Source organism: Ignatzschineria ureiclastica (assembly GCF_003121845.1).
Classification (GTDB): Bacteria; Pseudomonadota; Gammaproteobacteria; order Cardiobacteriales; family Wohlfahrtiimonadaceae; genus Ignatzschineria; species Ignatzschineria ureiclastica.
The window spans coordinates 115,343-173,013 of sequence record NZ_QEWQ01000004.1 but is presented as its reverse complement, the minus strand read 5'-3'; the positions used below and the strand labels follow the sequence as shown (position 1 = coordinate 173,013).

The 57,671-nt window shown below is 40.2% G+C and carries 46 protein-coding genes and 2 tRNA genes (1 of these 48 cut by a window edge); 11 read left to right on the top strand and 37 right to left on the bottom strand.

The window, feature by feature from the left end; all coding sequences use genetic code 11:
* Positions 1 to 31 precede the first annotated feature (31 nt).
* From hisF to panB, 8 genes are all read right to left on the bottom strand, one after another.
* Positions 32 to 808 carry an imidazole glycerol phosphate synthase subunit HisF gene (hisF, locus tag DC083_RS06435; protein WP_109189401.1) on the bottom strand — a complete coding sequence of 259 codons (777 nt, stop codon included), beginning with the start codon at positions 806 to 808 and terminating at the stop codon, positions 32 to 34.
* Positions 790 to 1,524 carry a 1-(5-phosphoribosyl)-5-[(5-phosphoribosylamino)methylideneamino]imidazole-4-carboxamide isomerase gene (gene hisA / locus DC083_RS06430; RefSeq protein WP_109189400.1) on the bottom strand — a complete coding sequence of 245 codons (735 nt, stop codon included), beginning with the start codon at positions 1,522 to 1,524 and terminating at the stop codon, positions 790 to 792. Before hisA ends, hisF begins: the two co-directional genes overlap by 19 nt.
* On the bottom strand, positions 1,525 to 2,613 hold the full coding sequence (hisB, locus tag DC083_RS06425) for a bifunctional histidinol-phosphatase/imidazoleglycerol-phosphate dehydratase HisB (protein ID WP_109189399.1): 1,089 nt from the start codon (positions 2,611 to 2,613) through the stop codon (positions 1,525 to 1,527). It abuts the gene before it with no gap.
* 159 nt (positions 2,614 to 2,772) lie between these two features.
* Positions 2,773 to 3,927 carry a histidinol-phosphate transaminase gene (gene hisC, locus DC083_RS06420; RefSeq protein WP_229822357.1) on the bottom strand — a complete coding sequence of 385 codons (1,155 nt, stop codon included), beginning with the start codon at positions 3,925 to 3,927 and terminating at the stop codon, positions 2,773 to 2,775.
* Positions 3,928 to 4,028: 101 nt separating this feature from the next.
* The gene (gene hisD, locus DC083_RS06415) at positions 4,029 to 5,333 is read right to left on the bottom strand and encodes a histidinol dehydrogenase (RefSeq protein ID WP_109189688.1); all 1,305 of its coding nucleotides are present in this window, start codon (positions 5,331 to 5,333) and stop codon (positions 4,029 to 4,031) included.
* A gap of 101 nt (positions 5,334 to 5,434) precedes the next feature.
* Positions 5,435 to 6,328, bottom strand: a complete 894-nt coding sequence (gene hisG / locus DC083_RS06410; protein WP_109189398.1) for an ATP phosphoribosyltransferase — start codon at positions 6,326 to 6,328, stop codon at positions 5,435 to 5,437.
* 463 nt (positions 6,329 to 6,791) lie between these two features.
* Positions 6,792 to 7,646 carry a pantoate--beta-alanine ligase gene (gene panC / locus DC083_RS06405; protein ID WP_109189397.1) on the bottom strand — a complete coding sequence of 285 codons (855 nt, stop codon included), beginning with the start codon at positions 7,644 to 7,646 and terminating at the stop codon, positions 6,792 to 6,794.
* Positions 7,647 to 7,795: 149 nt separating this feature from the next.
* Positions 7,796 to 8,608, bottom strand: a complete 813-nt coding sequence (gene panB, locus DC083_RS06400; protein ID WP_109189396.1) for a 3-methyl-2-oxobutanoate hydroxymethyltransferase — start codon at positions 8,606 to 8,608, stop codon at positions 7,796 to 7,798.
* 173 nt (positions 8,609 to 8,781) lie between these two features.
* On the opposite strand from panB, the gene mnmM reads away from it, so the two are divergent.
* On the top strand, positions 8,782 to 9,378 hold the full coding sequence (gene mnmM / locus DC083_RS06395; protein ID WP_109189395.1) for a tRNA 5-(aminomethyl)-2-thiouridylate-methyltransferase MnmM: 597 nt from the start codon (positions 8,782 to 8,784) through the stop codon (positions 9,376 to 9,378).
* Positions 9,379 to 9,471: 93 nt separating this feature from the next.
* Positions 9,472 to 10,617: a hypothetical protein gene (locus tag DC083_RS06390; protein ID WP_109189394.1), complete on the top strand. Its 1,146-nt coding sequence runs from the start codon at positions 9,472 to 9,474 to the stop codon at positions 10,615 to 10,617.
* A 581-nt stretch (positions 10,618 to 11,198) separates the two neighbouring features.
* Here DC083_RS06390 and lysS read toward each other — a convergent pair.
* Both lysS and guaB read right to left on the bottom strand, forming a co-directional pair.
* Entirely contained in the window at positions 11,199 to 12,722 is a 1,524-nt protein-coding gene (lysS, locus tag DC083_RS06385; RefSeq protein ID WP_109189393.1) for a lysine--tRNA ligase, read from the bottom strand.
* Positions 12,723 to 13,845: 1,123 nt separating this feature from the next.
* Complete coding sequence (guaB, locus tag DC083_RS06380) at positions 13,846 to 15,306, bottom strand: IMP dehydrogenase (protein ID WP_026878701.1); 1,461 nt, start codon at positions 15,304 to 15,306, stop codon at positions 13,846 to 13,848.
* A 151-nt stretch (positions 15,307 to 15,457) separates the two neighbouring features.
* Between guaB and pgsA the strand changes: the two genes are divergently transcribed.
* Positions 15,458 to 16,021, top strand: coding sequence for a CDP-diacylglycerol--glycerol-3-phosphate 3-phosphatidyltransferase (gene pgsA / locus DC083_RS06375; protein ID WP_109189392.1), 564 nt, complete (start codon positions 15,458 to 15,460; stop codon positions 16,019 to 16,021).
* 285 nt (positions 16,022 to 16,306) lie between these two features.
* Here the strand turns inward: pgsA and dctM are convergent, their stop codons facing one another.
* From dctM to DC083_RS06355, 4 genes are all read right to left on the bottom strand, one after another.
* A complete protein-coding gene (gene dctM / locus DC083_RS06370; protein ID WP_026878699.1) occupies positions 16,307 to 17,590 on the bottom strand; it encodes a C4-dicarboxylate TRAP transporter large permease protein DctM in 1,284 nt (427 codons plus the stop codon).
* Between the two features lie 149 nt (positions 17,591 to 17,739).
* Entirely contained in the window at positions 17,740 to 18,414 is a 675-nt protein-coding gene (locus DC083_RS06365; RefSeq protein WP_109189391.1) for a TRAP transporter small permease, read from the bottom strand.
* Between the two features lie 147 nt (positions 18,415 to 18,561).
* A complete protein-coding gene (locus DC083_RS06360; RefSeq protein ID WP_109189390.1) occupies positions 18,562 to 19,566 on the bottom strand; it encodes a TRAP transporter substrate-binding protein in 1,005 nt (334 codons plus the stop codon).
* 438 nt (positions 19,567 to 20,004) lie between these two features.
* Positions 20,005 to 21,399, bottom strand: a complete 1,395-nt coding sequence (locus DC083_RS06355; protein WP_109189389.1) for an amino acid permease — start codon at positions 21,397 to 21,399, stop codon at positions 20,005 to 20,007.
* Between the two features lie 249 nt (positions 21,400 to 21,648).
* Between DC083_RS06355 and DC083_RS06350 the strand changes: the two genes are divergently transcribed.
* Entirely contained in the window at positions 21,649 to 22,353 is a 705-nt protein-coding gene (locus DC083_RS06350; RefSeq protein WP_109189388.1) for a 5'-methylthioadenosine/adenosylhomocysteine nucleosidase, read from the top strand.
* A gap of 278 nt (positions 22,354 to 22,631) precedes the next feature.
* Positions 22,632 to 24,023 carry an NAD-dependent succinate-semialdehyde dehydrogenase gene (locus tag DC083_RS06345; RefSeq protein WP_109189387.1) on the top strand — a complete coding sequence of 464 codons (1,392 nt, stop codon included), beginning with the start codon at positions 22,632 to 22,634 and terminating at the stop codon, positions 24,021 to 24,023.
* A 117-nt stretch (positions 24,024 to 24,140) separates the two neighbouring features.
* Here DC083_RS06345 and DC083_RS06340 read toward each other — a convergent pair whose 3' ends face one another.
* Positions 24,141 to 26,048 carry a DUF805 domain-containing protein gene (locus DC083_RS06340; protein WP_109189386.1) on the bottom strand — a complete coding sequence of 636 codons (1,908 nt, stop codon included), beginning with the start codon at positions 26,046 to 26,048 and terminating at the stop codon, positions 24,141 to 24,143.
* 356 nt (positions 26,049 to 26,404) lie between these two features.
* On the opposite strand from DC083_RS06340, the gene DC083_RS06335 reads away from it, so the two are divergent.
* Positions 26,405 to 26,956 carry a hypothetical protein gene (locus tag DC083_RS06335; RefSeq protein ID WP_109189385.1) on the top strand — a complete coding sequence of 184 codons (552 nt, stop codon included), beginning with the start codon at positions 26,405 to 26,407 and terminating at the stop codon, positions 26,954 to 26,956.
* Positions 26,957 to 27,051: 95 nt separating this feature from the next.
* Here DC083_RS06335 and DC083_RS06330 read toward each other — a convergent pair whose 3' ends face one another.
* From DC083_RS06330 to DC083_RS06320, 3 genes are all read right to left on the bottom strand, one after another.
* The gene (locus DC083_RS06330; RefSeq protein WP_189364563.1) at positions 27,052 to 27,885 is read right to left on the bottom strand and encodes an undecaprenyl-diphosphate phosphatase; all 834 of its coding nucleotides are present in this window, start codon (positions 27,883 to 27,885) and stop codon (positions 27,052 to 27,054) included.
* Positions 27,886 to 28,163: 278 nt separating this feature from the next.
* Positions 28,164 to 29,099, bottom strand: coding sequence for a hypothetical protein (locus DC083_RS06325; protein WP_109189384.1), 936 nt, complete (start codon positions 29,097 to 29,099; stop codon positions 28,164 to 28,166).
* Between the two features lie 306 nt (positions 29,100 to 29,405).
* A complete protein-coding gene (locus DC083_RS06320) occupies positions 29,406 to 29,891 on the bottom strand; it encodes an aminoacyl-tRNA deacylase (RefSeq protein WP_109189383.1) in 486 nt (161 codons plus the stop codon).
* A gap of 202 nt (positions 29,892 to 30,093) precedes the next feature.
* Here DC083_RS06320 and DC083_RS06315 point away from each other — a divergent pair, with 202 nt between their 5' ends.
* Positions 30,094 to 30,279: a hypothetical protein gene (locus DC083_RS06315; RefSeq protein WP_034855519.1), complete on the top strand. Its 186-nt coding sequence runs from the start codon at positions 30,094 to 30,096 to the stop codon at positions 30,277 to 30,279.
* Positions 30,280 to 30,395: 116 nt separating this feature from the next.
* Here the strand turns inward: DC083_RS06315 and pdxS are convergent, their stop codons facing one another.
* The gene (gene pdxS / locus DC083_RS06310) at positions 30,396 to 31,247 is read right to left on the bottom strand and encodes a pyridoxal 5'-phosphate synthase lyase subunit PdxS (protein WP_034855518.1); all 852 of its coding nucleotides are present in this window, start codon (positions 31,245 to 31,247) and stop codon (positions 30,396 to 30,398) included.
* A gap of 301 nt (positions 31,248 to 31,548) precedes the next feature.
* Here pdxS and DC083_RS06305 point away from each other — a divergent pair, with 301 nt between their 5' ends.
* Positions 31,549 to 32,916 carry an aminotransferase-like domain-containing protein gene (locus DC083_RS06305; protein WP_109189382.1) on the top strand — a complete coding sequence of 456 codons (1,368 nt, stop codon included), beginning with the start codon at positions 31,549 to 31,551 and terminating at the stop codon, positions 32,914 to 32,916.
* On the opposite strand, the gene DC083_RS06300 is transcribed toward DC083_RS06305, so the two are convergent.
* The 3 genes from DC083_RS06300 to DC083_RS06290 all read right to left on the bottom strand — a co-directional run bounded on the left by DC083_RS06300 (position 32,857) and on the right by DC083_RS06290 (position 35,176).
* Complete coding sequence (locus DC083_RS06300) at positions 32,857 to 34,278, bottom strand: solute symporter family protein (protein ID WP_157954899.1); 1,422 nt, start codon at positions 34,276 to 34,278, stop codon at positions 32,857 to 32,859. The genes DC083_RS06305 and DC083_RS06300 overlap by 60 nt on opposite strands.
* A 90-nt stretch (positions 34,279 to 34,368) precedes the next feature.
* The gene (locus DC083_RS06295) at positions 34,369 to 34,599 is read right to left on the bottom strand and encodes a hypothetical protein (protein WP_109189380.1); all 231 of its coding nucleotides are present in this window, start codon (positions 34,597 to 34,599) and stop codon (positions 34,369 to 34,371) included.
* A 100-nt stretch (positions 34,600 to 34,699) separates the two neighbouring features.
* Entirely contained in the window at positions 34,700 to 35,176 is a 477-nt protein-coding gene (locus DC083_RS06290; protein ID WP_109189686.1) for a nucleoside deaminase, read from the bottom strand.
* Between the two features lie 475 nt (positions 35,177 to 35,651).
* Here DC083_RS06290 and DC083_RS06285 point away from each other — a divergent pair, with 475 nt between their 5' ends.
* Together DC083_RS06285 and DC083_RS06280 are read left to right on the top strand one after the other, a co-directional pair.
* Entirely contained in the window at positions 35,652 to 36,296 is a 645-nt protein-coding gene (locus tag DC083_RS06285; RefSeq protein WP_109189379.1) for a LexA family protein, read from the top strand.
* Positions 36,297 to 36,631: 335 nt separating this feature from the next.
* Positions 36,632 to 36,895: a hypothetical protein gene (locus DC083_RS06280; RefSeq protein ID WP_109189378.1), complete on the top strand. Its 264-nt coding sequence runs from the start codon at positions 36,632 to 36,634 to the stop codon at positions 36,893 to 36,895.
* 413 nt (positions 36,896 to 37,308) lie between these two features.
* On the opposite strand, the gene DC083_RS06275 is transcribed toward DC083_RS06280, so the two are convergent.
* The 7 genes from DC083_RS06275 to DC083_RS06245 all read right to left on the bottom strand — a co-directional run bounded on the left by DC083_RS06275 (position 37,309) and on the right by DC083_RS06245 (position 44,332).
* The gene (locus DC083_RS06275) at positions 37,309 to 38,682 is read right to left on the bottom strand and encodes a hypothetical protein (protein WP_109189377.1); all 1,374 of its coding nucleotides are present in this window, start codon (positions 38,680 to 38,682) and stop codon (positions 37,309 to 37,311) included.
* Positions 38,683 to 38,901: 219 nt separating this feature from the next.
* Positions 38,902 to 39,696 (bottom strand): NAD(+) synthase, encoded by a 795-nt coding sequence (nadE, locus tag DC083_RS06270; RefSeq protein WP_109189376.1) that lies wholly within the window; start codon positions 39,694 to 39,696, stop codon positions 38,902 to 38,904.
* A gap of 36 nt (positions 39,697 to 39,732) precedes the next feature.
* Entirely contained in the window at positions 39,733 to 40,842 is a 1,110-nt protein-coding gene (locus tag DC083_RS06265) for a nicotinate phosphoribosyltransferase (protein WP_109189685.1), read from the bottom strand.
* 310 nt (positions 40,843 to 41,152) lie between these two features.
* Positions 41,153 to 41,229 (bottom strand) — tRNA-Asn (locus tag DC083_RS06260).
* A 304-nt stretch (positions 41,230 to 41,533) separates the two neighbouring features.
* A tRNA-Asn gene (locus DC083_RS06255) sits at positions 41,534 to 41,610 on the bottom strand.
* Between the two features lie 174 nt (positions 41,611 to 41,784).
* Entirely contained in the window at positions 41,785 to 43,638 is a 1,854-nt protein-coding gene (ilvD, locus tag DC083_RS06250) for a dihydroxy-acid dehydratase (RefSeq protein ID WP_109189375.1), read from the bottom strand.
* 247 nt (positions 43,639 to 43,885) lie between these two features.
* On the bottom strand, positions 43,886 to 44,332 hold the full coding sequence (locus tag DC083_RS06245; RefSeq protein WP_109189374.1) for a YchJ family protein: 447 nt from the start codon (positions 44,330 to 44,332) through the stop codon (positions 43,886 to 43,888).
* A gap of 194 nt (positions 44,333 to 44,526) precedes the next feature.
* Between DC083_RS06245 and DC083_RS06240 the strand changes: the two genes are divergently transcribed.
* Positions 44,527 to 47,199, top strand: coding sequence for a ComEC/Rec2 family competence protein (locus DC083_RS06240; RefSeq protein ID WP_109189373.1), 2,673 nt, complete (start codon positions 44,527 to 44,529; stop codon positions 47,197 to 47,199).
* 29 nt (positions 47,200 to 47,228) lie between these two features.
* Here DC083_RS06240 and DC083_RS06235 read toward each other — a convergent pair whose 3' ends face one another.
* From DC083_RS06235 to ccoG, 8 genes are all read right to left on the bottom strand, one after another.
* Positions 47,229 to 47,990, bottom strand: a complete 762-nt coding sequence (locus tag DC083_RS06235) for a DeoR/GlpR family DNA-binding transcription regulator (protein WP_109189372.1) — start codon at positions 47,988 to 47,990, stop codon at positions 47,229 to 47,231.
* A gap of 656 nt (positions 47,991 to 48,646) precedes the next feature.
* A complete protein-coding gene (gatB, locus tag DC083_RS06230; protein WP_109189371.1) occupies positions 48,647 to 50,071 on the bottom strand; it encodes an Asp-tRNA(Asn)/Glu-tRNA(Gln) amidotransferase subunit GatB in 1,425 nt (474 codons plus the stop codon).
* A 138-nt stretch (positions 50,072 to 50,209) separates the two neighbouring features.
* Entirely contained in the window at positions 50,210 to 51,661 is a 1,452-nt protein-coding gene (gene gatA, locus DC083_RS06225; protein ID WP_109189370.1) for an Asp-tRNA(Asn)/Glu-tRNA(Gln) amidotransferase subunit GatA, read from the bottom strand.
* Between the two features lie 213 nt (positions 51,662 to 51,874).
* On the bottom strand, positions 51,875 to 52,162 hold the full coding sequence (gene gatC / locus DC083_RS06220; protein WP_026879150.1) for an Asp-tRNA(Asn)/Glu-tRNA(Gln) amidotransferase subunit GatC: 288 nt from the start codon (positions 52,160 to 52,162) through the stop codon (positions 51,875 to 51,877).
* A 24-nt stretch (positions 52,163 to 52,186) separates the two neighbouring features.
* Entirely contained in the window at positions 52,187 to 52,468 is a 282-nt protein-coding gene (gene ccoS / locus DC083_RS06215) for a cbb3-type cytochrome oxidase assembly protein CcoS (RefSeq protein ID WP_229822365.1), read from the bottom strand.
* The gene (locus tag DC083_RS06210) at positions 52,465 to 54,942 is read right to left on the bottom strand and encodes a heavy metal translocating P-type ATPase (protein ID WP_109189369.1); all 2,478 of its coding nucleotides are present in this window, start codon (positions 54,940 to 54,942) and stop codon (positions 52,465 to 52,467) included. Before DC083_RS06210 ends, ccoS begins: the two co-directional genes overlap by 4 nt.
* Before the next feature lie 225 nt (positions 54,943 to 55,167).
* A complete protein-coding gene (locus DC083_RS06205; RefSeq protein ID WP_109189368.1) occupies positions 55,168 to 56,001 on the bottom strand; it encodes a FixH family protein in 834 nt (277 codons plus the stop codon).
* A gap of 383 nt (positions 56,002 to 56,384) precedes the next feature.
* Positions 56,385 to 57,671: the 3' portion of a cytochrome c oxidase accessory protein CcoG gene (ccoG, locus tag DC083_RS06200; RefSeq protein ID WP_109189367.1), read on the bottom strand. The gene runs 144 nt beyond the window's last position; 1,287 of the gene's 1,431 nt are visible here — the last part of the coding sequence; its start codon lies off the right edge, out of view; the stop codon is at positions 56,385 to 56,387.

Sequence of the window (57,671 nt, the reverse complement as noted above, 5' to 3'; positions counted from 1 at the left end):
TAATTGCTGTGAATGAAACTTCATTGATCGATTAATAACCGGCTACTTCTAATCCTGCTTTGGCAAGATATTCTTTCAGCTCGGCAATATCGACAATGCCTTTGTGGAAAGCTGAGGCGCTCAAAGTACCATCTACTTGGGCTTCTTGATAGGCTTCTAAAAAGTGTGGTAGTTTTCCAGCGCCCCCGGAAGCGACTAAAGCGCCATCGTAGATCGCTCGGATTTTCTGTAATTGGGGAATATCATAACCATCGCGCACCCCATCTTGGTTCATCATATTCACAACAATCTCTTTAACTCCTTTCTCCTTGAGGGCTTTGACCCAATCTAAAGTGCGCCATTTTGTCTCTTGAGTTGTCGCTTCATCGCCGGTTAAGGTATATACAAAATAATCATTTCTCGCATCATCAAAGTAAGAATCAATACCTACCACAATTTTATCAGCGCCAAAACGGGCGATTAATTGATCCACTAAATCAGGATTTGCAAGCGCCGGCGAATTGAGGGAAATTTTATCTGCACCACTTGCAAAAAGCTTCTCCGCCGATTCAATCGAAGCGATACCACCGGCTACACAAAGCGGTACATCAATCACCGCTTTAATAGATTGAATCCATTCAGGATCAACAGTCTCTCCTTTAGAAGAAGCGGTAATATCATAGATCACTAACTCATCTGTTCCTGCTTCTGAATAACGTTTTGCTAAAGCAAGCGCATCTCCCATAATTTCGTGCTCCCGAAATTTCGTGCCTTTAACAACGATTTTATCTTTTACATCTAAACAAGCGATTATTTTCGCGCGCATAATATTGCCTCCTTGGCGGTAAATTTTTCTTCTAATAGTGCCCTACCCACAATAATGCCGGCAACGCCTGTTGTTTTGAGCGCTTTAATATCCATCAAAGTACCAATCCCGCCAGAAGCTTGAAATGCAATATTGGGATATTGCTGACAAATCTCCTGATAAAGCGCTACATTTGAACCGGTTAACATCCCATCTCGAGTAATATCTGTTGATAAGACGTGGCACAATCCATACGGTTGGTACTGTTCAATCACAGCTTCTAAAGTTAAATCACTTAACGATTGCCAGCCGTGAATTGCAATTCGTTTTGCACCATTTTCCACTACAAGATCAAGCGCCAATACAATCTTATCTGCGCCAAATCGCTCAAACCAAGTCGTAACAATATCGGGATCTGTAATCGCTTTTGACCCCACCACAACACGCTGAACACCGATATTGAGTAGATTTTTGATATCCGCTTCTGTTCGGATACCACCACCCACTTGAATGGGTGCACTCACCGATTGGACAATCTCGGCAATGACCGATAATTGCCGGCGAGCCGGATCTTTCGCACCATCTAAATCCACAAGATGAAGATAAGACGCGCCCTCATTCTCATAATGTTGTAACTGCGCAATGGGCGAGTAATCAAAGGTAGTTTGTCTTGCATAATCTCCTTGAGCAAGGCGCACAACTTGGCCATCAATCAGATCAATTGCCGGTATAATCTCCATTTATAATACTCCCTTTGAACTCGGTAATTGATCGCCCTCAATCCGAACGGCTTGACGCAATGTTCGACCGAAGACTTTAAAGAGTGACTCCACCTTGTGGTGAGTATTTTCACCCTCTGCACTTAGGTGAAGCGTACAACCGAGCGCATAACTGAGCGAGCGGAAGAAGTGGCCGGTCATCTCTGTGCTAAAAGTGCCGATCATCTCCCGATTAAAAGTAGCCGAAAAATCTAAATACGGTCTGCCCGAAAGATCAAGCGTGCAAAAAGCTCGACACTCATCCATCGGCAAGACAAAGCCAAATCGGGCAATCCCGCGTTTATCTCCTAATGCCATTTTAAGCGCTTCTCCCAATGCAAGCCCCGTATCCTCCACAGTATGATGATCATCAATCTCTAGATCTCCTTGGACATCAACCATCATTCTAAAACCCCCGTGGGTAGCGATTTGATCTAACATATGATCAAAAAAAGGAATGCCGGTATTGATCGTACTTGCCCCTGTTTCATCGAGGAAGAGCTCAATAGTAATCGCTGTCTCTTTCGTATTACGAGTCACTAATGCGCTACGTGCTACACGATTGTCCGGAATGACCACTTGATTGCTTAACTGTTCAACGATTAGAGGCCAATTGAGCTTCTCCGGATCATAACGAATGCCGGTAATCCCCATATTATCGGCTAACTGTAGATCTGTTTCCCGATCGCCAATCACAAAGCTTTGTGCCCGATCGATTCGCCCCGGTGTTAAATATTCATTCACGAGCCCCGTTTGAGGTTTACGGCATTCACATTGATCAGTTGGTAAATGAGGACAGATCAATACATCATCAAATATAATCCCTTGCGAGGCAAATAGCGCTAGCATTTGCTGATGTGGTTTCTCAAAATCGGCCTTGGGGAAACTATCCGTTCCAAGCCCATCCTGATTCGAGACCATAACCAAGCGATAACCCGCTTTCTGTAGCTGTAATAGTGCCGGAATCACATTGGGTTCGAACATCAATTTCTCCAAACTATCCACTTGGAAATCTTCCGGCGGTTCGGTAATCAATGTGCCATCTCGGTCAATAAAGAGTATTTTTTGCATTGTCTATTCCATTTCTATCATTCTATTTTTTAATCTGATTCTGATTAATCGATTTTGAGCAATCCGATTCTGATTGAATCAATTCTAGGTCAATCGATTCTAGTAGCCATTCTAATAACCATCCCCGTTAAACTGATTCTAGCAATTGCCAATCAGGCACTATGACAAGCCGGCTAATACCGCTACTAACGCCTCATTCTCTTCCGGTAAACCTACCGAAATTCGAACACACTGATTCAATCGCGATGAAGATTGTTGTCGTACAAAGATTCTCTGATCAATTAAAGCATTGATCGCTTTCGTTACATCTCGTAATTGCACTAAGAGAAAGTTCGTGTCACTTGAGTAGATTCTGATCACTTCATTACAGGCGGATAATGCTTCGATGAGCACTTTTTTATTCGCTAAAATAGTAGCTCGATCTTGTTGCATTTGCGCAATACCCTCATCGCTGAGAGCCATCTCCGCCATCGCAATCACCGGCACCGGAATCGGATAAGGGCTCATTACTCGGCGAAGTAATGCAATTAAAGGCTGATTCGCCACCACAAAACCACAACGAATCCCCGCTAAACCAAAGGCTTTAGAGAGCGTTCTAATGATCGCTAAGTGCGGATAATCTTTCAATTGTTGGGTAAACGATTCTGCTTCACTCAATTCAATATAAGCTTCATCCACCACTACAATCGCGCGATCTCGTGTCGCTTCTAAAATTTGTATCATCTCCGGCGCATTCATCTTATTAGCCGTAGGATTATTAGGGCTACAGAGGAAGAGCATTTTGATTTTCTGATCTGAAAGCGCCGTTAAAATTGCCGGTAAGTCTAGAGAAAAATCATCTTGCAAAGGAACAGCTACCGTCTCAACGCCGTAGAGATCACAGGTCACCTGATACATTCCAAAAGTGGGGGGGCAGTAGAGCAATCGATCTTGCCCCGGCTCACAAAAAGCTTTAATCAAAAGATCAATCCCGGTATCTCCCCCTAATGTGACCAATATCTCACTCGGATCAACTTGTAAGAATTTTGCATAACGATTAATGAGTGTTGTAGGTTGTGGTTCCGGATAGCGATTAGCCTCTAAGGTTAGAGAGTAACGCCGACCATAAGGATTCTCATTGGCATCTAGATAGATTGCGCCCGGCACTCTCGGTGCTGTGATATAAGGCTCACTGTTCAAGACACTGCGCCGAGCAAGTGTGTCAATGTTCGCCTGATTTTGAGCATCTTTGTTATTACCCTTACTATTACCCTTATTATTACCGCTGTTATTTTCCCTTTGATCGACTTCTTGCATTCCCTTGACCTGCTCCATTATTCCCCCTTTTAAGACTTTTCAGTCCCCTATTTTTTGCTTGTTATTCTAGTATGTTATGCTATTGATTCATTTAACTGATTTGATTCACTTGGCAGGTTTCACTGATTATTACCGGCATCTGCTAACGCTTGTAGTCGAACTTCCACTGCTAATTTATGGGCATCCAATTGTTCTCTCTCTGCTAAGAGAGCCACTGTAGGTCCAAGCGCTTCAAAACCTTTTTGGGTTAAGGTCTGCACAGTCATACGCTTGCTGAAATCAGCTAACCCTAAACTTGAGTAGGTCTTAGCATAGCCATAAGTGGGTAATACGTGATTCGTGCCTGAGGCATAATCGCCCATCGATTCAGGGGAATATGCGCCTAAAAATACGGAACCTGCGTGGCGAATAGCCGGTAATAAGGCTCGTGGATTTACTGTCTGAATAATCAGATGTTCGGGCGCATAAGCATTACTCACCGTAACCGCTTCGCTCAAATCGGACACAATAATCGCGCGACTTTGCGACAGGGATTTCTGCGCCGTTTCAGCTCTCGAAAGCTGTTGTAATTGGACTTTGATCGCTTCCATTACCCGCGGAATCAAGGCCTCATCCGGCGTAACTAAAATCACTTGTGAATCCGCGCCGTGTTCTGCTTGGGATAGAAGATCTGAGGCGACAAAATCAGGATTGGCTTCTTGATCGGCAATCACTAACACCTCTGACGGACCTGCTGGCATATCAATAGACGCGCCACCGGCCATCATACTCACCTGCTTCTTCGCTTCTGTAACAAAGCTATTTCCCGGCCCAAATATCTTATCGACTTTAGGGATAGACTCCGTACCTAATCCCAAGGCAAAAATTGCCTGTGCACCGCCCATCTGATAAATTTTCGTCACGCCACAGCGCTTTGCAGTATAGAGAATCTCATCGGCAATCGGCGGGGGCGATGCAAGTACAATCTCCCGGCAACCGGCAATCTGCGCCGGAATCGCTAACATCATCACAGTTGAGAAGAGCGGTGCTGAACCACCCGGAATATAGAGCCCCACAGAATCGATCGCTCTTGTGGTGACTTCACAGGTAATTCCCGGCATTGTCTCCACCACAATATCATTCACTTGTTGTGCTAGATGAAAGCGCTCAATATTTTGATACGCTTGCTCAATAGCTTCTTTAAAATCGTGACCGAGCCTTGCTTCAGCCTCTGAAATTTGGGCTTCACTAACTAAAAGTTGGGATAATCGTACGCCATCGAATCGCTCAGTAAGCGCCAAAATCGCTTGATCCCCTTTTCCGGCAATCTCTCTGCCAATGTCGGCCACAATTTGCTGAATATTGTCACCGGCTTTCTGTGTCGGACGCTCTAACGCTTCCCGCCGTTCCTCTTCACTTAAATCTTGCCAAATCAGACAATCCATCTCACCTTTCACGAATCTTACCTCATTGTTTAGCCAACTATTTTGCACTGCAATCCTATGACTACAATCCTATTGTTCCAATCCTATTCCGGCGCTGAATCTCAAGCCATCATCTTCTCAATGGGTAATACGAGAATAGAGCTTGCCCCTTTCCCTTTGAGTGCTTCCATCGTCTCCCAAAAGAGCGTTTCACTACTCACAACGTGAATCGCCACACGAGAGGCATCGGTCGCAAGCGGTAAAATAGTAGGATTTTCAGCGCCCGGCAGTAGTGCGGTAATCTCATCTAACCGATCTTTCGGCGCGTGAAGCATAATATATTTCGACTCTTCAGCTTGAATAACGCTCTGAATACGAGGCATTAACTTATTGATTAAAGCCTGTTTTTCAGAATCTAAAGGTGCAGAGGTTTGAATAAGGCACGCTTTTGATTGAAAGATCACTTCCACCTCTTTAAGACCATTCGCTTCTAACGTTGCCCCTGAAGAGACTAAGTCACAGATCGCATCGGCTAATCCTGCCCGAGGTGCCACTTCCACAGAGCCGGTCAAAAGTGAGCTTTTAAAACGAATTCCCTGTTCTTGCAAATAGCGGGCTAAAAGATTCGGAAATGAAGTGGCAATTCGCATATCGGTAAAATCGGCAACACCTTGATATTGCCAATTTTGAGGAACTGCTAATGAAAGCCGGCAACCACCAAAGGGTAGAATCTGCAAGACTTTATAGAGCGAATCAATAGAACTCTTTCGCCCGAGCGCTGTCTCTTCTAAAACATTTTGCCCAACAACCCCTAAATCCACCACACCATCAAAGACTAATCCCGGAATATCGTCATCCCGCACTCGTAGAATATCAATCGGCATATTTTCAACGTGAGCGATTAATTTATCTTTAGTCACATTGATTTTTAACCCACTCTGCGCGAGTAGTGCTAACGATGCATCACTTAAACGCCCTGATTTCTGAATGGCTATTTTCAAGCGCTGATTTTTCATATTCCTCGATCCTTTCCTTGGTCATTATTCTTTTTTGTACTACTGAGATAGTACAGTATTACAAATTAACGATGAACGCAAACAAAAAATCAACTATTTACCAAAAAAATGAAAATTCATAGCAAGAATCAGGGACTAATAATCTATTATTAATTCATTAAGTTACCTTGCTGTAGAAAACTCTATAGCGAATATTTCAGAGATATAGTAATGTCGGTTCAAAATAAGCTTATTGAAATGCCGGCGCATCAATTGTAACAAGTAAGGAAGCTGTTCTATCCGGCATCTTGCAAGTGTTGTTTAGTATAGTTTTATGTTTTCTTAAACCAAATTTACTATACATAACGCACAGATCAAATCAAAAAGCTACAAAAAACGCCTTATCAATTTTGCATAAAATCAATAAGGCGCGGATATTATAATCTCCTTGCAGAGTGATATTTCAATTACTGAGAACCATCCATCAAGGCAATGAAACCTCTAGGTTATCCAATAATCTTGGTTTACCCAATTTAGCAGCGGCTAAGATCACTAATTCTCGGTCATTCTCTTGTGCTTCTTCAAGTCGATCTTGAGTGCGAATCGTTAGATAATCTACTTCAAAGCCTGCGCCATTGAGTTTGGCAGACATTCTCTTCTCTAAATCTCGATAATAGATTCCGCTAATACGATCTGCTTGAGCTGTCTCTTTGATCTCTTGTGCCATCGTTTGTAATGTCTGCGAGAGCTTTACCGCTTCGCGCTTCTCTGCTTCTGTTAGATAACCATTACGACTTGATAATGCTAAGCCTGAAACTTCACGCTCAATCGCAACAGGAATAATCTGAATATTAAAATTGAGCGCTTTCACCATCGCTTCAATGACTTTTAATTGCTGATAATCTTTCCGGCCAAAACAAGCATAAGTGGGCTCCACAATATTGAAAAATTTACTCACTACCGTTGCAACGCCCTCAAAATGACCTGGTCGGCTTTTACCACAAAGATCCTGAATCAATGATTTAGGAGGTACAACTAAGAAAGGTTCATCTTCATAGAGCATCGATTCTGTCGGTAAGAAAAGTGCAGAAACCCCCTCTGCTTCCAATTTTGCTTGATCTTCTGCTAATGTGCGCGGATAACTCTCTAAATCTTCTCCCGGACCAAATTGTAAGGGATTTACAAAAATCGAAACGATCACATTCTCTGAATGCTTCTTCGCTTCTTTTACAAGCGAGATATGACCTGCGTGCAGATTCCCCATTGTCGGAACAAAAGCCACTGTGGCTTGCTTTTGTCGCCATTCCCGTACCGCTTCAATACTCCGTAAAATTTCCATAGTGCTTTACTCTCTTTAGATCTTTTTGAGTCTTTTTATTTTTTAATTTTTGAATCTTTTCTGTTCTTTCCTACGCTTCATACAATCGTTAACGAGGTAATATTGTTTGAAGTCGTTGAAAGCGATTTAAAATTGTTTAAACCTATTATTTATGAAAAGCTGTGAGCTTCATCTGGGAAAGCCCCTGATTTTACTTCACGAATATATTGCGTAAAAGCCCCGTGAATAGAGCCATTACCTGCTTCAGTAGCCACAGCTAAGAAGTTTTTAACAAACTTCGGTGCTACGTCACTACTCAATCCAAGCATATCGTGCATCACTAATACTTGCCCATCGGTCATATTACCAGCACCAATACCAATCACCGGAATACAGAGCGCTGTTGCTAATGCCTCACCCACTTCAGTCGGCACACATTCTACAACCAATAGTTGCGCTCCTGCATTTTGATGCGCTCTTGCTTCTTCGATAAGCTGTGCGGCCATCTGCAATTCCCGGCCTTGAACCTTATAGCCCCCCATAATATTCACCGCTTGCGGTCTTAAACCAATATGCGCACAAACCGGAATCCCTCGCTCTGTGAGAAATGCGGTAATCACTGCAACCTCTACACCGCCCTCGATTTTAACCATCTCTGCACCGGCTTTCATCAATTCAGAGGCAGCGTGAAATGCTTCCCGTTTAGAAGCTTCATAGGTACCAAATGGAAGATCTGCCACGATAAACGCGCGCTCATTAGCACGAACCACATTTTCAGTGTGATACACCATCTCATCTAATGTGACCGGCAATGTCGAAGTGTGTCCCTGTACCACCATTCCGAGCGAATCACCGATTAAAATCGTATCGATTCCGGCACAATTCATCTCTTTAGCAAAAGTCGCATCATAGCAAGTTAACATCGTAATTTTCTCACCTTGATCTTTCATTTTTTGTAGATCAGTGATTCTTAATTTACGCATCGTATTTTTCTCCATTATCATTCGGAATGTAACAAATTGTGGTTATCATATAAGATCTTCCTAACAAAATCATAGAATGATCTTCATTCAACTCAGGTATTATACTCCCTCAATAAGATTAATTTGATTATTATAATGAGGTTCCCTTTCTCTCGTTTATTAAAAGGATTTTTATGGCTCGTTACCGCTATCTCAATGCCATTCACCCGATTATTGAGCGTCATTTACAGGCATTAATTACGCCTAATTCTCGAGTCATTGATGCAACACTCGGCAATGGTTTTGATACTGAAAAAATTATCAAACAACTAGGTCCTAAAGGTGCTATCTATGCTTTTGATATTCAAAAAGAAGCAGTCGAACGTAGTCGGGATCGTCTGCAACCGATTTTCAATCAACCTCAAGAAGATCGCCCCGAAATAACCCTGATCTGCGATAGCCATACACAATTTGCACGCTATATTACCGAACCTATTGATTTCATTATCTATAATCTCGGCTATCTGCCCAAAGGGGATAAAACGATTACCACACAAGCTCATACAACCTTAGAGAGCATTAAAGTGGGATTACAATTATTAGCTCCCAATGGCACAATGCTGATTGCTCTCTATCCCGGTCATCCTGCGGGAAAGGTTGAAAAATATCATTTAGAGAAATATCTCTCGAAATTAGATCAACGGCAATTTCACGTCTTACAAGAGCAATTTATCAATCAACAGAATCATCCCCCGCTGATATATCTTATCGAAAAGGCAAAAGTATCGTAAAATAATCACTTTATTGAAATAAAACATTTAGTTACTTTTCACTACATTGCGCTCGACACTTATTCTTCTACATTTCGGTCATCCATCACAACTATGTTTAAAAGCTATCGCCCTTACCTTATTGCACTTCTGCTCGTGTTGCTACTACACAGCGGTATCGGCTATCTGCTCTTAAAAGATGAAAAGACGCGTATTGATACTTATCTCGCTGAACCTGAAACCATTCAAGTAAACTTTCTCCCGGCACTGCCTGAGGAAACACAAGCAGTGGAAGAGACTATGGAAATAGATCTTACTCTACCGGAAGAAGCAAACGAAGATCAGTCTAGCGCAGAAACAGGCGAAGAAATGACAGAAGCCCCACCTGAGGCAATAGAAGAGGAAGATTCTGATGATCAAGAGGAAGAAGTTACTGATGAGAGTGGCGAAGAGCCTGCTGAAACAGAAGAAGAATCAGAGCCTCAAGCGCCGAGTTATCGACAAAATCTGACCGAAAGCGCCAATATGATTCGTGATAATATTCTCCCACCTCGCAAAGAGGGGGAATATCGCCGAACCATTACGACAGAAGAAGATCCTTACCAAAAAATGGTTGAGAATGCCGTAGCGCTGTTAGCGGATACGCCGTTTTTAGATCAAGAGTGGAAAGATGCGCCGGCTGATGAGGAAGCGCCCACCTACTACTCTCCTGAGTTTTTTGAGTATTTGCAAAAATATAATCCTGCCGAACCTGAGCAACCGGAAGTTGTCGAAGAAGAGATCGCCGAAGCAGAAGCCTCTCCTGAAGAGGCGCTGATCGATGAAGAAGCTCAATTTGCCAATGATCAACCTGTCACATTGATCACAACCTTTATCGATCCTCCTATTGATGAGGCTATTTTAGAGCAAGAAGCGAAACAGAAAGAGGAAGCAAAAGCCCGAGCAATGAGCACCAATATTCTCAATGCGGCTACGAATCAACTTCGCCGGCAGGAATATAATATCTCACTCGCTTCTAATGAGTGTTATGAGCGCTATATTAAAGGAAAGAACTTCCCTATTACAGTGGCTGTAATGATCTTTGAATCCCCATTACGAGTGGGCGTTTACCGCAGTAGTGGCAATGATGCACTCGATCAATGTGTCGTCAATATGGTACAACAAGTGGTTCAAGTCCCCTCAGAAATGGAACGTATTAGAGAATATGCACCTCGCTTAGGAAAAAGCTATCTCCTCAATGCCTCATTTAATGGCAGATAATGCGCTTGATTACTCTTAATTAAAGCTGATTTCCGGCGGGAGAGAACGCTTGCAAATCTAGATCAATCGCGCGCCCGCAGATGAGGTACTCAAAGTGCTTCCCAGTTGATAAAACCCTATTAATTCCACGCAATAACAAGTATGTAATATTAATCTTCTGGTATTGAAGAAACGCTTTAATAGCCGGCGCACGATTATGATTAAAGCGCGATCATTCGCCCCGGCGATGCGATACATTGTCTTATTATTCCTAATTAAAGCCGATTCCCGGCGGGAGAGAACGTTTGCAAATTCAGATCAATCTCGCGCCCGTAGATGAGGTACTCAAAGCGCTTCCCAGTTGATAAAACCCTATTAATTCCTCGCAATAACAAGTATGTAATATTAATCTTCCGTCATAGGGAAATGCCACAACTGCCGGCGCACGATTGTGATTAAAGCGGGATCATTCGCCCCGGCGATGCGGTAAATGGTCTTAGTTGTTCGCAATAAAAAACTCGAAATACTGTTCCTAGTACTTCGAGTTTATCGTCTATTGTCTCTGTAATCTGACTAACTCTACAAAAACAGATTATGAGCGCTTAACTATTGCGCACACGCATATGGGGGAATAAGAGTACATCACGAATTGACGGCGCATTGGTAAAGATCATCACTAAACGATCAATTCCGATACCTTCACCGGCTGTTGGCGGCATACCGAATTCAAGGGCGGTCACGAAGTCTTTATCGTAATGCATTGCTTCATCATCACCGGCATCTTTATCTTCAACTTGCGTCATAAAGCGTTGATGTTGATCTTCGGCATCATTTAACTCCGAATAACCATTCCCTACTTCTCGACCACCGATGAAGTATTCAAAACGATCAGTAATTAATGGATTCTCATCATTTTGACGTGCTAATGGCGATACCGCTAATGGATAACCTGTGATAAAGGTTGGCTGTAAAAGTTGCTCTTCGACTTGATCATCAAAGATCTCCATTAAGATTTTGCCCCAACAATCATTCTCTTTATCATATTTGATATGAAGATGATCTGCGAGTGCTGCAACACCCTCACGAGTATTAAGATCGTAATCTTTCGCCACATCACAATATTTAAGAATCGATTCTTGTACTGTCATACGCGCAGCAGGGATTGCGAAATCGATCTCATAATCTTGATATTGAACTTTGGTTGAACCCTCATTCACGCGAAGTGCGATCTCTTTCATCATCGCATCCGTCATATCCATCATATCTTGATAATCGGCAAAGGCCCAATACCATTCCATCATCGTAAACTCTGGGTTATGACGGGTTGAAACCCCTTCATTACGGAAGTTACGGTTAATCTCATATACCCGCTCCATTCCACCTACGATCAGACGTTTGAGGTAGAGCTCTGGCGCAATACGTAAGTAGAACTCCATATCAAGTGCATTATGATGAGTAATAAATGGTTTTGCATTCGCACCGCCGGGAATCGAGTGCATCATCGGTGTTTCCACCTCTTCAAAACCGCGGGCATCCATAAAACTTCGAATTGTACGAACGATGAGATTCCGTTTACGGAAAGTCTCTCTTGATTCCATATTGGTAATCAGATCAAGGTAACGTTGACGATAACGCGCTTCAACGTCTGTTAAACCGTGGAATTTATCCGGCAATGGACGAAGCGATTTGGTTAAGAGGATGAGTTGATTCGCGCGAACCGTTAATTCCCCTTTATCAGAGCGAGACACTTCCCCTTCAACACCGATAATATCGCCCACATCCCACGTCGTGAAATCTGCAAAAGCCTCAGCTCCAATAAGCCCTGTATTGACAAATACTTGGATATCACCGGTTTGGTCCCGTAGACTAATAAATCCACCTTTACCGAAGAGACGTTTAGCAACGATACGACCGGCCATCTTGACGATCTTACCCTTCTGTTTCAACGCATCACGATCAAGGCCTTCCATCTCTTTATGAAGCGCTTTAGCGTGTGTATCTTTACGGAAATGATTAGGGAAAGCCACCGACCGCTCTTCACGAATCTTCGCAAGTTTCTCACGGCGCTCTGTAATAAGATGATTTTCAGTTTGATCGTGATCGTTCACTACAGTCTCTTTTGTCATTATAAATTTCTACTTTCAATAATGGTTAAACATTGATTTAGAGTTTAGTGGTGTACCACTCCTCTAACCCTATTTATTCTTGCTTTAAAAGCCTATACGAATGCTATTCGTATGCCTTAAAATTTGGTAATGTCTATCAATCTTGGCTTTTGACCGATTTATAGCGCAATTCCTCTATAATAATCTGAATCAAGCGCTATTGCATAAAAAATATTACCTATGTCATTACAATGTTCGTCAATATATCACAAAAGCCTCATTTAAGCAGGTACATACTCTATTCACTTCAAGGAATAAGTAGGTTGCACAATATTTAAAAATCACTAAGACAATTATCCGTATCGCCGGGGCGAATGATCGTATTCTTATATCAATCCCGTGCCGGCTGTTGTGGCATTTCTCAATGCCGGATGATTAATATTACACATCAGTTATTCCGAGATATTAATATTGTTTTACTCAATTGAAGAAACTTTAAGCCTCTCACGCGGGCGCGAGATTGATCTGGACTTGCAAGCGTTCTCTCCCGCCGAGAATTAGCCTTACTTAAGGATCACTAAACTAAGATCATTATCCGCATCGCCGAGGCGAATGATCGCATTCTTATATCAATCCCGTGCCGGCAGTTGGGACATTTCTCAATGCCGGATGATTAATATTACACACCTGTTATTCCGAGATATTAATATTGTTTTACTCAATTGAAGAAACTTTGAGCCTCTCACGCGGGCACGAGATTAATCTGGACTTGCAAGCGTTCTCTCCCGCCAAGAATTAGCCTTGATTAAGAATCACTAAGACAATTATCCGCATCGCCGGGGCGAATGATCGTATTCTTATATCAATCCCGCGCCGGCAGTTGGGACATTTCTCAATGCCGGATGATTAATATTACACACCTGTTATTCCGAGACATTAATATTGTTTTACTCAATTGAAGAAACTTTGAGTCTCTCACGCGGGCGCGAGATTAATCTGGACTTGCAAGCGTTCTCTCCCGCCGGGAATGAGCTTTGATTGAGAACACATTTATTTCAAATCAAAAACAAAAATCTCGAGAGCGGAACTCCCGAGATTTTAAATAAATCTTTATTGCGAAACCTAATATTCAACAAATAATATATTAACGTGAATAGTTAGGCGCTTCTTTAGTAATGGTCACATCGTGTACGTGTGATTCACTCATACCGGCACTTGTGATCTCTACAAAGCGTGGTTTAGTGTTCATTTCAGCAATAGTACCGCAACCGACATACCCCATTCCTGCGCGGATACCGCCCATTAATTGATGAACGATAGGTGCGACCGAACCTTTATAAGCAACGCGTCCTTCGATTCCTTCTGGTACAAGCTTATCCGCACTTGAACCTTCTTGGAAATAACGATCTGAAGAACCGGCATTCATCGCACCGATAGAACCCATACCGCGATATGATTTATAAGCACGACCTTGATAGAATTCGATTTCACCCGGTGATTCATCAGTACCGGCTAAAATCGAGCCGACCATAATCGAATTTGCACCTGCTGCTAATGCTTTTGCCATATCACCTGAATAACGAATCCCCCCATCAGCAATCACAGGAACACCTGTACCACGAAGCGCTTCTGCGACATTAGCAATAGCACTAATTTGTGGGAAACCAATGCCGGCCACGATACGAGTTGTACAGATAGAACCAGGACCAATCCCGACTTTCACACCATCTGTTCCCGCTGCTAATAATGCTTTCGCTGCTTCGCCGGTTGCAATGTTACCGCTGATTACTTGTAGATCAGGATAAGTCTGCTTCACCCAACGAACGCGATCAATAACGCCTTTTGAATGACCGTGTGCAGTATCCACAATAATCAAATCAACACCTACATCCACTAATTGTTCAATACGCTCTTCTGTTCCGGCACCTGCACCCACAGCCGCTCCACAGATTAGACGATCTTGATCATCAGTCACAGCATTAGGATGCGTATCTGTTAATGAGAGATCTTTAACTGTAATTAAGCCACGTAGTTCATTATTGTCATTCACAACCACTAAGCGTTCAAGACGATTAGCACGAAGTTTTTCGATAATCTCTTCTTTCGTAGCGCCTTCGTGGATAGTAATAAGGCGATCACGGTTCGTCATCGCCTCTGTAATATTTAAAGATAGATCCGTTTGGAATCGTAAGTCGCGGGTCGTGATAATGCCGGCAACCTTTTTATCAAGCGTTAAAACCGGCACACTTGAAATATTGCGGTGACGCATAATATTGCGCACCTCTTCTAACGTGCAATCAGTGGTAACGGTAATCGGATCTGTTAATACACCACTTTCAAAGTTTTTTACTTTACGCACTTGACGCGCTTGCTCTGCCGGCGTTAAGTTTTTATGGATAATACCGATGCCGCCTAATTGTGCTAAAGCAATCGCCATTTTACTCTCAGTCACAGTGTCCATCGCAGCTGAAAGAAGAGGAATGTTTAACGATATTTTCTGAGTCAATTGCGTCTTGAGCGACACATCCCGCGGAAGCACTTCAGAGTAATCAGGGACTAATAATACATCATCAAAAGTTAAACCTTTCTCCATTATTCTAAGCATATATCTCTCTCCAAGAACGCAATTTAAAAGAGCTGTATTTTATCACAATTATTTTCTGAAAGTAGGGATTTTATCAGCCCTTTCAGAGTGTGGAAAATTTTGATACAATAATCGACGGCGCTTACAAAAACCTTGAGGAGTTGATAAAAGTATGAATCTTCCAAGCCTTATCACTTGGGCTCGCGTAGTTGCGATTCCGGTGTTTATTCTCTGTTACTTTTTCCCTACACCTCATAAACATCTGGTGCTCTCGATTCTCTTTATGGTCGCAGCAGCAACTGATTGGTTAGATGGCTATCTTGCTCGAAAGTGGAATCAAACCTCGAGTTTTGGGGCATTTTTAGATCCCGTTGCAGATAAATTATTAGTAGCTGTTGCGCTCATTGCCATTGTCGATAATGATCCTCATAAATGGTATTTAACACTATCGGTGATGATTATTATCAGCCGAGAAATTACCATCTCCGCCTTACGAGAGTGGATGGCGAGTATGGGAGAGCGCGGAGTTGTCGCCGTCTCTTGGATTGGTAAATGGAAAACCGCCTTTCAAATGGCCTCTATTACCTTCCTGCTCTATGGTAAGAAATTATTCGGTATTCCACTTTATGAAGTCGGGCTTATCTTTATGATTATTGCAACAGTTTTAACACTGTGGTCTATGGTGCAATATCTCTACTCAACTTGGAAAGTATTGAGTATAAAAGAGAATTTGTAAAACAAGATAATAAGAATATAGTAATATCGGTTCAAAATAAGCTTGTGTAAATGCCGGCGCATCGGTTGTAATAAGTAAGGAAGCCGTTCTATCCGGCATCTTGCAAGTGTTGTTTAAAATCATTTTTCTTAAACCAAATTGACTATACATAATCGCAATACTTAATCCCCTAATCTAATAAGCCCTTAGACTAAGTTTCAGTCTAAGGGCTTTCTCTTGTCACTACATAATCAGGAAAGTCACTCAATCACAATTGCGGTAATAATTCACTTCTCGAGTGCCTGCCTACATCATTCCTAACCAAGTAGGTAATCCTAATGAGATCGCTGGGATATAGGTAATGAGTAATAGGAAGAAGAGTAGAATCATCAACCAAGGGAGTGCTGCTTTAATCGTCTTCGTAATCGGCATCCCCGTTACCGCTGAAGCGACGAAGAGATTCAGTCCTACAGGCGGTGTGATTAAGCCAATTTCCATATTCACCACCATAATAATCCCTAGATGAATCGGATCAATCCCAAGCTCCATCGCAATCGGGAAAAAGATCGGTGCTAAAATCAAAATCACCGCCGAGGGCTCCATAAAGCTACCGGCAATCAATAAGACAATATTCACAACAATAAGGAACATCCAAGGCGAGAAGCCCATCTCGGTTACCCAACTCGCGATAGTCTGCGGAATTTGTTCTGTCGTTAACACATGCGCAAAGAGCATCGCATTGGCAATGATGAACATCAGCATCACCGTCATTTTGCCGGATTCTAACATCACCTTCGGGTAATCTTTTAAAGGCATATCTCGATAGACGAAGAGCGCCACAAACATCGAATATACGGCGGCCACTGCGGCAGCTTCTGTGGGCGTATACATCCCCGAATAGATTCCACCCAGGATAATCACCATCAGTAATAATCCCCATAAAGCTTTACGGAAAGTGGTAAACCACTCTTTCACTGTTGCCCTCGGTTGTGCTGGTAACTTTTTAACGCGCGCGACAATATAGATCGCCACCATTAAAGCAACCCCTAAAAGTGCGCCGGGAACTACGCCCGCCATAAACATCTTGCCCACTGATTGTTCGGTCGCAGCTGCATAGACAACCATAACAATCGATGGAGGAATCAAAATACCTAAAGTTCCGGCATTACAGATAATTCCTGTACCAAATGATTGGCTATAACCTGACCGCACCATGCCAGCAATCGCAATCGAACCAACCGCGGCAACCGTTGCCGGGCTTGAACCTGAGAGCGCCGCAAAGAGCATACAAGCGAGTACTGAGCCAATCGCTAAACCGCCCCGAATATGACCTACACAGACATTAGCAAAATCAATCAAGCGACGGGCAACTCCGCCTGTTGTCATAAATGCTCCGGCAATGAGGAAAAATGGAATAGCCAGTAATGTTGTATGTTCTGACGTTTCAAACATCTTAATTGCCAAACTTCGAGGGGAATCTGGACTAAAGAGAATAATCGTTAAAGCACTCGATAAACCGAGTGAGATTGCGACCGGAATCCCGATCAACATTAAAATAAAGAGTAATAGAAATAAAAATAGTATGGTCATGATCAATCCTTTAGGCTGATTATGGGAATCAATATCTGATCTCTCACCATAATCATTGATGACATTTTCAATAGATATTCAGTAGGTTTAACATTTGAGCAATCTGCCCTAAATAAGTGGTCAATGAGTCAGTCATCAACTCGTTTCACTTATTTATCGGCGACTTTAATGTGCTCTGCGGTTGCAATCTCATCGATTGCATCTTTCGCCTCATCGGCAAGCCCGAGCGTATCCTGCTGATGCGTCCAAATGCGGTAACCCACTTCTAAATAACGGATAATGACGAGTAGAAAACCTAAAGGAACAATCATCGTAATATGCCAACGGCGAATGCCAAAGCGATCTAAATCTTCAGCATAAGTCCCTAATTTATAGAAATTGAGTACCCAATCTAAGCTCGCAAAAAGCATAATGCCACCATAAAGTAGACAGGCGCCTAAGCCAATATAAGCCAAGGTTCGTTGCACCTTTTGATTGAATAACTTCACTAAAGCATCCACGCCAATATGACCACTAATACGAACACCATAGGACATACAAAAAAAGATTAGCCAAGCAAAACATGCAGCCGTAAAACGATTAGACCAATTCATTGAAGTGGCTAAATCCATCATCCAATCTCCAATATTAAGGAAGAGATCCTCCCAAAATCCCGGCTCATCACCGGCAACCCAATCAGCTAAATGATAAAATGGCGTATAGAGATTATTGAGCATCGTATAGATAAAAGTGACAAAGGTCATCGCGGATAGAATCACAACTGTCACAACAATCTCGGTTTTTTGCCAAGCCTTATCGAACCATTGATAGGTACGTAAAAACATAATTTCCTCTCAGTTGCACAAACTCGCGCTCTGCCTCTTATCGAGGCAAAGCTGAGTGAATTATAAGAATCGTCTCATGATTGTTACTAAGCGATTAAAAGCCTTTTGATTACTACTGAATCAGCTTTCATCTGCTTTAATCCATCTTTACTCGGTATCAGGATTATTCGCTTGCAGTGCTGCTTCAATGAGATCAGCCCCAACCTGACCTTGGAATTTCTCCCAAACCGGTTGTACTGCTTTACGCCACGCATCGCGCTCTTCCGGTGTTAAATAGATAATTTCAGTGGTGCCGGCATCAAGGATACTCTGCTTATCTCGCTCATTTAGTGCATTGGCCTGATTATTCACTTCAACAGTCACCTCAGCGATGATATCGGTTAAAGTATCTCGCACATGCTCAGGTAAACCATTCCAGAAATCAGTATTCGTAATCAACATATAATCAAGAACGCCATGGTTCGATTCAGTAATGTAATCTTGCACCTCATGGATTTTTTGCGAATAGATATTGGTGTAAGGATTTTCTGCACCATTCACAACGCCGGTTTGTAAACCTTGATACATCTCTGAGAATGCCATTTTACGAGGATTCGCTCTAAGCGCTTTAAACTGCTCATCTAATACCGCTGAGTTTTGTACTCGGAATTTAAGACCTCGTGCATCTCTTGGGGTTTTAAGCGCTTTATTGGCAGAGAGCTGTTTTAAACCATTGTGCCAATAACCTAAACCGGTAATTCCTTTATCTTCCATACTGGTTAATAGTGATTTTCCGGCATCACTCTGTTGGAAGCGATCCACCGCCGCCATATCATCAAAAAGGAATGGCAAGTCAAATAATTGAATTTTCTTTTGGAAATGCTCAAATTTAGCAAGCGATGGTGCAAGAATATGCACATCTCCCACTAATAGAGCATCCATCTCTTGTCCATCTCCATAGAGAGATGAGTTAGGATAGACCTCCACTTGTACTTCACCAGGAAGACGCTCTTCTGCTAATTGCTTAAAAAGTAGCGCCCCTTGCCCTTTGGGCGTAGTATCAGCAACCACGTGGGAAAACTTAATCACAATGGGATCTGCCCACGCATGAACCAATATAGAACTTCCCACAATCAGTGCTGACATACAGACACGTTGCCATAATTTACGCATTATTTTTCTCCTTTGGTTTTTATATATAAGTGATTACTATTGCGTAACACACTTGATGTATCACAGATGGTAAATAGATATTTAATAATGAAAACCTACTTTTCATCCGTTTTTTACATATGCTCCTTGCAGTAATAAAGAATTAATCACTGATAAATAAATATCAGTTAAGACTCTCTATTACCCACCTCCATTCTTTTATTATCAGAAACTATCAGTTTAGTAGTTTTTTTGTAGTATCTAGCTAGAACATAACACAAAATAATTTTTTTGTGATGAATAAAATGCAAAATTTTATTTCTTAATAATAAAAAAAGAGCATTTGATCTCTCAAATGCTCACTCTATTTATTTGATTTTTAAGAAAATTTTCAACTTAACAATCCGATTATTTGAATTTTCAATCAGTTATATAGAAATCTAATTAACTCAACGGATTTTATCGACCCGAGGATTTGGGTTTTGTGATCTGCTTTTTAATCCGAAAACCGATATAGAGTACTAAAATCCAAATAGGCATCACCATCACCGCATATTTCATATTGCCAGATTGGGTCATCATAATTAATAGTAGAATTAAGAAGCCAAGGGCAAAAAAGTTACTAAAAGGGTAAAACGGTACTTTAAAGCTTAAACTTTTACCATCTACTTGTTTTCTAAAACGATATTGTACAATGACAATCAAGCCCCACGTAATCGTTGCCGCCGCAACCGCTAAGGACATAATGCGCATAAATGCCCCCTCCGGTACTAAGAAATTAATGACAACTGCCACTAAAGTACAGAGTGATGAGAAGAGAATCGCCATAAAGGGCGCAGCATTACGATTGAGCTTCAAGAAGACTTTAGGCGCATTCCCCTGCTCCGCTAAGCCATAAAGCATCCGACCATTGCTATAAATACCACTGTTATAAACAGAGATCGCAGCCGATAGAACCACTACATTGAAAAATGTTGCTGGAATATTGAGTGGTCCCCAAGGAGTATTGACGATACCAAATCCCATCTCTTGGAAGATAATTACAAATGGACTGCCGTCTACTCCGATCTCATTCCAAGGGTGCAGAATCATCAGAATCGCAATGGAGAGAATATAGAAAAGTAGAATCCGCCAAATAACTTGTTTAATCGCTTTTGGAATCGATTTTTGAGGATCATCTGCTTCTGCTGCCGTAATTCCGATTAATTCTGTGCCTCCAAAAGAGAACATGACGACAACTAAGGAGAGGAGAAATTCTTTAATCCCAAAAGGAAAGAAACCACCATATTGCCAAAGATTGCTAATGGTTGCGCCATTTACACCCCAGATAATAAGATAGAGACCTAAGGCAATAAGCAGAATAATCGCCATCACTTTGACAAAGGCAAACCAGAACTCAAATTCCCCATAAATCCGGATTGAAAAGAGATTGAGAATCGTAATAATAATTAATACAAAAAGAGATGAGACCCACATCGGAATCTCAGGGAACCAAAATTGGACATAAATTCCGATTGCAGATAATTCGGCCATACTCACTAACACGTAGAGAAACCAGTAGTTCCAGCCCGCTAAAAACCCCGGAAATTCGCCCCAATATTTATACGAGAAGTGACTAAAAGCGCCGGCAACAGGTTCATGCGTAGACATCTCTCCCATCATCGTCATAATTAAATAGATGACAAAGCCCCCTAAAAGATAAGAGAGCAAAATCGCAGGCCCGACTAGTGCAATGGATTCTGCCGAGCCATAAAAGAGCCCTGTTCCAATGGCACCGCCCAGTGCGATCATCTGTATATGGCGATTTTTTAATCCCCGTTTAAGTTTTAATACTTTTCCCTTTTCCACCGACATCGCCCTTTCCTACGAATATTCTTCTATTGTCTAAACCTTGCTCAAAATGCAACAGCACAGTATAACAAGTTTCCCTAATTCTGTGGGAATAAGATGATAGTCGTCAAGTAAAATTCCAGCCTAATAATGCCTACCCATTAAGGTTTTGGATAAAAATTGCTTGAATCAAGACCCGATCAATCTGATAAAGTAACAATCAAAGTAATAAATCATTAACGATGATTGGCAATATAAAATAGAGGAGATAAGATGGCAGGGATTATCGGAATTATTGGTGCTATGAAGCAAGAAGTCGCATTAATTGCTTCACTGATTGAAAATCAAAAAGAGCAGACTATTGCCGGCGTTCATTTTATTAGCGGTGAGCTGCAAGGTCATTCGGTTGTGCTGCTTCGCTCCGGCGTTGGTAAAGTACAAGCGGCGATGGCGACCACACTACTTCATGAATATTATCATCCAACGGCCATTATCAATATTGGCTCTGCCGGCGGGCTCATCAATGGTATGGAGATCGGCGATATCATTATCTCCAATGAAACTGCTCACCACGATGTTGATCTCTCCCCCATTGGGCTTGAAGCGGGAAAACTGCCTGATCTTCCTCGCACATTCCCCTCTGACCCTGCGCTTGTCACCTTAGTGGCTAATGTCTTAACAGATTTAGAGATGAATCATAAAATCGGTTTAATTGGTACAGGGGATGCTTTTATTGCCGATCAAAATCGAGTAGAGATCATCAAAAATTGTTTTCCTAATATTTTAGCAGTTGAGATGGAAGCGGCAGCGATTGCCCAGGTTGCCTATCTCTATCAAACCCCTTTTATCGTCATCCGCGCGCTTTCTGATCTGCCTGATAAAGAGATGCCAATGAGCTTTGTTGAATATTTAGATTTAGCGGCTAAAAACTCTGCCGAGATTGTCGTGCAGATTTTAGCCAATATCGATTCAATCTAGATTGAATCGACCTTTAAAAAACACTACATTGACATTCTAAATGAAAATGACTACCATTTAACTACAACATTTAACGAATTCATATAATAAAAATAATATCCACTAACATATTGTAATTACGATAATTTACCCTATCTTGTATAGATCACATTCACTTTAGACACATTTTTAATTCACTTTTGAATAACATTTAGCCCGCAATCGATGGTGAAAATTGTACATCTCGAAATAGAGCGGTCTATAATGAAAATTCATTTAACATTTAGGAGATAATAATTATGGCTTTTGTCACTACAAATCCTTACACCAATGAAGTTCTCAAAACTTTTGATAATGCAACCGATACAGAGATTTTAGCAGCGATTGATAAAGCGGATAAAGCATTCCAAAGCTGGAAAGAGCTCCCTGTTAAAGAGCGCGTTAGCTATCTACAGAAAGCAGCTGACTTAATGCGTAAAAATAGCGATGAATATGCAAAACTCATTACGCTTGAAATGGGTAAAATCTTCGCTGAAGCCAAAGGTGAAGTAGAGCTTTCCGCACAAATTCTTGAATACTATGTTAAAAATGCCGAAGCGCAACTTCAACCTCGTAAGCTTCCTGTTATGGACCCTGCAGAAGGTGAAGCGGAATTAGTGTATGAACCACTAGGTGTTTTACTTGCGATTGAACCTTGGAACTTCCCTTTCTATCAAGTTGCACGTATCTTAGCACCCCAACTTTCAGCGGGTAACACTGTTATCCTCAAACATGCGTCAAATCTGCCACAATGTGCAATGGCATTTGAAAAATTGATGCTCGATGCCGGTCTTCCTGAAGGTGTATTCATTAACCTCTTTATTGGTCATAAAGATATTGACACAATCCTTAAAGATCCTCGCGTTTGTGGTGTTGCACTTACAGGTTCTGAAATTGCTGGTTCTGCGGTTGCGCAAACTGCTGGTAAACATCTCAAAAAAGCAATTATGGAGCTTGGTGGCGCTGATGCGTTTGTCGTTCTTGATGATGCGGATATTGAGAAAACTGCAAAATGGGGCGTATTTGGTCGTCATTGGAATGCGGGCCAAGTCTGTGTCTCTTCAAAACGTATGATCGTTGATGCAAAAGTCTATGATGAATATTTAGAGAAATATACAGCAGGTGTTGCAGCACTGAAAGCAGGCGACCCTATGGATCCAGCAACACAACTTGCCCCACTCTCTTCACAAAGAGCGAAAGAAGGTCTTCTCAAACAGATCGAAGAAGCAGTTAAACACGGCGCAACAGCAACAGAAGTCGGCCCAAAAGTACCAGAACAAGGCTGCTTTGTACAACCAACCATTTTGACTAATGTAACGCCAGATAACCCTGCGTACTATCAAGAATTCTTCGGTCCTGTATCAATGATCTTTAAAGCAAAAGATGAAGCAGATGCCATCCGTATTGCGAACGATTCACCATTTGGTCTTGGTGGTTCTGTATTTACCAGCGATAACGAGCGTGGTCGTCGTGTAGCGTCTAAAATCTCAACCGGTATGATCTTCGTAAATCATCCAACAATGGTCAAAGCAGATCTTCCATTCGGTGGTATCCGTCGCTCTGGTTTCGGTCGTGAATTAATCGACTTAGGCTTAAAAGAGTTCGTTAATATCAAACTTGTGGATGTTGTCGATATCGATGCACCTTTCTAAGAGTTGATGATTAGAATCGATCCATTATAGGTACTATTAGATAGATAGTCTTAAGAAGCGCCCATCTTCGGATGGGCGTTTTTGTTTATCTAATTGATTTTATTTTTATATACTAAGTCAACTGCTTATCTTTATAAAAAATATCATTAAACCAAAAAACAATATAACATTTGTTAATGCTAATATAATTGTCAATCTCCAAAAACCTCTATCAGGCTCTCCCCCATATTTTTCTTGCATTCCTTTTCCCGGAAGCAATATCAGTCCCCCACCAAAAATAATATGAACTAGAGGAACAGGAATTAATAATAGTAATAATATCCATGCAGATAAATTTAAATCATGCAGCCTTAATACAGTCGATTTATAAAAAAATATTCCCAATATAGGAAATCCTACAAATAATAATGATAATCCAAATACATCTATTGGTTTGATATCTAAGAAATGTTTTAAAATACAAGCAGTTAAAGCTGAAACTCCTAACGCAAGTAGAATAGCCCCTAAAATTGAATTTACATAGCGAATTCTTCCAATTCTTTTTTTCAGAGAAAGATTAAATATTGTGACAAATTCTTCAATAGCAGAATCAATTTTATTGTCAGGTCGGGATAGATCTATTGGTTTATTTTTACCAATTCTTCTTAAAAGATTCTTTGTTTCTTTCTTGACAACTCCATTTCCGGGTACCTTAACATACTCTCTCTCTGCAACAACCTCAGAAAATATAGGTTCAAATGATAAATATGCAAATGCATCCCTATTCTCAGACTGATACATATCTTTCAAAAAGATGGGTAAATTATCTTGTTGATCTATAATTTTTGCAATTACAATATCAGCTTCATTTGCAGTTAAAAGATAATTTTCAGCCAAATATCCTAGTTGTTCTTCTATAATTTTAATCATTTGTACAGAATCATCTTCAATAAGCTGATCCATTATTGCCGAGGATGCCTTTCCTGCTAAAGTTCCTCCTATAATTCCGCCTAGTATTGTCCCCAATAAGGGGATAGGTATAGCACTACCAATTGCCATGCCACTAGCAACTGCACCAGCCATTCCACCCGCAACTGTTGCGGTAGTATTTGTCAAATTTTTAAATACTTGGGCTCCAGACATACGATTACGAAATAAATCGATGAAATCTCCTGAAGATAATATTAAAGTGGTTACAGCTCCTGTGATTATATTTCCACGTAACAACTTACTCATTTGGTTCATTGCAGAAGCACCATAAATGTTACTTCCTGATCGTAAAGCATTTGTAAATGTAGCAGCATTTTTAGCCCCTAATTGCTTTACAATCCAATCTGTACTCGAACGAAGGGCTACATCTAGCCCAGTCCGTCCTAACTGAGAAGCAAATATCCCTCCTATCCAAGCAGTTCCACCTGTTTTTAATCCCTCGTAACAAGCCTGTTTTAAGGCTACCCTCCAATCTTCACCATTCCATATTGAGACAGCAAAAGAAATAGACGCTGAAATTCCCATAGAATTTTTAGCAACAATCATACTATTCGTTGCATCAAAAACAATCCCTTCTACCGCTCCTGCTTTTGCGATATTTTTAACCTGTTCATAAGTAAAATTACCTTTTCTGATAATATTAGATGCTTGTTCAGGATCAGTAACATCCGGTACTTGTCCTTGGGAAATTCTACTTTTGAATAGTTGAATTGCGTGTTCATATTGATCTGCAGGTACTTCAATTTGCATACCAGAATAACGAAATATACCTTTACTAAAACATTCAGCAACAGAGCTACTTGCTGTACTACAATATTTTGTTTGAATTAATTGTCCATCAACTAAACGATCTGCACCATTTTTTGCATTATTCCCACCAACTATTTTTGCCGATTTTCCTGTTAGTCTATCCCATAAATTATTAGCTTGTTCTGCTGCAAATCCATGTCCTTGCACAGAATTAAATGTTACTTGATTAGAGTAGTTTTCTGAGTTCTCAAGGATTCCTTGAGAAGAATTAACCATTTTCTTTTTCTTTTTTTTATTTAAATTCATTATATATCCAATTAAACTAAATTGGTTATTTTATAGAAAGAATAATTTAATTTCTATTATTTTAATTAATATCTTATATTTTAGAAAATCTATATTAATGATTCATATGTAAATTATTTACTTCATCGAGCTAACATAAATAGCTATATGGGTTTATCGTAATTAATAAAACCAACAAACGCCCATCTTCGGATGAGCGTTTTTGTTGTTCATTAAAAACCATTCATCAAAGTTAAGTGGTACGATTCTTCTTCAGAAAAAGAAACTAACTCATTGACTTATAAGAAAACAACACAGATGATATATAAATCAACTGCTATAAAACTAACGACATTCATTTAAAAGGATTTAAATAGATGCCCTCACAATTATGGAAGATAATTATTTTATTAAGTTTTAGCTACTTGTTGACTGCTTGTAGTAGCGTTGAGTCTGATATCTACCCAACGAGTGTTCGGACTTATACTTACAATCTTGAATCAGGACAAATTGCCGAAAAGCCAACAACCGTTTATACCCATACACTTCATAGCAATAGATTGAATCGAATCTCTCTAGGACACCCTATCTCTAAAGGCCGAGATGTTAAACCATTCTTACAATTCTCGACAAAAGAAGAATTTGACCAACAATTACAACCTTTTGAACTATTTAACCAGTGGGCGAATCAATCTTATCCCCAAAGAGAAAAAAGTAAAAATAAGCTATTTCTAGGTCAACCCACTTTTACCACAGCGATTCACCAAATCAGCTACACATTGCAGGCGGTTAACCATCCAGCAAACAAAGAACCTCTACTCATCATCACAAGTGTAGAAAATACTGGTTCTACCAATACATTCATATTGACGGCATCTGATACAGAAAAGTTGTTACAATTGACAGAGATTTTGGAAAAAGAGATATAGTAATCAGTAATAAGTAATTAAAAGAAAACCGGAATCATTGTGACCTAGTATTATAAATTTAAGTTCGATTCCGGCCCTAGGCATCACTACTTTCTTTACCCCCAAACAACCCAAGCTAATACCGCTGCGAGTAATAGGCGATAGATTGCAAATGGCATTAATTTGATACGAGAGATAAGGCTTAAGAAGAATTTGATAGCTAACAGCGCGAAGATAAAGGCGCTTATAAAACCAACGATATAGAAATTGAGGTGTGAAAGAGAGAGTTCATGCCAGTTACTCATAACCGAGACTAAGCTTGCGCCGAGCATAATAGGAACTGCCATAATAAAAGTAAAATCAGCTGCTGTACGGTAATCTAGCCCTAATAATACACCGCCGGAGATCGTAGCGCCGGAACGAGAGAAGCCAGGCCACAAGGAGAAACATTGAATTAGACCAACTGAAAATGCTTGTTTGTAGGTGATCTCATCTAATGAAGTGGCTTTTGGAATCTTGGGCGCAAAACGATCGGCCACTATCATCAATATCGCTCCGGCAATCAATGCAAAGATGACTGTTTTAGTCCCAAAAAGATAGGTATCAATCAGATTTTTTAGCGCAAAGCCAATCACAACGGCCGGTAACATTCCAATAATGACGTGAAGAAGATTAAATCGTTTGAGCATTTTCTCACCATCTTGTCGATAGAATCCCAAAAGGCTCCAAAGTCGCTTCCAAAAAACGACTACCACCGCAAGAATAGAGCCAAGTTGAATCACGATTTTGAAGGTGTTTGCTGAACTTTGCCCGAGAAATTCTGTGGATTTAAGCCATAAATCATCCACAATAATCAAATGTCCCGTTGATGATACAGGCGCAAACTCTGTAATTCCCTCTACTAATCCTAAAATAAATGCTTTCAGTAATTCTATCGTTTCAATGCTCATTACTCATTGTCCTGTCAGTTATTATTATCCAATTTTATAGGTATAAATTGGGTAGATTGTAACAAATATTATCATTATTTACGCATTATAATCGTTATATTAAGGCATTTTTATGATAACAATGTAACAACGAGTAAATTAATTGGATAAAATCAAAAATAGACTACCTTTATTTAAAAGTAGTCTATTGAAAAATTCTGTTTCGTGAAAATTAATACATTGCAAGCATTCTATTATCGTTATATTGATGCTATTTCACTGATTGTAAAAGCAATAAATTAACGCGCAATTGCTTGCTTGTACGTTGCAACGCCCATGCCACGATTACGGTAAGCTTGTCTTGCTTGATCACAAGGATAACTAGATACTATTGCCTCTTCTTGGCGACTTCTCTCATTCCATTTAAGATCAGCTTGACGAATTTTAGTGACTTCAGCAAAACAATTGTTATAAGTCTCTACAAAGAGCTCATCATCTTCAACAAATTGTTTTACAATCACATCATTCTTCACTTGCCAAGCTTTTGTCCAAACATTACAAGTATTATAATCACCATTGGTGCAATAATCTTCTCTCACTGTAGATAGTGCTTCGATATCAAGTGGCTTAAGATCAATTTCTGCACGCGCAACCCTCGCCTCTGCCCAAACAGTACATGCTGAGCCTCGACGTTTATCTAATCCACAATACACTGGTTCTTGTGCATTTAGATCGATAAAAGAGTACTGTGCAAGATCTGTTTTTCCTGTCTCTACTGCCTTATCATATATTACTTTCCACGCAACACAATTGAGATCCTCATCCTGATTAAAAAAACGTTGTTGGCACTCTGCCTGCTTTAAATATTCACTAATCACAGCCGGCCACTCTTTTCCTGATAGCTCTTTCTCTAATTGGGTTTCAATATCTGTAATTGCTTTTAATCGAGCTTCTTCTGCAAGACGTTTTTGTTGCTCTTTCTCTGCTTTTTCTTTTTCATACTCAATGTTGCGCTGTTTCTTAATCGCCGCTTTTGCAGCTTTACATTCATTATCCGCTTCTATTGCTCTACCCGCTTTCTCATCAAGATTCATGAATGCTTTCATCATCTGCTCTTCACAACTGTTGATTTTTTCTCGGGCTTTATCTTGGTGTTCAAAATAGTAATTTTCATCTTTTTCACCACAAGCAACTAAAAACACACTCAGTAAACCTACCACTATTAATTTTTTCATATTATTTACTCTGCCAATCTCTGATCGGTCATAAAATATCATTCCATTTCAAGAATGAAATAAATAGAACTGCATTCAATATCATTTCAATCTACCTACAGCTCACATTGTCCTTTGTTTTTATTAAAAAAGTTAATAAAGTAACAAAATCCTATAGATAGTATAAAAATAAAGCAGTTATATCAAAAAAATTTGGTTTCGAGATAATCTTAGGCAGATAAATCTATTCTTCTCTTTTGCAAAATATTCTACAAAAAATAAAATTTACAGAATGACTTCTTGAGATAATAAGACCGACTAATTTCTCTATTTACTCACCTCCACCGGAATAACCCCAATCTGCCGTAAAATATCCGGTGTAATTTTGACATTCACGCCACGCTTACCACCATTAATAAAGAGCGATTCCATCTCAAAAATAGTGCGTTCAGCATAGATAGGAATATTCGCCTTAATACCAAAGGGCGATGTTCCGCCAAATTCATAGCCGGTCCATTTATGGGCATAATCATAAGGCGCCGCTCGAACACTCTTCACCCCTAAAATTTTGCGTAATAATTTGGTATCAATCGTTTGATCACCGTGTTGAAGTACCATATAACCGTGATATTTCTCATCCATAAAGACAATACTTTTAATCACCTCATAACAAGGTACCCCTAAAAAATTTGCCATAAATTCTGCAGTCCCCTCTATTTCTCCGGTACATTCATAAATCTCATAAGGAAAATGACGTTGATCGAGAAATCGAGTGGCCGGTGTTTTGAGAGAATTTTTATTTGATTGCCGCATAATTTGTAAACCATGATGAATGATAAATGAAGGTAGATTGAGCAATTATAACGCTAATCGTAGATTGCTACTCAAATAGATATCCTAGTGCACTTTAAAATTATTTCCAGAACATCTGCAATATTAGAATATTATTCGTTACAATGAACACATCCATATTAAAAATAATATCGTCATTAATCACTACAATAGGAATTACATAATGAAAAAACTATGCATTTTAGTGCTTGCCTCAACGATGCTAACGGCGTGTGCTTCCGGCGTTGATGCAGTGGAACGCTTAGGAAGATGTGTTATTAAAGGCAACGTCAATGATAATTGCACTTTCTCTACCCTAGAGGGCGATCCTGAGATCAAAACTGAAGCGACAATTCGCGCTAATCAATAAATACAAAAGTATCCCTGCAATTAATAAGGCCACAAGTTAAGTATCATAACCTGTGGCCTTTTTTATTGCATTTATGACTCAATCTCTATAGATCGTCAGTGATAACCCAAAATATCTTAACGACCTTGCATAATTTGGTTCTCTGCTAAAGTTCCCATTTCAATACCAGCCATTGGTGCGCCGAGATTTTTAGAGAGTTTGGCAAGCAGTGAGAAATCATCATAATGTTGAGTTGCTTGAACAATCGCACTTGCAAATTTTTCAGGATTTTCTGATTTAAAGATCCCTGATCCGACAAAAATCCCATCCGCACCTAAAAGCATCATCAATACGGCATCTGCAGGTGTTGCAACACCGCCGGCGGCAAAGTTCATCACCGGTAAACGACCGAGCTGTTTAACCTCTTTCACAAGTTCATACGGCGCTTGAATATCTCTTGCAAAGACCATCAATTCATCATCCGATTTATTCTGCAACATTCGAATATCATCATTGACTTGACGCATATGACGTACTGCTTCCACGATATTGCCGGTACCGGGCTCTCCTTTTGTACGAAGCATTTTCGCTCCCTCTCCTAAACGGCGCAAAGCTTCCCCTAAGTTCCGGCAACCACAGACAAAAGGTACACTATAATCACTTTTTAAAAGATGAAATACCTCATCTGCCGGCGTTAAGACTTCACTCTCATCGATATAATCGATCTTCATCGCTTCCAAAATACGGGCTTCGGCAATATGTCCGATACGGGATTTCGCCATTACAGGAATTGACACTGTATTTTGGATCTCTTCAATTAAAGCAGGATCTGTCATACGCGCAACACCGCCGGCTTTACGAATATCAGAAGGAACTCGCTCAAGCGCCATTACTGCACAAGCGCCGGCATTCTCAGCAATCTTTGCTTCTTTCGCATTCACAACATCCATAATAACGCCACGTTTTGGCATCTCTAAAAATTGACTCATCTGTAATTCCCTTATTGTATTAATGTTATTTGTATTACTGTTATCTGTATGACTGTTATTGGTATTAATCTTATCTGTACTAATGACGATATTGATTGTGGAACAGATCGATTTCTAAGCTAGAATAAGCGCACTAGATCATCGACTAACCACTTCAAATGGGTTGGATCTTCACAATACACTCTGTTATGATTTGTCAAAAGAGCCATTTGGATGATTAAAGACCCATCCATTTAAAACACTTTGATCAGACAGAGGATTTTGTCCTATCCAATCACTCTTGAATCTCTTCGGGAAACAGATGCGTACTATTTTAGATAAAACGAGTTCTAAACCGCTCTATCAGCAGATCGTAGAATGGGTGGAAAATGCATTAATGACGGGAACGATGAAACCCGGAGAGAAATTACCCTCTGAGCGGGATCTCAGTCACTATTTTGCCGTCAATCGCTCTACTATTGTGCGCGCAATGGAGATTCTGCACGATCGTAATATTATTATTCGCCGAGTGGGTTCCGGCACCTATATTAACCCACAAAAATGGGGACGTTATTTAGCCCCCCAGATCAGTTGGAATGCAGAATCAAAGCAAACCCACTTTCATCAATATTATCACTTAGATTTAGGCAATGGGGATCTGCCGGCAATGCTCTATCCTGATCTTCATCTCCCTGAAGTCGATTGGCAATTATTGATTCGGGAAGAACAAGCAGATTCTGCCCATAAACTCGGGACGATAACACTTCGCCGAGCTGTACAATCTTATCTAAGAACACGCTTTGATTGGCAAGTCGATTTAAATCATATCCTCATTACCGCAGGGACTCAGCAGGCGATCTCCCTAATTACCTTAGGATTACTCAAAACCGGTGATGCAATTGCCATTGAGAATCCCTCCTATTTCTATTCCCTCTCCATTTTTCAAGCCTTGGGAATTCGTATCTATGGCATTCCTATGGATTCAAATGGGATTATCATCGAAAAGTTAGATGAACTCGTGGATCGCTATGCGATTAAAATGATGTTTATTAATCCTATTTTTCACAACCCAACCGGTATTGTAATGTCGCAGCAGCGAAAAGATGCACTACTCGCCTACGCAACACGTAAGCAACTCTTAATTATTGAAGATGATGCCTATTCACAGCTCTCATTTTCACCTCAAATAGAGACTTCACCCCTTAAAAAACAGGCAAAAATGGAGCAGATTCTCTATCTAGGCTCCCTTTCTAAATATCTCGGAAAGTCGATCCGTATAGGTTGGATGATCGCGCCCCCCGCCATCGTGGAACATCTTGCTACCATTCGGCAACATCTCGACTCAGGGCTCAGCTCACTACCTCAATTTATGGCAGAGATCTATCTTGAACAATACGCGCTTCATCACGAGATGCATCTACAGACAAAACTGCAACAGAAATGTAACGCTTTTATTCATTGGCTAGAATCGAATTTCCCGGGTACATTTCAGTATCAAATTCCTACCGGGGGATTTCATCTCTATGCCAACCTGCGGCAACCGATACAACTGAAAGCGATTGAAAAAGAGCTACAATCACTCAATGTTAGCTATCGCCGAAGTGACTTTTTTGGTGCAGATCTCCCGGGATTACGCTTCTCTTTTGCCCACTTTCCGCTCTCTGAAGAGCAGAATCACAATAAAGCTTAGCGGTAAAATAAAGAGCGTTGGACTACTATACGGATGTAGTGATGTTAATCCTAAAATTTTGACCCAAACGGTATTACTAGAAACAATAAAGAGCAGGCTTCCAATAGCTCCCACTAAAAGTCCATAAAAAGCGCCCTTTTCACTAAATCCCGGTAGGTAGAATCGACAAAACATTACTGGAAAATGGGCGCTAGCAACCCACGCAAAAGCGATTCCAAAGAGAAATGCAAGGTTCATTCCCTGAAACAAATAGGCGAGGATCATTCCCACTAAGAAAATAGCCACTACAGAGAGGCGAGCCACTAACAGACTCTCTTGTTTTTGTGGCCAAATAATAGGAATAATATCGCGGGTTAAACTCGCACTCGCGGCCATTACTAATCCGGCAATCACCGCTAAAACGGTAATAAACACCAAGATTGCTAAGATCCATTTAAAACCTGATCCGCCAAGTAGCGACGCTAAATGGAGTAATGCCATATTATTACCGCCGGCAAGCGTTTCGCCATTGAGTAACACATACGCTGAAAAACCGATAATCAGATTGAGAATAAAGAAGAGCGCGATCAATAAGGTCGTTCCGGCAGCGGAATAGAGGGCTGTTCGACTATCTTTCACCGTAAAAAAACGCATTAAAACGTGTGGTAGACCTAATAATCCTAACACTAACCCCATAATAAGAGAGATCTGCTCAATGCCGGAACTAATAGCACTACTTGGCATTAATGCTTCAAAGCTAGAGAGACTTGCTACCCGTAAGAAGAGATGAGTCGGAGAGAACTGAAATTCTTTGAGGGCTAAAAAAGCCATTGTACCGGCAAAAACAAATAGCAAAAGTGCCTTAATACTCTGTACTAATGTAGTGGCTTTCATTCCGCCCAATAAAACTAAACCGCCTGTAAGTAATCCGATGCAGACAAGTGAGATCGTATAGTTAAGATCAAAGAGAAGTGATAGTAAGGCCCCTGCGCCCATCAGTTGTACTAATAGATAGAAGAGCGAGATCAAAATACTCGTTACTGCGCTCAATACACGAAGCCGAGCGCTATTAAAAGACTGATTAATCACATCTGAAAAGGTATAAGCGGCTGTTGCCCGAAGCTTCTCTGAGAAGAGAATCAGCAAAAGAGTCCAACCTATTAAGGTCGCAACTGCATAGAAGAGAGAATCCATTCCTTGACTAAAATACATCGCAATAGAACCGAGAAATGCCGCCGCTGAGAGATAATCACCAGCTAATGCAAAAGCATTTTGTAAGCTCCCAACCGATCTTCCTGCTAAAAAATAATCCGAGCTACCTTGCTCAATTTTTGCCATCCTTGCACTTTTCTGATTAAAATCACCACTGCTATCACGCTTCATCTTACTGCTTCTTTCCCTATTATTATTGTTCTCATTCATCTATCGAAAGCGATTATTAATGATTCGCTCTACTCTACTATTTCCATCGTGTTATTTGCGCTCACTCAGCTCTGAGAAAGTCTGACGTTGGCGCACTGCATATAGCACATACAAGAAAGCCATCAAAACACCCCAGAGCATCACGATAATGCCCCAAAAAATCGATTCCGGCATTCCCATTATAAAATGGGTGGCCATTGATTGTGGTGCAAAACTCAATTTAAGGTAGTAGACGATCATCGGCAATAAGGTCACCAAAATCATCAATCCACGAATATACATTACCTCTCCTTTTCTCTTCTTCATTGCTTCATTGCTTCATTGCTTCATTGTAGGCGAAAACATCCGATTATACCCGATGATCCAGCACTGTGCATATCTGCTAATGAGCCCGCTGTATCTGATCCCATAATGCATATAAATCAGGATAATTTTTGCGAGTGGTTTCATCCATCTTTTGAAAAGTAAAATGGGTACGTTGTTGTGGCAATTTACGCATTTCAAGGGCTATACGGGCTGTTGAGAGATTATAGGGTTCTCCCTCTTCATTTCCTAATAGATAGTAAACCTCCCGGATACCAGACATATAGATCGCAGCTTGGCACATCGGACAAGGTTCGCCGGTTGCATAAACAATCGCACCTGAAAGATCAATACTATTGAGCGCTTTTGCCGCTTTTCTAATGGCTGACATCTCCGCGTGTGCAGTGGGATCACAATCATCAAGCATACTATTCACAGCTCGCGCAACCACTTTCCCCTCTTTCACAATGACAGCACCAAAAGGTCTTCCCCCCTTGTGAATATTTTCAAGTGTGATATCGACAGCTTCTGTAAAAAATTGTTCTGAATTACTCATATCCATTAATATCCTTTCCAAATTCCCTATATCTATCATAAGCAGAAAAACGTAAAGTTATCATATATCAATCACATATCATTAAGATATTTATCTTGAACTTCTTCCTTACAAATTCGATTGTCTATGGGCATTATTGCGTGAGCTATTGTGTGAATAATCATTAATAATGGGCAGCACTACCCTCTTCATAGCCAGTTTAAAAAGTGGGTTTTAAGGAATATTGAAATAAATATTGAGTAGGGATCTATAAAAGTCTATTTTGAATCAATCAATTCTTTGATAAATTGAAAAAGCACTATAATTATTACAATAATGCAATTCAATTTAATGCTATTATATAATTTATCCAATCATCACAAATTACAAAATTATGGATCTCTCGATTTTAAGCATCACGATTCACTTATGATGTTTCTATTGATCGCTTCAAAATTGCCATAATCAATTCACCTTATCGAATAAAGAGGGGATAATGAAAGACTTAACACAAGTACGATCCGCAAATCTTAAACGCTGGATTGACGACTATTTTCAAGGTAAACAAGCACTTTTTATCGAAAAAACAGGGATTAACCAAGGCGAACTCTCGGCACTCTTAAATTTAAAGCGTCCCTTTGGGGAACGTAAAGCGCGTAGCATCGAAACCTCTGCCGATATGCCATTTATGTATTTAGATCAATATCACGAAGCCGGCATTATTCAAGAATCAATGGCTATGCAAGGAATGATCCCTGTAATCTCTTGGGTTGCGGCTGGCGCGTGGGTTTCAGTTGCTGATCCCACAGAAGCTGAAAAGTGGCTTCCTTGCCCTGTTAAACATAGCGATAGCACCTTCGCCCTTTCGGTTCGAGGCATTAGTATGTTTAACCCCGGCGGCAAACCCTCATTTGAAGACGGAGATATTATCTTCGTGGATCCACAAGTGAAGCCTGAAAATAAAGATTGTGTCGTTGTTCATATTAGTAATAGTGAAGAAGCGACCTTTAAACAGATCATCTATGAAAATAGTGAAACATACCTCCGACCTTTGAATCCTGATTGGCCTGAAAAAATCATCCGAGCTACAGATGCTGCTATTATTTGCGGTACTGTCATTGGTAAATGGGTGTCACTGTAATAATTTTTTTCAGTGATAATTTGCCTTAGTAATAGCTCTATTCGGATCAGATCTTTGGGCAAAGTATCTATAAAAATTACACAATTTGGAAAAATTTTCCCAAAATACAAAAATTTCTTCTAAGTAATACAAAGTTTTTGTCACTTACGGAATCTCTCACAAGATAGTTATTTCAATAGTTTCAATAAGATAACAAGTTTTCATCAAAGCCACCTTCGGGTGGTTTTTTGTTAAAAAGACTTAGAAAATTACATTTTTGTATTGCTTTTATTTTGCATTGTTGTAATATTTACCTATCGGAATTATTACATTTTAGCAATATTAAGGAGTTCCTTATGTTACCTACTCAACTCGTTAGATCGCTGCTTGCAAAATATCAGGCACAAAAAGAGCGCCGTCTCTACAACAATTGGTTACGTCAACAAGAAGATGCAACTCATGCCAGAATGTTAGAGCAAGCAACCATTATGCAAAATCGTGTACCCGCAAGACGACCTCACGATCACGCGGCTACTTCCTTTCGATCATTAGAATCTATGGCTTCCTTGCAAAAGTATAATGCCTCATCTGAGGCAAAATATTACCAGCAAGCAGCTTGATACTTTGTATCATTTCATGCCTCAACCTTGGACTAACCTTCCTGTTTGAAATGATGACGAATAGAACTGTGTCGTGCTAGGGATCTATCAGTGATAAACAATAGAGAACTGCAAAAGGATGTAGGAAAATAGAGGAACGGCACATTTCTCTTCAATGTCACCTGAGCGCATGAGATACAATAACACCTATTCTCACACTAGTGGGAATAGGTGTTTCTTTATGATCCAAGTTTTATATAGTAAGATCGGTTCAAAAGAAGCTGATTGAAATGCCGGCGCATCAGCTGTAATAAGTAAGGAAGCCGTTCTATCCGGCATCTTGCAAGTGTTGGTGAGTCAGGTTTTATACTTTCTTAAACCAAATTTACTATAGTAATATCAGTTCAAAATAAGCTTACTTAAATGTTTATAAGCTATTTGCTAATCTCAACAGAATGCATAAAAGCCCGTTCACCTAAATGTCGGTTACGATAAGCTTCGGCGGCTTGCATACAAGGTGTCGATGTTCGAATCGCTTTCTCTTTTTCGATCTTCTCACGACGTAAACTTGAAGAGTCATCAATCTCGACAATCTCTTGATAGCAGCGATTATAGGTTCTGCTGAAAGCTGCATCATTATTACTGAGGTAAGCGGTTAACTCTGCGCTCTTATCTTGCCATACCGTATTCCAAATCTGACACAGTGTACTTGTCTTATTTTGACAAAATGTACTGTATTGCGCTTCAACACCAAAGACATCTAAATCCAGTAGTGTTAATTTTCCTTTCTCATCGCGCATATCTTGCCATAACTCACAACTTGAGCCTTTTATAGGCTTAGAAAGATTCGCATCTTGACAATATTGTGCGGCATCCCCCAATAATTCTGAAAAGCTCTGCTCCCAAAGTTGTTCCCGACCTTGCGTCATAGCTTCGTGATAATGATCTTTTAATGCTACACATTCAGCTGTTGGGTATCCGGTTGCCTGTGCACAATCAGACTTAATATAACGATTCATAACGGCTTGCCAATCGTTACCATGTTCGGCATAGAGTCGCTCTTTATGTTCCGTCACAGCTCGTAACTGCTCAGCTTCACGATTTTCCTCGCCTTTTTGAGCAGTTGAAGAAGTATGCGCTTCCTCTACTTGTGGCATAGATGTTTCAGTAATAGCTATTTCTGGTGCAACCATTTCAGCCATCTCTTCTCTCATCTCAGATTGATTCTTCATTTCTTGAGGCTTAGCCGATTGATCAGAATTACGTGCTAATGCAGCAAGACGCTCCCCTTCACTATGCGCTTGAAAAATTTGATCCTGTTGCATTAATCTCTCTGAAATTTCGGGCGCTTCTGCTACTAATTTTTGCGCTTCTAACATCACTTCCTGCTCAGCTTTACTCATAAGAGAGGGCTTATTCAGCTCTTTTTCTGATTGAGAAAGTTTTTCCGATTCTTTTTCAGACTCTTGAATACTAGATGTAGCGACCTCTTTTACCGTAGGCAACGTCGTACTCTCGGTAGATTTGCTCGCAGTAGCGGATTTAGTTTGAACTGCTTGCTCACGTTCCATCTGACGTAGTTCATGTAGAACTTTACCAGCAGCTCGGCATTTAGCATCTTTTTCAATAGCGATAATGGCTTTACTATCTTGCTTATCCATTGCTTTGGCAAAACGGGCTTCGCACTGCTCTAAGATCTCTTCTGCACGATCAGGATGTTTGAGATAACTCATCTCATCACGTGTTTCTTGATCATAACAACCTACTAAAATAGCCCCAACAACACTTGCTAGAAGAATTTTTTTCATACGACTCTCTTTTATGATAGTTTAACGAATAATGAATAACTTATTAAATCTTATCAGCTATTTATCTTTACATAATAAAGACATTAATATTATTAATATAATAACAGATTTACTAAAATTTAACTATTACGCCATTTATCAAAAAAAGAACAACCTAATGATTTATAATATTATTTTCTTATTAGAGGCCATGATTTAAATCATCTATTAAAATAAGTCTTACGCGACCGTCATCGGCTTCTTTGGCATTCTAGGTAGTGCTCTTTTGTGATGTGATCGCTCGTGCCAAAATTGAATTCGTTCTAATTCAGCATCACTCACAGACTCCCCACGAAGATATCGATTGAGTGCATCATAAGTGACACCCATCTCCCCCTCATCTGTTTGAGAATCCCATAATCCTGCAGAGGGTTTCTTATCAATAATACTTTGAGGGACATCTACAAGTTTTGCTAATGTGAAAACCTCAGCTTTATCGAGGTGGATAAGTGGTGCGATATCAACACCTCCATCACCAAATTTTGTAAAATAGCCGGTATACCATTCAACCGCATTATCCGTTCCTACAACAATACCATTCATCACTTGTGCCACCGTATAGAGAGCGGTCATTCGTAACCTCGCACTACCGTTTCCCCGAATCACCCGATCTTTTGATTCATCCCCTGTACGACTATACTTCTCACCAACAGCTAACATTAGCTGATCAAAAGTCGCACTCAAATCAACAATATGATATGGCAAATTAAAATGCGTCATCACTAACTCTGCATCTGCTAAATCTTGCGGATTGCTATGGGATGGCATCAAAACACCCATCGCTTTATCTGGGAAATAACGCGCCATGATTCCTGCAACAACGGCCGAATCCACCCCACCGCTGACCCCAAAAATAAATTTTTCGGCATTACGATAGCAAAGTTCCTCCTCTAACCAAGAAGCAAGATAAGTAAGATATTGAGATAATTCTGTTGCAGAAAGCGGTTGGCGAATCTGTTGCCTATTCTGTTGCATATTCATTGAGCCTTATTGGGGAACTTATTGTGCAGCTTATTTTACTTCATTCTCGTTGTAAAAAACTTGTTCTAAACGCGGGTTAGGTCGGTACTTACGACCTGCCTTAGCCTGCATCTTGCCATCTAACAGCACATTATCCCCGGTAAAACTAATATTTACCTTCAGTAAACTAGAACCGACACCATAGAGATCTACAGGTGTATTTTGCTTTTCAAAATGCGCAATTTTCTCGGCATTAAATCCCCCACTCACAACGATTTTCACATTATGGAATCCTTCTCTATCGAGCGCCTCCCGTAATGCAAAAATAAGTGTAGGATTCGTCCCTCGAGGATCAAAGGTGCCTAATTGATCTTGATGACGCATAAAATATTGATCAACCATCGTATTAGAAGTATCAATGCGCACTGCCGAAAGCTTCTCTCCAAAGTGACGCGCAACTCTCAATGACTCTTCAATCGCATCATTATTGTAATCCACTAACACCATTAACTTATCATTAGGAAAGGTCTTATGGTATGCTTTCGCCGCTTCTAAGGTATCGCCGTTGAAGAGCTGAATCAAGGCATGAGGCATAGTACCTAATCCTTCAATCCCCCACCATTCATTCATCGCATGCGTAGCTTGTGCGGTAGATCCACCAATAAATGCCGCATACCCATCGCCTGCCTGTTGACTAAAATGATCGTCCCGATCGCCCATAAAGATCACCTCTTTTTCACCGGCAGCCTCAACAACTTCCAGCACATGAGTTGCCACAGAAGTCCGGCGCGCAAGTGTGCCATCAATAATCCCTTCTAAAAAACCAAAATCCTGATAATTACCGGTAATAGTGAGTACCGTTTCATAGGCGTCAATACGATCTCCATCATTGAGCGCCCAAATTTCGAGCTTTTCTGGATTTTGAGCAAAGGTATGCAGCAGAGAGATCGCTTCATCAATCCCACAAAGTACAGCCCCATTTTTGCGCTGAAAAAATTGCATTGTGACAATACGCTCCGGTGCCCACTGCTTAGCAATTTCTGCTGTTTTCAAAAAGTAGACGGCCGAAAACCAGCCTTGGCCAATTCGTTCATCAAATTTAAAAGTCTTATTGGTTAAACGCTTAATTTGCCCGCGATGCTTTAATTCATACTCTTTAATTTCGTGTGTGCTTGCACTCATGCTCTCTCTATTCCCTAAAGGCACGCTTCCGAGCGTATCATTAATATTTACGGATTATACTACTCTTACGGATCTCTACTTATTGAGTAATGTGAGTCACGATTCTGATCTATTATGAGCTTACAAAACTACTGATCGACTACTATAGCAAGTAACTACCCCCTCTTTCAATCTCTCGATGAAAAGTACTGCCCGATCTTTTTAACCCGTTACTGTATTCAATCAGCCACGCTATAAATACTTTGGATAATAAAAAACCGAAGTAACTTTCGCTACTTCGGTCTCTATTTGGCTCCTCGACCTGGGCTCGAACCAGGGACCCCTTGATTAACAGTCAAGTGCTACTACCAACTGAGCTATCGAGGAATAGGAAATCAATTATACGGATTTTAAAATGATATACAAGCCCCAAGCCTAAAAAATATCGTGCATTTTTTTAACAAAAATGTTTTTTATATAGCTAATATGGAGTTTAAAAAAATATCAAACTATATTAAACAACACTTACAAGATGCCAGATAGAATAGCTTCCTCGCCTCAATCAGCTGATACGCCAGCATTTAAATGTCGCTTATTTTGAGCCGATCTTACTATATCAATCTAAACTGAATGGCTCTCAATAGTCCGCTAATAAAAAACCGAAGTAACTTTCGCTACTTCGGTTTCTATCTGGCTCCTCGACCTGGGCTCGAACCAGGGACCCCTTGATTAACAGTCAAGTGCTACTACCAACTGAGCTATCGAGGAATTGAGAGACTATTCTATCGAATATTTTAATTTTCGCAAGTCCTATTATGAATAAAGTTTATTCACCAAATATAAACCCTAATATATCAATAACTTCACTCTTATTTGAATATTATTTAATAACTCACATTTATAATATAAGGAAATAAATAGATTTCATTACACACTATTATTCTACTTCAATTGCTCTAACCGCGAAACATCGCGCACTGCTCCAAAAGCAGCCGAAGTGGCCAATGCGCCATAAACTTTAAGTGCATTTGACACCTTACGAGCTCGCACTTCTGCAGGTTTAAATCCTTTTGCTCGTTGTGCTTCTAATCTTACCTTTAATGTTTGTTCATCCACATTTAAATGAATTGAGCGATTAGGAATATCGATAATAATCTCATCTCCATTCTCAACAACCGCAATTAATCCACCATCTGCTGCTTCTGGAGAAACGTGTCCAATAGAGAGCCCTGAAGTACCGCCTGAGAATCGACCATCTGTTAAAAGTGCACACTCTGCATCGATCTTTTTACTCTTCAAATAAGAAGTGGGATAGAGCATCTCTTGCATACCTGGTCCCCCTTTCGGGCCTTCATAACGGATAATGACCACTTCCCAAGGTTTTACTTCATCGCCTAAAATTCCAGCAACAGCACTATCTTGACTCTCATATACACGCGCTTTACCGGTAAATTTAAGGATCGATGCATCAACTCCAGCGGTCTTGACGATACAACCATCTGTCGCCAAGTTACCATAAAGAATAGCAATACCGCCATCTTGGCTATAAGCATGCGTAATATCCCGAATACAACCACTTTCCCGATTGAGATCGAGCGAATCAAAATAACGATCTTGTGAAAAAGCTTCTGTAGTACGAACGCCGCCTGGTGCCGCACGATAAAAATCATGATGTTTTTCAGAGCGAACGATATCCCACTCATTTAAGGCTTCTTTCAATGAGGGTGCAGCAACTGTCGGCTGTTCTGTATGTAATAATCCCGCTCGATCTAATTCTCCTAAAATACCGTAGATACCGCCGGCACGATGGACATCTTCCATATGATAGAGATGCGTTGATGGCGATACCTTTGAAAGATGTGGCACTTTACGAGAAAGACGATCAATATCTTGCATTGAAAATGGTACATCTGCCTCATGGGCTGCTGCTAAAAGATGAAGTACAGTATTACTAGATCCGCCCATTGCAATATCGAGCATCATCGCATTTTCAAATGCTTTAAAATTAACAATAGAGCGAGGCAATACTTGATCATTTCCATTCTCATAATAATCTTTTGTGATCTTCACAATCGTTCTTGCAGCTTCTAAAAAGAGTTCCTTCCGACGCGCATGCGTTGCTAATAATGAACCATTGCCCGGCAATGAAAGCCCTAAGGCTTCTGTTAAACAGTTCATTGAGTTTGCTGTAAACATTCCTGAACATGAGCCACAAGTTGGGCAAGCCGCACTCTCAATGGCAGAGACTTTATCATCTGGAGCATCATCACTTGCCGCCATTACCATCGCATCTACAAGATCAAGTTTTAAATTCTCACCATCCCACAAGACTTTCCCCGCTTCCATCGGACCACCTGAAACAAAAATAGTTGGGATATTGAGCCTTAATGATGCCATTAACATTCCCGGCGTAATCTTATCGCAGTTTGAAATACAGATTAAAGCATCGGCACAATGGGCATTGACCATATATTCCACAGAATCGGCTATCAGATCTCGACTCGGTAATGAGTAGAGCATTCCATCGTGCCCCATTGCGATTCCATCATCAACGGCAATCGTATTAAATTCTTTTGCAACACCACCGGCCGCCTCAATCTCTCTTGCAACCATCTGCCCTAGATCTTTTAAATGAACGTGACCTGGTACAAATTGTGTAAATGAGTTCGCGATCGCAATAATAGGCTTTTTAAAATCCTCATCTTTCATCCCCGTAGCACGCCATAGTGAACGCGCACCTGCCATATTTCGACCTTGAGTGGATGTATGTGACCGATATTTAGGGTTGTGAACCATTGTCTTTCCTCTGTGTATTATTCTATAGTGTTAAAAAGTTAGTTATTATTGTCTCAACTTGATCATCTTTTCACGTATCCTATTAAAATTACCACTATCAAACTTGAATTGAAATAGATGACTCGAGTAATTTAGTGCAAATAGCTATCAAAAAAACAGCACTCAAACTGAATAGGTAATACGCATCCGAAATGATCTCTAGTAATTAGCAAAAAAAATTACCGAAAAAATGATCAGTGAGTAGTCTCTAATCAAGGAAAATCCCATCAATATACCGTAGTTGATTCTCTTCTTGAATAAATCGACTCTTCTCTCGAAATTTCCCAACCTTTCCATCAAAGCGGTAACGAGTTTCAAATGTCACATAATCCACCTTTTGTTCTGTTATGGGATCTATAGTCGATTCGGTTGCCAATATTTTGAGATAAAACCATTGAACATCTTGTTGATCTTCAATGTCTTCCGGCCTTGTACTGCTATGCCAACTCGCCAAAAGATAATCCGTTAAATTCAGCGCAAAGGCGGAGAAACGGGAACGCATCAATGCTTCCGCTGTTAGCACACTCTTTGCCCCTTGATGATAAGGCTCACAACACTCACGATATTGAGGCCCGATTGTAGTCTCACTCACACGGCAAGGACAGATTAGACCGGTTCCCTGTTTTTTCTGTTTTTTATTTATTTTCTGACCCATCTTCTATCCCAATCTTCTACCTCCATCTTCTGTTCTACGCCTCTAATTTTAATCCTTGAACTACTATCGTTAGTATCGCTTATTTTCAAGCTATTTAAGCAATATGCTTCCCCCATTTATGCAATTATAACTATGCTTTAAAGAAACATCGATAATTACGCATTTCTCATTCCCCAATATTTTTAACCTATCGTATGATTCTAATCGCACTCTCTTTGACGCTTACCGCTCTCTGGCTAATCTTATCGCCTTGGAATTCGACTACTACAGAATTTGTTCTCTTTTTGAGTATAGCACTACTCCTCTTCGGGCTGATTATTGCTCTCATAAAACGCCGTACAATAGCGATCACAAATAGCCTATTTCTCCTCATAGGAATGTTGGTAGCCTACTTTATCTATCCACAATATTTATCTGAATATCGGCAAATTCAACATCACTTACCCTTACAGATCGAGAGTGAATTTACCATTTTACGAAATCATTCTCCAACGAGTACCACTATTGAGATCACACAAGTTAGAATGATACAAGCGCCTGAAGATACCGATCTTTCATCCCCGTTATCAGAGATGCTACGGGATGCAGAAGTGACGCTCTACAATATTGCTCCAGAAATTAAAGCAACACTGCAAGAGGGGGCTCGCTATAGCGCAATCCTCGATATCAAACCCCGTATTATTCGTAATATTCCCGGTAATCGAGAACGGATTTTATCGTATCTTGCGAGAAAAACAATAGGTTATGGTAGACTTAAGACAGATCCTATCCTCATCTCTCCCCCGAGTACAATCTCGCAACTAAGAAGCAATATTGCCTCTTATCTCTCCCTAAATTACAACAATAGTGGCTATTTAAGTGCGCTATCAGTGGGTAAAACAGATGAATTAACGCAATACGATTGGCAAGCCCTTCGGAAAACAGGCACGATTCATCTCGTTTCAATCTCCGGACTCCATCTCTCTTTAACAGCTTTTTATGCTTTTATCCTATTTAGAATCCTCTTTGGGCTTTTACAAGTACGAAGCGTTGAACCTTTTCGGTTAGCCGCGGTTCTTGCAATTATAGTCGCGTGGAATTATGCTCTTTTAGCAGGAATGAGTCTCCCCACCATTCGAGCTGCGATTATGTTCTCGGTCGCTATGCTCACACTGATTATTAATCGACCTATTTTCAGTCTGCATAGTGTCGCATTAGCACTCTGTATCATTCTATTATCTATGCCTCTTGCCCTTTTAACTGCAGGATTTTGGCTCTCTTTTGTGGCTGTTGTGACTTTAACGCTCAGCACAAGACTGTTCCAATCTCCAATCAAAGCGCTATTACTCACGCAATTAGTCTTATCCTTATTACTTATTCCCCTTACTGCAAGTTTCTTTGGGGAAATTTCACTCATTAGCCCTTTTATCAATCTCATCGCCATTCCTTGGACTTCTGTTATGATTATGCCGGCGTTATTAGTGGGCATCATCTTCTACTTAATCACCCCTATATTCGCGCACCCATTTCTCCTGATAGCTGATCAAGGGGTTACGGTTCTAAAATATTTGATAATGCAGAGCGCGCATCTACCTTATGCCTCCATTGACGTTCAGCAAATCCCTCTTTTCATCGCAGTCTTAATCACTTTAAGCTTATTAATATTGCTCTATCTATTTCCTGTTCTTCGGCACACAATTTCCCGATTATCAGGCTTGCAATACCGCTTCTACTTAAAAAAGAATGCCTCTAGTCAATACTCCATTATTCAATTAAACAGTAAGATTGTAACTATTTCGATTGCAGTAATGATTGCAGTAATGATTACAATAATCATCTCCCTACATCTCTTCTTTTCTGATATTGATAAAACTATTCTATCGAACACTTTATTTCAGAGAGGAAGTATCCAACAGTATCAATTAGTAACCAATCATTCCCATTCTCACGAAAAACAACTGACTGAGACTGATCAGTCCGATCACGATAATTCAACGACCACTACGACAACTGATCTCCAGTTTTCTATGTATCAATTGCCGGTAGGCGAGGGCCTCTCATTCTTATTGGTAATGCCAGATTTCACACTGCTATTTGATACTGGCAATCGCTTTCGCCAATTTGATGCAGGGAAAAATATTATTCATCCAACGCTCAGACATCTCAATATTACCCATATCGATGCCCTCATTCTCTCTAAACATAATCAACAGCACATTGGTGGTACGCAAAGTGTTTTGACTGCTTACCCTAATACACCTGTGTGGACATTACCTTCTTTACAGAGCTATATCAATAATGCCGGCAATTGTCGGCAATTACAGGCGGTCAATCCCCACTATACGATCAAGCCTTTATCGATGATCCAAAGTAGTTGCGCTTTTCATCTCACGCTCTATGGGATGATCGATCTCTATCTAATTGCCGATATTGAAGATCACGAGTGGTCAGCGACACGACAATATATCGAATTAACCCAACAGCAAGCACCAGAACGACAGATTGTATTTCTCTACCCTAATCAAGGCCGGCGTTACTTCCCTATTCATTCTCTCTTTGATCTGCCCGGCGATACCACATCACATAGTTCATCTTCTAATCGGTCTTCTAATCAATTTACTCACAATATACCTACCCTCAATAAACCTACCGTAGAATCCACTGTAGACCCCGATCATCAACCGATGATTCTTTTCTCCACAAGAGTAATGAACGCTAAAATTGAGGCAATTATGAAACGTTATCAGCAGCCCATTTACAATAGCTATCAGAGTACGATCTCACTCCTTTTTAATTACACAAATAAAAAGGCGAAGTCCCTATTAGAACTTCGCCTTGAAGATTATCGTGATCAATATCGTTACTATTGGTTACAAGTAGCAGAGTAACGTTCTGGTCAGATAGAGATATCTTATCGCTACTCAGCAGTAATGAGCGTGATGTTGCGATTATGTAGCATCATCGTAATATCGGTAGGAAGTGATTTATCCGTAATGATTGTATCAAATACACTAATTGGTAAGGCTAGATAGGTCGCTACAGCGCCATATTTACTATTATCTGCCACCAAAATTAAGCGTTTAGATACATCAGGTAAAATCCGTTTAATAGGAACTCGATCTTCTGTTGGTGTAGAAATTCCTTTGATCCCCCAAGAAGCTGTAGAGACAAACGCAATATCAATGAGATAATTTTCAATCCCTCTCGCCGCGCTCTCACCAATACTACAATTTGTTTTATTACAAACTGTGCCACCTGTATGAATCAACTTACCCCGGCCATTTTCGATCAGATAGTACATAATGATAAAATCATTGGTAATAATCGTGAGATCTTCTCGATCTTTAATTTGGCGAGCAATGGCCAATGTTGTAGTTCCAGAATCTAAGAAAATACAGCTATTTTCAGGAATTTCTTGTGCGGCTAAGGCACCAATGAGTCGTTTACCATCCTCATTAATGGTCTCTTTTACTTTATGTGATAGTTCCGTTGAGAGACGTTCAGCTGCTTTTACACCTCCAGAGACAGTGATCACCTTCCCCTGCTTTTCCAGCTTCTGCAAATCTCGACGAATAGTCATATGAGATACATCAAGTAGCTCAATCAACTCATTAATGGTGGCAATACCTTTCTCTGCCACTACCGATAATATTGCTTCGTGTCTTTCTATGGGGATCATAGCGTGCCTCGTTTTCTGTTCTGCTAACTTTTTAATTAATCTTGAAGATATAAAACTCTTCCAAAGCTCATTACTTCCAAAGTTCATACATATGTCGGCAACAAGTTATTATTAATTAAAAAGCTGAATATTATAATTAATATATTGCTATTGAATAGTAAAAACAATTATTAATAAAACAATAAAACATTATTACTATTTTGTGAAAGCTTACTAAATTTTGATCTTTTAATAAATTTAATAAACTTTACATACAAATAATAACAAAATTATTTATATATTCAAATAAAATTGACTTCTATTTTTTATTGTATAGCAAATATTAACAAAATTCTCTTTTTTTAACTATATAAGAACTATAAGAAATTAGATAAAAAGAACACTCAGCCAAATAACACACTGAATTTTAACAACTATTTTTGCTAAATAATTTTTATCTCTCAAAAAAACATCAGATTTAAATTTTAAATCTTGAGAATAAAAAAGAGAAAATAAAAAACCCTCAAATGCTATTTTAACATTTAAGGGTTTCTTTGTAGAAAATTATTGACGTTTATTGACTTTTTGAAATTATTTCATCACTTTTTATAGAATTTTATGCAAATTATTTCTCTATTTGGGACTATAAGTGAATAAACGTCCTACTTATTCACTTATTAGCTCAACTTTTCAGAAATAAGTGCATTAATAGCCGCAGGATCTGCCTTACCTTGACTCAATTTCATCACTTGACCCACAAAGAATCCTAAGATTTTTGTCTGTCCTGATTTGAATTGCTCTACTTGTTTTGGGTTTTTGGCAATGACTTCATCGACCCAAGCTTCAATCGCACCTGTATCAGTGACTTGTTTTAAACCTTCCGCTTCAATAATTGCATCCGCTGTTGCTTGACGCTCAATCATTAACGTAAAGACTTTTTTCGCAATGCTATTAGAGATTGTTTTATCTGCAATTCTCGTCAAGAGCCCTGCTAACTGTTCAGCAGTCACAGGTAGAGCATCAATCGTGATATCTTGCTCATTTAAGTAAGCAGAAACATCTCCTAATAACCAGTTAGCAGCGCTCTTCGCATCTACATCAAAGGCTAATAATGCTAAGAAATAATTAGACATTGCACGTGATTGGACGATTATGCCAGCATCATAATCTGACAGATCATATTTATCCATCAATACTGATTTCAATGCTTCCGGCATTAATGGGAAGTTCGCCTTAACCGCTTCAATACGCTCTTCTGAGATAATGATCGGTAAAAGATCCGGATCGTGGAAGTAACGGTAATCATTCGCTTCCTCTTTGGCACGCATTGAACGTGTCTCGTTCTTGTCAGGATCATAGAGGCGAGTTTCTTGAACAATCGAGCCTCCTGATTCTAAGATCTTAATTTGACGAGCCACTTCATAATTAATGGCCTGCTCAATGAAGCGGAATGAGTTAATGTTTTTAAGCTCGGTCCGTGTTCCTAAAGGTCCGCCAGGACGGCGTACAGAAACGTTTGCATCACAGCGGAATGATCCTTCCTGCATATTCCCATCACTAATATCAAGCCAAGTCACAATTTGATGTAATTGGCGTAAATAGCTAATGGCTTCCTCCGCAGAGCTAATATCAGGCTCGGTTACGATCTCCAGTAACGGCGTTCCTGCACGATTCAGATCAATGCCGGTCATTCCCGGTACTTCTCCGTGACGAGAACTTCCCGCATCTTCTTCTAAATGTGCGCGATTAATCCGAATCTTTTTAGGGCCATTTTCAGTCTCAATCATTAAATGACCATCATAGACGATTGGTGCATCCAGCTGACTTGTTTGATAACCTTTTGGTAAATCAGGGTAAAAATAGTGTTTACGTTCAAAGATTGTCCGGCGTTCAACATTTGCATTGGTCGCAATCGCAAGACGAATAGCCTTATCAATGACGGCATCATTTAAAAGCGGTAACACACCTGGTAAAGCGATATCAAAGATACCGGCTTGTGTATTCGGTGGCTGTCCATAAAGTGTGCTCGTACCCGAAAATAATTTCGTTTTTGTCGTTAACTGAGTATGGACTTCTAGTCCAATTACAATTTCCCAACTCATTTGTCATCCTTTTTGCGCTCTCTTATTGAGCGCGATCATTTGTAGTAATACCAATATTATGTATATATTGTGTGCATATATGCGTTACTACTTAGTTCACTCTATTTTAATAGCTCGATTAACATTCCTAGCTTCGTTTTAAGCGAAGTCTGCTGGGCGTTTTTTATGCCAATCACTATTCAATTGATATTGGTGTGCAGCGGCTAATAACCGCGCCTCATCAAATGCTCTACCAATTAATTGGAATCCAACCGGCATATTATTACTCATTCCCATAGGATGACTTAATGCAGGTAAACCTGCCAAGTTTGCACCAATCAAGTTTGCATCAAACAGTGAGTTTTGAATACTAGAAGCTTTATGATCTTTACTAAAAGCTCCGCCAGCAACGGTAGGTCCTGCGATGAAGTCCACCTCTTTTAAAATTTCCTGATATTCATTGGCGATTAAGCGGCGAACTTTCTGCCCTTTAATAAAGAAATCTTGATAGAGAACTTCCGTCTTCGCATAAGTCCCCATTAAAATACGGCTCTTCACCTCTTGCCCAAAACCTTCTGTACGTGTGCGATCATAGAGCTCTTCTAGATTTTGCACATTCTCCGCACGATAGCCATAACGAATGCCATCAAATCGAGAAAGGTTACTCGCCGCTTCTGCCGGCGCAACCACATAATAAACCGGGGTAACAAGATCGTGATACTTAAGATCTACTTCTACAAACTCCGCACCGAGTTGGCGATAGATTGCAAGCGTCTCATCAATCGCTTTTGCTGTCGCCGCATCTAAACCACAATCGAAGAAAGCGCGTGGTAATGCAATTTTGATTCCTTTAAGAGAAAGATCGAGCATTTTAGAAAATGCCGGCAATTCTCGGTTTGCAGAAGTAGGATCTTTGGGATCATAGCCTGACATTCCCTCAAGCACGATTGCACAATCTTCCGCACTTTTCGCTAAAACACCGCCTTGGTCAAGGGATGATGCAAAAGCGATCATTCCAAAACGAGAAACGCGACCATAAGTGGGTTTAATCCCTGTAACACCACAGAAACTTGCCGGTTGACGAATAGATCCACCCGTATCTGAACCCGTTGCTGCTAATACTAATCCTGCCGCTACTGCTGCTGCCGAACCACTTGATGAACCGCCGGCTACGTGATCTGTATTCCAAGGATTATTGGTAACGCCGTAAAAACTTGTTTTACCGGTTGAGCCCATCGCAAACTCATCCATATTTACTTTACCAAATGAGACCGCACCTTGTGCTCGCAAATTCTCTACAATCGTGGCATCAAAAGGGGGCGCATAATTACTCAACATTTTAGACGCTGCCGTTGTTAAAACGCCTTTTGTAGAGATCAAATCTTTATGGGCAATAGGAACGCCCGTTAAAAGAGCTGTCTCTTTTTTAGCCATTGCTTCATCAGCGGCTTTTGCTTCCGCTTGTGCGCTATCAAAAGTGGTTGTAATAAAGCTATTGAGCTTCGGCTCTAAAGTTTCAATTCGTTGTTGAAAATAAGAGGCTACCTCAGTAGCAGAAACCTCGCCACGATCTAATTGTTGACGAAGTTCAGAAATTGTCTGTGTATGCATAATATACTCTTTTTTAATCTAAATGTTTTAACCTCATTATTGCACGCTTTGATTATTACCTATCACTCTCTATTACGATGTCGATAATACGCGTATGAGATTATACTTTGGTAGATTTTCTTTTAAATCCCTTTCATAATCAATCAGTAAAGATAATTGAAGAATAAGTGATTGAAGCTTATCTACCCTTGCAAACAGTATTCACTGAAAATCTTAATCAAGAACTTGTGGTACGAGATAAAGGCCATTTTCAACACTTTGAGAAAGCTTTTGTAACTCATCGCGCTCATTTTTGACAGTGACAACATCCGCTCGAAGCGTTAATGTTGCATCAAAAGGATTCGTCATCGGCGCAACACCTTCTGTATCAACCGTTCTAATATCGCGGATCACTTCGGCCATATTTTCAAGGCGGATCTGTTGAGACATTACTTTATCTTCATCAATGTGTAAGTGGGCTAAATAAGCTAACCACTCAACTGTCTTATGATCTATCTTCATCTTTTTCCCTTTTTGCTGAAGTTTTTAGTGTTTCTCTTGTTCGCTACTATTTTGATTCTCTGAATTTATAACATCTGTAGTGGACATTGAAGTGGCATCATCTGCGAGATCTTTTGTGACATCTGCAGTCTTATCCTTTAAGTCATCTTGCTTTAGAGGACGAATATCTTCATCGAATAGAATTTGATGCGCCGGTCCTTCCATATCATCAAATTGATCAGATCGAACCGCCCAAATGAAAGCATATCCTGCTGCAACCATTCCTGCTAATGTCAATGGCAGTAAGATAAATAGTGTGCTCATCATTCTTTACGTCCCTCCCTTATTCTTAAGGTATTCCCAACTACAATCAGTGAACTCAAGCTCATTCCAAGTGCCGCCATCCACGGTAAAACAAAACCGCTCATCGCACAAGGAATCGCCACAATGTTATATAATAACGCCCAAAAGAGATTTTGCGTAATAATTTTATCAGTACGCTTCGCGATCTTAAGCCCTTCTGTCAAGGGCGTTAAATGCTGATCGCTCATTAAAATCATATCTGCTGTAGATTGTGCTAATAAAGCACCTTGCCCAATTGCAATAGATACATCGGCTTTCGCTAATACCGGCCCATCATTAATTCCATCCCCAAGCATCGAAACAACCGCCCCATTCGCTTGTAGTGTTGCGACATAATCGAGCTTATCTTCAGGCAATAGATCACCTTTTGCAACTTCAATCCCTAAGCGCTCATTAAAGAGATTCACCGTTGCTTGACGGTCACCACTTAATATATGTAAACGATAACCTTGATGACGCAGTGCCTGCACCACTTCAACAGTATCCGATTTGAGATGATCTAAGAGCGAAAACGCCATTAATAATTGATTCTCAACCCCTAAACCAATCCAAACGCCATCGCCAAACCGCTGTTGATTTTCAGTAAAAGCGCTAAGATCAAACCAATCTAATCGACCAATTTTATAAGTAACACCATTAATCTCCCCACTAATGCCGCGCCCCACAGTATGATGTAAATGCGTCAAAGGTAGAAGCTGAGCTTCATTTTCATAAGCCCATTGGCTAAACCCTGAGGCGATCGGATGATTAGAAGAGGCCTCTAAAGTTGCCGCAATTTGATGCAATTCAAATTCACTATATTGATCCGTAAATGAGATCACTTCATTAATCGTCAAGCGACCTTCTGTCAATGTTCCAGTCTTATCAAAAACGATGTCGGTCACTTTCCCTAATGTCTCGAGTGCGCCGGCGCGGGTCGCAATTAAGCCCTTCTCAATAATCGCTTGATTCCCGGCACTTAATGCTGAGGGCGTTGCTAAGGCTAAGGCGCAAGGACAAGATACCACTAATACTGCTAAAGTTACGGCAAACGCTTGTGAAGCACCATCAAGATAGTACCAAATCGCAAATGTCACCACACAACAGATAAGCAGTCCTAAAACAAAGTAAGTCGAGATAATATCAGCTAGTTTAGCAATCTTCGGCTTTTCACTCATTGAACGGTCAATTAAACGAGTCATCTGTGACAAGACTGTCTCGGCACCGACCGTAGTGACTTCCATTTTGAGCGGTTGCTCATAGTTCACCGAACCACCGATCAGCGCATCTCCCCGATGTTTTTCCACCGGTAGACTCTCCCCCGATAATAGAGACTCATCCACCATCGCAATCTGATCGAGTAAAACACCGTCAACGGGAATACTATCGCCGGGTTTAATCATCAATTGATCCCCCACAGCAAGCCGATTAGTCGCCACTAATTCCAGCGAGCCATCTGCCATAATGCGCTCAGCAAAATTGGGTTTTAATTTTAAGATATCATCAGAGATTAGTAATGATTTATGGCGTGCGCTTGTCTCTAATACTCTAGCTCCGAGCAGTAAAAAGACAAACATCGTCACGCCCTCATAGTAGGTTTCGCCAATCCCCATCACGGTGTTATAAGCGCTCCATAATGTGCCTGCAATCACCGCAATTGAGATATTCACATTCATCGTTAATCGCTTATTTTTAAGATCATAGTAAGCGGCTTTATAGAAGCTACGACTTGAATAAGTTGCGCAAGGAATTGTCGCAAAGAGGCTAAACCAACGTAGTAATGAGTAGGAACTCTCAGACATATCCCCTGAGTAATAACCAAAATAGAGCGCAACAGAAATGGTCATAACCTGCATAGAAAAGAGCGCCGCAATTCCAAACTCCATCAATAGTGAACGCCACTCTTTTTTGAGCCTTTTCTGTTCTAATTGCTCATCATAAGGGGTTCCTTGATAACCGAGCGCTAAGATCTCTAGCAAAATTTCTGAAATTTTGATCTTCGCCGGATCAAAAGTTAAATGCGCTCTATGAGTGGTCAGATTAATATCAAAACGTTCAACGCCCTCTAGTCGCTTGACACTATTTTCAATCAACCAAGCGCAAGCAGCACAGGTCATTTTATCAATAATCAGATATGCATTTGCAACCGTTTTCCCCTCTTTATCAGTGGATTTTGCAATAAATTGGGTTGCTATATCAGGATGATCATAAAAATGCATCTCTTGCTTTAATGATTCAGGAATCAAATTCATCGCAGTTTCAGGACGTACAGCAGCTTCTGACCGAAAATCATAATAACGGGTCAACCCCGATTGATCGATCATCTCCGCAACCGCTTTACAGCCGGCACAACACATCGGTTGCGCAACGCCCTGTATTTCTGCTGTAAATGGCGCTTTACCGGTGATCGGTAATTCGCAATGGTAACAAGAGATTCGTTCTTTTGCTGTTCCTGTCATACCCTTTTGCCCTTTTCATTCATTGCATCTCATCGACTTTATGAATTCGAAATCAATATTCTTTTCTTATCAATTCAATCACTTTAAGCTACAACTTATTTATTACGTATTGCGTAATTGCGTGGTTGCGTGATTATTGTTTGATTATTGTTTGATTATTTGTCACTTTATTTCTTTATAAACAGAAAAAGAGCATTACTGCCCTTTTGCTATTTTACAACGCGATTAATGTACACGTAATTTTGATTCTAACTCACACTCAGTTCCCGGCGGGCAATTGACAAGCGTTCGTCCAACCACTTCGTGTGTATCATCACCGCGAATAATATCAAGATCTAACCCCCAAGGTCCAACGCGCTCTAAAAGAATAGGAATTGAGTAGAGACCTGGCTCTACCATCTCTAAGTTATAAGTTCTATTGAGCTCTTGCTCTGCCGAACGGAAAAACTCTGCAGAAATTTCAGCACCATCAATTGGGTTTCCCTCTTTATCCAATAATTGTACTACAAAAAAGTTCTCTTCATTCGCATAGGGGGTGTTTGCAAAACCAAATTTAACCTGCCAACCACGCGCTTGTTGCTCTGCTAAACGCTTCTGATAAGCATTGTAATAAGCTTCTTTCTTTTGATAAGCATTCGGAACCTCTCCAGGGAAACGAGTGCTCACAAATGAGTCTTCTTTGTTACTCTTAAAAATAAGCCCTTTCTCTGCCATAACAACGAAAGCGCCATTTTGAATAGTTAGTACAAGAAAGAAGCCAAAAATAGTAATCGGTGCCCAATGCATCCGTTTGCCATCTTTGCCTTTTAGACTCTTCATTCCCCCCGAACTAATCAAATAATAGGCAAATGAGGTCATTAAGTTACAGGTCACATAGAGGGTAAATACATCTCCTCCCCGCCAACGTAAAATAGAGAAAGGAACAATGACTGCAATTCCCATCAATGCGGTAATACTTGCAGCCTGAAGCGGTGTAAATCTTAAAAGCTTATGCAAAATTAAGCTGACAATGAGCACTGTCACAATGCCTAAAAGCATAATGGCAACTGTTTCATTCATAGAGAAGTTCCTTCGTTTCTATTCGTTTTATCGTATCTTTTTTTGATTGATCACTATTATAGAGCGATTACGCAATAATTACCTTTATAAATTGTATTCATTCAGCCATTTATTAAATATAAAGTTTGAGGCATCCAATCTATGTCATATTACATCAATACACAAACTCGAATTCATAGTAACATTTATAAGATGATTTATAGAGGGATTTTGAGATCTTTCAATAATTCAATCACACTTACTAAAGCTCATTTAATAAAGGCTCTGATTTCACTTAATGAAATATTTTCACTAAATGCCATCAGAGCCCCATTTTTTGATGATTAACGTCTTGTCACATCAATCGACTTCTTAATTCAATAATGACATCAAGATATTGATTTCTACTTTTTCAAGAAAATTGCTTTTAATTTTTGCACATCAACCACTTCACCTGTATCAGGATTGGTAATAGTCAGTACAAATGTCACATCAGGAACAAAAGCAACATCTCTATCTTTACGTACTGCTGCATTCAACGCTACACGCTCATTAGGCTTGAGCACAATATCATTAAAACTCATTGAAAGATCATAACCGGGATCTTCAAGCGCAATATGCATCTGTTGTGGCTCTAATGTTAGGTTATTAAACTTCAGTTCATAAGTATTCTGTACTCGCCCATCACTCAGTAATGTAGGTGGTTTACGAGAAGATTCCACAATATAATGCGCTACATCACGGTGCATTACGCTCCAAGAAAGAATCGCTATTACTATGAGTAATACAATGGCATAACCAATATTTCTTGGACGGAAATAATTAGTTTTCTTCCCTTCTAAACCTGTTTCTGAGTCATAACGAATAAGGCCTGTTGGGTATTTAAGACTTGTCATCATATTGTGGCAAGCATCAATACAGAGTCCACAAGTGATACACTTATAGTTAATTCCATCGCGGATATCAATTCCTGCCGGACAGACCTGAACACAGAGATCACAATCAATACAATCTCCATATCCCTCTTTAATACGCTCATCACGATCACGTAGATTCTTAGTGGGTTTAGCACGACCTTTTTCACGTTCACCGCGATTATAATCATAGGTAACGATTAAAGTATCTTTATCGAACATTACCCCTTGGAAACGAGCATAAGGACACATATAGGTACATACCTGTTCGCGAGAAAACCCTGCCATAATAAAGGTTGCCGCAGTAATAAAAGCAATTGCACCATATGCCGCAACAGGTGCTCCGCCTGTAAAGACCACTTTAATCAGTTCAGGTGCCGGCATCCAATAAGATGTAAATGTAAAACCTGTCCAAAAAGCCACTATCAGCCACACTAACCAGGTTAAACCGATTTTCGTAATTTTTTCACCATTCCAAGGACCTTCATGCAGACGTTTACGCGCATTACGATTTCCTTGGATCAAGCTCTCAATCATAATAAAAGCATCGGTCCAGAGTGTCTGAAAGCAGAAATAGCCACAAAATACTCGACCTAAAATGGCGGTCACAAAAAAGAGCAAGAAAGCGAAGATTGCTAATACACCGGCAAGCCAGAAAATATTTTGAATATCAACAGGTAAACTAAAAATATAAAATGTTTTTGCTGTCAAATCAAAGAAAACAGCTTGCCCAGGTAACCCTTCTCCGCGATTCCAAGGAACCCAAGGAAGAAGGTA

Excerpts from the sequence above, each read along its gene's own strand:
- hisA (WP_109189400.1), bottom strand. The coding sequence starts at position 1,524 with ATGGAGATTATACCGGCAATTGATCTGATTGATGGCCAAGTTGTGCGC.
- hisB (WP_109189399.1), bottom strand. The coding sequence starts at position 2,613 with ATGCAAAAAATACTCTTTATTGACCGAGATGGCACATTGATTACCGAA.
- hisC (WP_229822357.1), bottom strand. The coding sequence starts at position 3,927 with ATGGAGCAGGTCAAGGGAATGCAAGAAGTCGATCAAAGGGAAAATAAC.
- hisD (WP_109189688.1), bottom strand. The coding sequence starts at position 5,333 with ATGGATTGTCTGATTTGGCAAGATTTAAGTGAAGAGGAACGGCGGGAA.
- hisG (WP_109189398.1), bottom strand. The coding sequence starts at position 6,328 with ATGAAAAATCAGCGCTTGAAAATAGCCATTCAGAAATCAGGGCGTTTA.
- panC (WP_109189397.1), bottom strand. The coding sequence starts at position 7,646 with ATGGAAATTTTACGGAGTATTGAAGCGGTACGGGAATGGCGACAAAAG.
- panB (WP_109189396.1), bottom strand. The coding sequence starts at position 8,608 with ATGCGTAAATTAAGAATCACTGATCTACAAAAAATGAAAGATCAAGGT.
- mnmM (WP_109189395.1), top strand. The coding sequence starts at position 8,782 with ATGGCTCGTTACCGCTATCTCAATGCCATTCACCCGATTATTGAGCGT.
- DC083_RS06390 (WP_109189394.1), top strand. The coding sequence starts at position 9,472 with ATGTTTAAAAGCTATCGCCCTTACCTTATTGCACTTCTGCTCGTGTTG.
- lysS (WP_109189393.1), bottom strand. The coding sequence starts at position 12,722 with ATGACAAAAGAGACTGTAGTGAACGATCACGATCAAACTGAAAATCAT.
- guaB (WP_026878701.1), bottom strand. The coding sequence starts at position 15,306 with ATGCTTAGAATAATGGAGAAAGGTTTAACTTTTGATGATGTATTATTA.
- pgsA (WP_109189392.1), top strand. The coding sequence starts at position 15,458 with ATGAATCTTCCAAGCCTTATCACTTGGGCTCGCGTAGTTGCGATTCCG.
- dctM (WP_026878699.1), bottom strand. The coding sequence starts at position 17,590 with ATGACCATACTATTTTTATTTCTATTACTCTTTATTTTAATGTTGATC.
- DC083_RS06365 (WP_109189391.1), bottom strand. The coding sequence starts at position 18,414 with ATGTTTTTACGTACCTATCAATGGTTCGATAAGGCTTGGCAAAAAACC.
- DC083_RS06360 (WP_109189390.1), bottom strand. The coding sequence starts at position 19,566 with ATGCGTAAATTATGGCAACGTGTCTGTATGTCAGCACTGATTGTGGGA.
- DC083_RS06355 (WP_109189389.1), bottom strand. The coding sequence starts at position 21,399 with ATGTCGGTGGAAAAGGGAAAAGTATTAAAACTTAAACGGGGATTAAAA.
- DC083_RS06350 (WP_109189388.1), top strand. The coding sequence starts at position 21,649 with ATGGCAGGGATTATCGGAATTATTGGTGCTATGAAGCAAGAAGTCGCA.
- DC083_RS06345 (WP_109189387.1), top strand. The coding sequence starts at position 22,632 with ATGGCTTTTGTCACTACAAATCCTTACACCAATGAAGTTCTCAAAACT.
- DC083_RS06340 (WP_109189386.1), bottom strand. The coding sequence starts at position 26,048 with ATGAATTTAAATAAAAAAAAGAAAAAGAAAATGGTTAATTCTTCTCAA.
- DC083_RS06335 (WP_109189385.1), top strand. The coding sequence starts at position 26,405 with ATGCCCTCACAATTATGGAAGATAATTATTTTATTAAGTTTTAGCTAC.
- DC083_RS06330 (WP_189364563.1), bottom strand. The coding sequence starts at position 27,885 with ATGAGCATTGAAACGATAGAATTACTGAAAGCATTTATTTTAGGATTA.
- DC083_RS06325 (WP_109189384.1), bottom strand. The coding sequence starts at position 29,099 with ATGAAAAAATTAATAGTGGTAGGTTTACTGAGTGTGTTTTTAGTTGCT.
- DC083_RS06320 (WP_109189383.1), bottom strand. The coding sequence starts at position 29,891 with ATGCGGCAATCAAATAAAAATTCTCTCAAAACACCGGCCACTCGATTT.
- DC083_RS06315 (WP_034855519.1), top strand. The coding sequence starts at position 30,094 with ATGAAAAAACTATGCATTTTAGTGCTTGCCTCAACGATGCTAACGGCG.
- pdxS (WP_034855518.1), bottom strand. The coding sequence starts at position 31,247 with ATGAGTCAATTTTTAGAGATGCCAAAACGTGGCGTTATTATGGATGTT.
- DC083_RS06305 (WP_109189382.1), top strand. The coding sequence starts at position 31,549 with ATGCGTACTATTTTAGATAAAACGAGTTCTAAACCGCTCTATCAGCAG.
- DC083_RS06300 (WP_157954899.1), bottom strand. The coding sequence starts at position 34,278 with ATGAAGCGTGATAGCAGTGGTGATTTTAATCAGAAAAGTGCAAGGATG.
- DC083_RS06295 (WP_109189380.1), bottom strand. The coding sequence starts at position 34,599 with ATGTATATTCGTGGATTGATGATTTTGGTGACCTTATTGCCGATGATC.
- DC083_RS06290 (WP_109189686.1), bottom strand. The coding sequence starts at position 35,176 with ATGAGTAATTCAGAACAATTTTTTACAGAAGCTGTCGATATCACACTT.
- DC083_RS06285 (WP_109189379.1), top strand. The coding sequence starts at position 35,652 with ATGAAAGACTTAACACAAGTACGATCCGCAAATCTTAAACGCTGGATT.
- DC083_RS06280 (WP_109189378.1), top strand. The coding sequence starts at position 36,632 with ATGTTACCTACTCAACTCGTTAGATCGCTGCTTGCAAAATATCAGGCA.
- DC083_RS06275 (WP_109189377.1), bottom strand. The coding sequence starts at position 38,682 with ATGAAAAAAATTCTTCTAGCAAGTGTTGTTGGGGCTATTTTAGTAGGT.
- nadE (WP_109189376.1), bottom strand. The coding sequence starts at position 39,696 with ATGCAACAGAATAGGCAACAGATTCGCCAACCGCTTTCTGCAACAGAA.
- ilvD (WP_109189375.1), bottom strand. The coding sequence starts at position 43,638 with ATGGTTCACAACCCTAAATATCGGTCACATACATCCACTCAAGGTCGA.
- DC083_RS06245 (WP_109189374.1), bottom strand. The coding sequence starts at position 44,332 with ATGGGTCAGAAAATAAATAAAAAACAGAAAAAACAGGGAACCGGTCTA.
- DC083_RS06240 (WP_109189373.1), top strand. The coding sequence starts at position 44,527 with ATGATTCTAATCGCACTCTCTTTGACGCTTACCGCTCTCTGGCTAATC.
- DC083_RS06235 (WP_109189372.1), bottom strand. The coding sequence starts at position 47,990 with ATGATCCCCATAGAAAGACACGAAGCAATATTATCGGTAGTGGCAGAG.
- gatB (WP_109189371.1), bottom strand. The coding sequence starts at position 50,071 with ATGAGTTGGGAAATTGTAATTGGACTAGAAGTCCATACTCAGTTAACG.
- gatA (WP_109189370.1), bottom strand. The coding sequence starts at position 51,661 with ATGCATACACAGACAATTTCTGAACTTCGTCAACAATTAGATCGTGGC.
- gatC (WP_026879150.1), bottom strand. The coding sequence starts at position 52,162 with ATGAAGATAGATCATAAGACAGTTGAGTGGTTAGCTTATTTAGCCCAC.
- ccoS (WP_229822365.1), bottom strand. The coding sequence starts at position 52,468 with ATGATGAGCACACTATTTATCTTACTGCCATTGACATTAGCAGGAATG.
- DC083_RS06210 (WP_109189369.1), bottom strand. The coding sequence starts at position 54,942 with ATGACAGGAACAGCAAAAGAACGAATCTCTTGTTACCATTGCGAATTA.
- DC083_RS06205 (WP_109189368.1), bottom strand. The coding sequence starts at position 56,001 with ATGAATGAAACAGTTGCCATTATGCTTTTAGGCATTGTGACAGTGCTC.